This is a genomic window from Nostoc sp. (assembly GCF_036917195.1).
Lineage (GTDB): Bacteria > Cyanobacteriota > Cyanobacteriia > Cyanobacteriales > Nostocaceae > Nostoc.
In genome coordinates this window covers 115,343-173,013 of the sequence record NZ_JBALDG010000039.1, presented here as the reverse complement: position 1 = coordinate 173,013, position 57,671 = coordinate 115,343, and the positions used below count along the sequence as shown (strand labels likewise).

General features: G+C 41.8%; 47 protein-coding genes, 1 tRNA gene and 1 pseudogene (2 of these 49 running past the window's edge). 20 read left to right on the top strand and 29 right to left on the bottom strand.

Annotated elements, in window-relative coordinates; all coding sequences use genetic code 11:
• The 3 genes from V7K40_RS14205 to V7K40_RS14195 all read left to right on the top strand — a co-directional run.
• Window positions 1–235 carry the final stretch of a beta-1,6-N-acetylglucosaminyltransferase gene (locus V7K40_RS14205; RefSeq protein ID WP_334960559.1) on the top strand. 674 nt of this gene lie to the left of the window's left edge, so 235 of the gene's 909 nt are visible here — the last part of the coding sequence; its start codon lies beyond the left edge, outside the window; its stop codon occupies window positions 233–235.
• A gap of 442 nt (window positions 236–677) precedes the next feature.
• Window positions 678–1,874: a 1-deoxy-D-xylulose-5-phosphate reductoisomerase gene (gene dxr, locus V7K40_RS14200; RefSeq protein WP_334960557.1), complete on the top strand. Its 1,197-nt coding sequence runs from the start codon at window positions 678–680 to the stop codon at window positions 1,872–1,874.
• Window positions 1,875–2,318: 444 nt separating this feature from the next.
• A complete protein-coding gene (locus V7K40_RS14195; RefSeq protein ID WP_334723505.1) occupies window positions 2,319–2,516 on the top strand; it encodes a hypothetical protein in 198 nt (65 codons plus the stop codon).
• 95 nt (window positions 2,517–2,611) lie between these two features.
• Here the strand turns inward: V7K40_RS14195 and V7K40_RS14190 are convergent, their stop codons facing one another.
• Window positions 2,612–3,112, bottom strand: a complete 501-nt coding sequence (locus tag V7K40_RS14190; RefSeq protein ID WP_334960554.1) for a thioesterase family protein — start codon at window positions 3,110–3,112, stop codon at window positions 2,612–2,614.
• A gap of 116 nt (window positions 3,113–3,228) precedes the next feature.
• On the opposite strand from V7K40_RS14190, the gene V7K40_RS14185 reads away from it, so the two are divergent.
• Window positions 3,229–5,298 (top strand): CHAT domain-containing protein, encoded by a 2,070-nt coding sequence (locus tag V7K40_RS14185; RefSeq protein WP_334960552.1) that lies wholly within the window; start codon window positions 3,229–3,231, stop codon window positions 5,296–5,298.
• 444 nt (window positions 5,299–5,742) lie between these two features.
• Here the strand turns inward: V7K40_RS14185 and V7K40_RS14180 are convergent, their stop codons facing one another.
• Window positions 5,743–6,087: a DUF1815 family protein gene (locus V7K40_RS14180; protein WP_273766912.1), complete on the bottom strand. Its 345-nt coding sequence runs from the start codon at window positions 6,085–6,087 to the stop codon at window positions 5,743–5,745.
• An 857-nt stretch (window positions 6,088–6,944) separates the two neighbouring features.
• Between V7K40_RS14180 and V7K40_RS14175 the strand changes: the two genes are divergently transcribed.
• Window positions 6,945–7,169: a hypothetical protein gene (locus tag V7K40_RS14175; RefSeq protein WP_334960550.1), complete on the top strand. Its 225-nt coding sequence runs from the start codon at window positions 6,945–6,947 to the stop codon at window positions 7,167–7,169.
• Here the strand turns inward: V7K40_RS14175 and V7K40_RS14170 are convergent.
• The 5 genes from V7K40_RS14170 to V7K40_RS14150 form a co-directional block, all read right to left on the bottom strand.
• Window positions 7,150–13,065 (bottom strand): response regulator, encoded by a 5,916-nt coding sequence (locus tag V7K40_RS14170; RefSeq protein WP_334960548.1) that lies wholly within the window; start codon window positions 13,063–13,065, stop codon window positions 7,150–7,152. The two genes, V7K40_RS14175 and V7K40_RS14170, sit on opposite strands and share 20 nt — an antisense overlap.
• Before the next feature lie 182 nt (window positions 13,066–13,247).
• Window positions 13,248–16,199: a methyl-accepting chemotaxis protein gene (locus V7K40_RS14165; RefSeq protein ID WP_334960546.1), complete on the bottom strand. Its 2,952-nt coding sequence runs from the start codon at window positions 16,197–16,199 to the stop codon at window positions 13,248–13,250.
• Between the two features lie 14 nt (window positions 16,200–16,213).
• Window positions 16,214–16,744 carry a chemotaxis protein CheW gene (locus V7K40_RS14160; protein ID WP_273766906.1) on the bottom strand — a complete coding sequence of 177 codons (531 nt, stop codon included), beginning with the start codon at window positions 16,742–16,744 and terminating at the stop codon, window positions 16,214–16,216.
• Between the two features lie 13 nt (window positions 16,745–16,757).
• Window positions 16,758–17,123, bottom strand: a complete 366-nt coding sequence (locus V7K40_RS14155; RefSeq protein ID WP_334960544.1) for a response regulator — start codon at window positions 17,121–17,123, stop codon at window positions 16,758–16,760.
• Between the two features lie 412 nt (window positions 17,124–17,535).
• Window positions 17,536–18,714 (bottom strand): response regulator, encoded by a 1,179-nt coding sequence (locus V7K40_RS14150; protein ID WP_334960542.1) that lies wholly within the window; start codon window positions 18,712–18,714, stop codon window positions 17,536–17,538.
• A 389-nt stretch (window positions 18,715–19,103) separates the two neighbouring features.
• On the opposite strand from V7K40_RS14150, the gene hmpF reads away from it, so the two are divergent.
• Window positions 19,104–20,867 (top strand): pilus motility taxis protein HmpF, encoded by a 1,764-nt coding sequence (hmpF, locus tag V7K40_RS14145; protein WP_334960540.1) that lies wholly within the window; start codon window positions 19,104–19,106, stop codon window positions 20,865–20,867.
• A gap of 469 nt (window positions 20,868–21,336) precedes the next feature.
• Here the strand turns inward: hmpF and V7K40_RS14140 are convergent, their stop codons facing one another.
• From V7K40_RS14140 to V7K40_RS14130, 3 genes are all read right to left on the bottom strand, one after another.
• On the bottom strand, window positions 21,337–24,828 hold the full coding sequence (locus V7K40_RS14140) for an NACHT domain-containing protein (protein WP_334960538.1): 3,492 nt from the start codon (window positions 24,826–24,828) through the stop codon (window positions 21,337–21,339).
• An 891-nt stretch (window positions 24,829–25,719) separates the two neighbouring features.
• The gene (tilS, locus tag V7K40_RS14135) at window positions 25,720–26,721 is read right to left on the bottom strand and encodes a tRNA lysidine(34) synthetase TilS (RefSeq protein WP_334960536.1); all 1,002 of its coding nucleotides are present in this window, start codon (window positions 26,719–26,721) and stop codon (window positions 25,720–25,722) included.
• Window positions 26,722–26,733: 12 nt separating this feature from the next.
• On the bottom strand, window positions 26,734–26,997 hold the full coding sequence (locus tag V7K40_RS14130; RefSeq protein ID WP_334960534.1) for a Uma2 family endonuclease: 264 nt from the start codon (window positions 26,995–26,997) through the stop codon (window positions 26,734–26,736).
• 41 nt (window positions 26,998–27,038) lie between these two features.
• On the opposite strand from V7K40_RS14130, the gene V7K40_RS14125 reads away from it, so the two are divergent.
• The gene (locus V7K40_RS14125; protein ID WP_334960532.1) at window positions 27,039–27,389 is read left to right on the top strand and encodes a hypothetical protein; all 351 of its coding nucleotides are present in this window, start codon (window positions 27,039–27,041) and stop codon (window positions 27,387–27,389) included.
• Window positions 27,390–27,679: 290 nt separating this feature from the next.
• On the opposite strand, the gene V7K40_RS14120 is transcribed toward V7K40_RS14125, so the two are convergent.
• The 7 genes and pseudogenes from V7K40_RS14120 to V7K40_RS14090 form a co-directional block, all read right to left on the bottom strand.
• Window positions 27,680–28,018 (bottom strand): KGK domain-containing protein, encoded by a 339-nt coding sequence (locus V7K40_RS14120; protein WP_334960530.1) that lies wholly within the window; start codon window positions 28,016–28,018, stop codon window positions 27,680–27,682.
• A 211-nt stretch (window positions 28,019–28,229) separates the two neighbouring features.
• Complete coding sequence (gene ccsB / locus V7K40_RS14115) at window positions 28,230–29,300, bottom strand: c-type cytochrome biogenesis protein CcsB (RefSeq protein WP_334960528.1); 1,071 nt, start codon at window positions 29,298–29,300, stop codon at window positions 28,230–28,232.
• 311 nt (window positions 29,301–29,611) lie between these two features.
• Window positions 29,612–31,402 (bottom strand): DUF3352 domain-containing protein, encoded by a 1,791-nt coding sequence (locus V7K40_RS14110; RefSeq protein WP_334960526.1) that lies wholly within the window; start codon window positions 31,400–31,402, stop codon window positions 29,612–29,614.
• Window positions 31,403–31,864: 462 nt separating this feature from the next.
• A pseudogene (locus tag V7K40_RS14105) lies at window positions 31,865–32,429 on the bottom strand (Uma2 family endonuclease).
• Window positions 32,430–32,460: 31 nt separating this feature from the next.
• The gene (locus V7K40_RS14100) at window positions 32,461–33,036 is read right to left on the bottom strand and encodes a Uma2 family endonuclease (RefSeq protein WP_334960524.1); all 576 of its coding nucleotides are present in this window, start codon (window positions 33,034–33,036) and stop codon (window positions 32,461–32,463) included.
• 390 nt (window positions 33,037–33,426) lie between these two features.
• Window positions 33,427–34,050 carry a chorismate lyase gene (locus V7K40_RS14095; RefSeq protein WP_334960522.1) on the bottom strand — a complete coding sequence of 208 codons (624 nt, stop codon included), beginning with the start codon at window positions 34,048–34,050 and terminating at the stop codon, window positions 33,427–33,429.
• A gap of 127 nt (window positions 34,051–34,177) precedes the next feature.
• Window positions 34,178–34,260, bottom strand: a tRNA-Leu gene (locus V7K40_RS14090).
• A 374-nt stretch (window positions 34,261–34,634) separates the two neighbouring features.
• Between V7K40_RS14090 and accC the strand changes: the two genes are divergently transcribed.
• Window positions 34,635–35,978 carry an acetyl-CoA carboxylase biotin carboxylase subunit gene (accC, locus tag V7K40_RS14085; RefSeq protein ID WP_334960520.1) on the top strand — a complete coding sequence of 448 codons (1,344 nt, stop codon included), beginning with the start codon at window positions 34,635–34,637 and terminating at the stop codon, window positions 35,976–35,978.
• A gap of 82 nt (window positions 35,979–36,060) precedes the next feature.
• Here the strand turns inward: accC and V7K40_RS14080 are convergent, their stop codons facing one another.
• Window positions 36,061–36,354 (bottom strand): YggT family protein, encoded by a 294-nt coding sequence (locus tag V7K40_RS14080; protein WP_334960518.1) that lies wholly within the window; start codon window positions 36,352–36,354, stop codon window positions 36,061–36,063.
• A gap of 308 nt (window positions 36,355–36,662) precedes the next feature.
• Here V7K40_RS14080 and V7K40_RS14075 point away from each other — a divergent pair, with 308 nt between their 5' ends.
• From V7K40_RS14075 to V7K40_RS14060, 4 genes are all read left to right on the top strand, one after another.
• Window positions 36,663–36,782 carry a photosystem II reaction center X protein gene (locus V7K40_RS14075; RefSeq protein WP_334960516.1) on the top strand — a complete coding sequence of 40 codons (120 nt, stop codon included), beginning with the start codon at window positions 36,663–36,665 and terminating at the stop codon, window positions 36,780–36,782.
• 248 nt (window positions 36,783–37,030) lie between these two features.
• Window positions 37,031–37,945: a Ycf66 family protein gene (locus V7K40_RS14070; RefSeq protein WP_334960514.1), complete on the top strand. Its 915-nt coding sequence runs from the start codon at window positions 37,031–37,033 to the stop codon at window positions 37,943–37,945.
• Window positions 37,946–37,992: 47 nt separating this feature from the next.
• On the top strand, window positions 37,993–38,553 hold the full coding sequence (locus V7K40_RS14065; protein ID WP_334960512.1) for a hypothetical protein: 561 nt from the start codon (window positions 37,993–37,995) through the stop codon (window positions 38,551–38,553).
• Window positions 38,554–38,640: 87 nt separating this feature from the next.
• Window positions 38,641–39,165 (top strand): Tol biopolymer transporter periplasmic protein, encoded by a 525-nt coding sequence (locus V7K40_RS14060; RefSeq protein WP_334960510.1) that lies wholly within the window; start codon window positions 38,641–38,643, stop codon window positions 39,163–39,165.
• Window positions 39,166–39,223: 58 nt separating this feature from the next.
• Here the strand turns inward: V7K40_RS14060 and V7K40_RS14055 are convergent, their stop codons facing one another.
• On the bottom strand, window positions 39,224–40,228 hold the full coding sequence (locus V7K40_RS14055; RefSeq protein WP_334960508.1) for a succinate dehydrogenase/fumarate reductase iron-sulfur subunit: 1,005 nt from the start codon (window positions 40,226–40,228) through the stop codon (window positions 39,224–39,226).
• A gap of 1,468 nt (window positions 40,229–41,696) precedes the next feature.
• Here V7K40_RS14055 and V7K40_RS14050 point away from each other — a divergent pair.
• From V7K40_RS14050 to V7K40_RS14040, 3 genes are all read left to right on the top strand, one after another.
• Complete coding sequence (locus V7K40_RS14050) at window positions 41,697–42,134, top strand: AbrB family transcriptional regulator (RefSeq protein WP_273766880.1); 438 nt, start codon at window positions 41,697–41,699, stop codon at window positions 42,132–42,134.
• A 185-nt stretch (window positions 42,135–42,319) separates the two neighbouring features.
• Window positions 42,320–43,189 (top strand): type II CAAX endopeptidase family protein, encoded by an 870-nt coding sequence (locus tag V7K40_RS14045; protein WP_334960506.1) that lies wholly within the window; start codon window positions 42,320–42,322, stop codon window positions 43,187–43,189.
• Window positions 43,190–43,308: 119 nt separating this feature from the next.
• Window positions 43,309–43,821, top strand: coding sequence for a hypothetical protein (locus V7K40_RS14040; protein WP_334960504.1), 513 nt, complete (start codon window positions 43,309–43,311; stop codon window positions 43,819–43,821).
• A 239-nt stretch (window positions 43,822–44,060) separates the two neighbouring features.
• Here the strand turns inward: V7K40_RS14040 and V7K40_RS14035 are convergent, their stop codons facing one another.
• The 4 genes from V7K40_RS14035 to V7K40_RS14020 all read right to left on the bottom strand — a co-directional run bounded on the left by V7K40_RS14035 (window position 44,061) and on the right by V7K40_RS14020 (window position 47,208).
• Window positions 44,061–45,182 carry a geranylgeranyl reductase family protein gene (locus V7K40_RS14035; RefSeq protein WP_334960500.1) on the bottom strand — a complete coding sequence of 374 codons (1,122 nt, stop codon included), beginning with the start codon at window positions 45,180–45,182 and terminating at the stop codon, window positions 44,061–44,063.
• 136 nt (window positions 45,183–45,318) lie between these two features.
• A complete protein-coding gene (frr, locus tag V7K40_RS14030) occupies window positions 45,319–45,867 on the bottom strand; it encodes a ribosome recycling factor (protein WP_334960498.1) in 549 nt (182 codons plus the stop codon).
• Complete coding sequence (pyrH, locus tag V7K40_RS14025; RefSeq protein ID WP_334960496.1) at window positions 45,854–46,582, bottom strand: UMP kinase; 729 nt, start codon at window positions 46,580–46,582, stop codon at window positions 45,854–45,856. The genes frr and pyrH overlap by 14 nt, the downstream gene beginning before the upstream one ends.
• Before the next feature lie 71 nt (window positions 46,583–46,653).
• The gene (locus tag V7K40_RS14020; RefSeq protein ID WP_334960494.1) at window positions 46,654–47,208 is read right to left on the bottom strand and encodes a thioredoxin family protein; all 555 of its coding nucleotides are present in this window, start codon (window positions 47,206–47,208) and stop codon (window positions 46,654–46,656) included.
• 467 nt (window positions 47,209–47,675) lie between these two features.
• On the opposite strand from V7K40_RS14020, the gene V7K40_RS14015 reads away from it, so the two are divergent.
• Entirely contained in the window at window positions 47,676–48,575 is a 900-nt protein-coding gene (locus V7K40_RS14015) for an alpha/beta fold hydrolase (protein WP_334960492.1), read from the top strand.
• Between the two features lie 80 nt (window positions 48,576–48,655).
• Here V7K40_RS14015 and V7K40_RS14010 read toward each other — a convergent pair whose 3' ends face one another.
• Together V7K40_RS14010 and V7K40_RS14005 are read right to left on the bottom strand one after the other, a co-directional pair.
• Entirely contained in the window at window positions 48,656–49,180 is a 525-nt protein-coding gene (locus V7K40_RS14010) for a pentapeptide repeat-containing protein (RefSeq protein ID WP_334960490.1), read from the bottom strand.
• 11 nt (window positions 49,181–49,191) lie between these two features.
• Window positions 49,192–49,893, bottom strand: a complete 702-nt coding sequence (locus V7K40_RS14005; protein WP_334960488.1) for a diacylglycerol/polyprenol kinase family protein — start codon at window positions 49,891–49,893, stop codon at window positions 49,192–49,194.
• 61 nt (window positions 49,894–49,954) lie between these two features.
• Between V7K40_RS14005 and yidD the strand changes: the two genes are divergently transcribed.
• The 4 genes from yidD (at window position 49,955) to V7K40_RS13985 (ending at window position 52,805) form a co-directional block, all read left to right on the top strand.
• Entirely contained in the window at window positions 49,955–50,191 is a 237-nt protein-coding gene (gene yidD / locus V7K40_RS14000) for a membrane protein insertion efficiency factor YidD (protein ID WP_273766872.1), read from the top strand.
• Window positions 50,192–50,386: 195 nt separating this feature from the next.
• Window positions 50,387–50,638 carry a hypothetical protein gene (locus tag V7K40_RS13995; RefSeq protein WP_334960486.1) on the top strand — a complete coding sequence of 84 codons (252 nt, stop codon included), beginning with the start codon at window positions 50,387–50,389 and terminating at the stop codon, window positions 50,636–50,638.
• A gap of 45 nt (window positions 50,639–50,683) precedes the next feature.
• Entirely contained in the window at window positions 50,684–51,775 is a 1,092-nt protein-coding gene (ychF, locus tag V7K40_RS13990; protein ID WP_334960484.1) for a redox-regulated ATPase YchF, read from the top strand.
• Window positions 51,776–52,352: 577 nt separating this feature from the next.
• Window positions 52,353–52,805: a hypothetical protein gene (locus tag V7K40_RS13985; protein WP_334960482.1), complete on the top strand. Its 453-nt coding sequence runs from the start codon at window positions 52,353–52,355 to the stop codon at window positions 52,803–52,805.
• Window positions 52,806–52,845: 40 nt separating this feature from the next.
• Here V7K40_RS13985 and V7K40_RS13980 read toward each other — a convergent pair whose 3' ends face one another.
• The 4 genes from V7K40_RS13980 to V7K40_RS13965 form a co-directional block, all read right to left on the bottom strand.
• Complete coding sequence (locus V7K40_RS13980) at window positions 52,846–53,757, bottom strand: hypothetical protein (RefSeq protein ID WP_334960480.1); 912 nt, start codon at window positions 53,755–53,757, stop codon at window positions 52,846–52,848.
• Window positions 53,758–53,901: 144 nt separating this feature from the next.
• Window positions 53,902–56,181: a response regulator gene (locus tag V7K40_RS13975; RefSeq protein WP_334960478.1), complete on the bottom strand. Its 2,280-nt coding sequence runs from the start codon at window positions 56,179–56,181 to the stop codon at window positions 53,902–53,904.
• Window positions 56,182–56,186: 5 nt separating this feature from the next.
• Complete coding sequence (locus V7K40_RS13970; RefSeq protein ID WP_334960476.1) at window positions 56,187–56,612, bottom strand: response regulator; 426 nt, start codon at window positions 56,610–56,612, stop codon at window positions 56,187–56,189.
• A gap of 17 nt (window positions 56,613–56,629) precedes the next feature.
• Window positions 56,630–57,671, bottom strand: the final stretch of a protein-coding gene (locus tag V7K40_RS13965; RefSeq protein WP_334960474.1) for a GAF domain-containing protein. Its footprint extends 1,526 nt past the window's final position; only the last 1,042 of its 2,568 coding nucleotides appear in the window; its start codon lies off the right edge, out of view — the gene reads right to left on this strand; it ends in the stop codon at window positions 56,630–56,632.

Below are 57,671 nucleotides of genomic sequence, written 5' to 3'. Positions count from 1 at the left end.
TGAATTATTTTACCAGATTCTAATTGTAAATTCACCTTTTAAGGATAAAATTATTAACACTCGGTTGACATATCTAGAGTGGTCTAACGTTAATTCCCTTCACCCCAAAATTTTAGAAAAAAATGATTTTGATAAAATTAGAGACTCAGAAAAATTATTTGCCAGGAAATTTGATATGACTATAGACCCAGATATATTAGATATGATTGATGAAATAATATTGAGTCAATCTTAACTTGCAAATAAATTTTAAATTTTGGTCGTAGAGAAGAAATAATAAATGTTCCCGACTATTGAACTTTGGACAAAAAAGAGTGGTTTGCGTAAAATATCCGCGAACCAAACGTAATTTCAAGAACACTCAGATGATTGCTCAAGGTTGACGTTGATCCAGCCGCCATTGTTTGGCGAGCGGACAGTCCACCAGTATCCGTAAGAGATTAAGAGAAAGTGCCTTTTGTCAATCAGTTTAAATACTCAAAACATTGACAATAAAAATGATAATCGCCACTTTGGAGGAGGATAGAGGACAGGGGGATATTTTCTTTCTTTGCGTCTCCACGTCTCCCCTTCTTTGCGTCTCTTTTTTGCGTCAGTGTATCGATTATAGTGATTGCTGTTATTAAAGAGTCCCAAGCAATTTATAGTGAGAGTTGTCTGTAAATCCTTAAGCAATTGTGAAAGCGATTACTCTCGTTGGTTCCACTGGTTCTATTGGTACTCAGACTTTAGATATTGTTACTCAGTACCCAGATCAGTTTCGGATTGTGGGATTGGCAGCTGGGAACAATGTAGAGATGTTGGCTGTTCAAATTCGGCAGTTTCGACCGAAAATAGCAGCAATCTGCTCAGAAGATAAATTACCAGCACTCAAAGAAGCTCTCATTGACCTCGATCCTCAACCGATTTTACTGGCAGGTGATGCCGGAGTGATAGAAGTCGCTCGCTATGATGATGCCCAAACCATTGTCACTGGTATCGTTGGTTGTGCTGGTTTGCTACCCACGATCGCAGCCATTGAAGCTGGTAAAGATATTGCCTTAGCGAACAAAGAAACCCTGATTGCTGGGGCCCCTGTGGTTCTACCCTTAGTTGAAAAACACGGTGTAAAATTACTCCCAGCCGATTCCGAACATTCCGCAATCTTTCAATGCCTCCAAGGTGTGCCAAAGGGAGGCTTACGGAAAATTTTGCTCACTGCATCTGGTGGGGCTTTCCGGGAATGGGATGTAGAAAAGTTAGCAGAAGTGACCGTTGCTGACGCCATCAAGCATCCTAATTGGTCGATGGGGCGGAAAATCACGGTAGACTCTGCTACTTTGATGAATAAAGGACTGGAAGTAATTGAGGCTCACTTTCTGTTTGGGTTGGATTATGACAATATCCAAATTGTCATTCATCCCCAGAGCATTATTCACTCGCTGATTGAACTGCAAGATACTTCAGTTTTAGCCCAACTTGGTTGGCCAGATATGCGCTTACCCATACTGTATGCTCTATCTTGGCCCGATCGCATCTATACCAACTGGGAACCACTAGATTTAGTCAAAGCTGGAAATTTAACCTTCAGTGAACCAGATCACCAGAAGTATCCTTGTATGCAGTTGGCTTATGCTGTGGGTAAGGCTGGAGGTTCGATGCCAGCTGTGTTAAATGCCGCAAATGAGCAAGCTGTGGCTTTATTTTTATCAGAAAAAATTGGGTTTTTAGATATTCCCCGGTGTATCGAATGGGTGTGCGATCGCCATCAAAATGATAACCGTGCTAATCCCTCTTTAGATGACATTTTGGCAGCAGATAAATGGGCAAGACAAGAAGTTTTAACTGCGACTGAAAAGTTAGAAACTGACTCGCGGATAATTTCTCTGCGATAAAAACCTTTAGTTCACATTGGACTGGGGATCATAAATTGATGCCTAGTCCCCAATTTTTAATCCCTAGCCTCTAATCCAATTAATATGGAAATCATTTCACCTTATGGCAAAAACATAGTTACCAAACTACAAAAAGTTAACAAATTGAAGATAGTTGGTGACTTCCGGATCAGCCATCAGTTTTATGTATATTTATAATTTATCTCCAAACAAAAATTAAAAATCTTTACAGAAAATTTGCAAAAAAATCGGCATTTTACATCAATAATTATCTCATTTTTAGCTAAAATATTCCCAGGCTAATTATCACAAAAAACCCCATCATAGTGGATATTAAAAATTGGGTTTAGCATCTTTTATACCAATGATTGTTACCAAAACAAAAACTTACCCTTTCTGAAGAAACACACTCTTAGATAAGGGCAATTATTAAGGAATTAATATATGATTGCTACGCTGATTGTAGCTTGGATAGTCTTCATAATATTGTGGAAGCTGCTGAAAGCAACCGTGAGCAATGCATTGACTATTGCGGCAATCCTTGTTTTATTAAATATTGGTTTTGGCATTACTCCACAAGATATTTGGCATTACGTAACGCAGTTTGCTCAAAATCTGTCGCAGATCCAAAGTGGCAAGTAAAAATCAATACTTCACTTTTGCTAATGAAATGACAAAATTTTTAACTTTGATGCAACTGCTGTCAAAGTTTCTGTGGTGTTTACAACCTTTCTTGGTCAATTATTATTTAATGCTGAAATCTTAGCCAACGCATCCTTAAAACTCGGCGGCAACTGACGCATAATCTTGCCTCTTTCGCGATCTAAAGCTACTAAACTCACTTTGGCAGTGACGTACAATTCTTGTCCATCAGTTGAGACAATAGCATAATCCCAATTGATTCGGACGCCAGTCACCTCAGCCATGCGTGTTTTTACCACCACTGCCATACCCAATTGAATTGAACGATGATAGCGCACCGACAGTTCTACAACTAGTAAATCGCAGCCTATAGCGACTAAATCAACAAATTCAATCCCTATAGATCGCAAGCATTCAATCCGCGCTTCTTCCATCCAAGCTATATAGGAACCGTGCCAGACAAGACCGGCATAGTCAGTGTGATGGGGTTGCACTCTGACAGGATATTCAAACCAATTCCCAAATTCATGACTTGATGAATTGTCAAGGGCGTTGGTTGGTGGTAGTTTTGGTTGAGGGGGTTTTTCTTCTGACATCTTCAAGTTTCTAAGCATCTATAAATTGTCCATATCTGAAATAGCATAAAAATTAATTGCGTTGTAGGACTTCTTGATTTAATATTTACACTTCCGAGTATAGGGAGTGTTTTGTTATGCAGCCTAATCTCCAGTATGTTAGTGTTATTACTTTGACTTTACTTAGTTTACTAGGTTTTGGGATGGCTTACCCAGAAAATAACCATGTAAGCACAAATGCAAAGTTGAGGTATGATTTCGGAGAAAAAGCTCAAGCTTTACCCAAGGATAATCAGCTCTTAGAAATTGAAAGGCTCAACGAAGAGGCTATCAAAGAATCTCGGCAAGACCAATCGAAAGAAGCGTTGCAGAGATTACAAAAAGCATTAGCCATCAGCAGAGAACTTGGAGAACGCTCTTGGGAAGCCGTAACACTCAATAACATCGGCAGAATCTACCAAAGTCAAAGAAAGTATCCTGAAGCACTTCAATCCTATCAGCAAGCCCTATTAATTAACAAAGAACTTGGGGATCTCGTTCGACTTGGCAAAACCTACAGTAACATAGGTTACTTATTTGATATCCAAAACCAACCAGAGTTAGCAATTTTTTTCTATAAGCATTGCTTGATTAATCGTGAGAAAGCTCGCTTGAATCCATCAGCACTTAGTGCGCCACAACCAGATGCTTATAGCATAACTGTTAGCCAGACATATCGTATTTTGGGTGAACGATTACTCAAACAGGAACGTGTTGCTGAAGCACAAAGAACAATGGATTTACTCAAAGTTGAAGAACTAGAGGAATATCTCCAAAATGTGTCAGGTAATCAACGTACTGTCAAAGGTATTAATATAGCGGCAACAGAAAAACCAATTAAACAAAAGCTAGAGCAAACCCTGAATAATGCTGTTGTGCTGGGTAAAGAACTGACAACACTGCGGAAAATCTCCCCCAAAGAGCGATCGCTCGAACAGAAACAACGGATTGAGCAATTAGTCTTAAATCAACAGCAACTCCTAGATAAATTTAACGAATTTATCAATAGTCCTTCAGTGAAAGAACAGGTAGAGCAAATTAGCCGGACAGCTAGGCAGCAAAATTTGGATTTGCAGAGTCTCAACGAACTTCGGGATAATTTGGCGCGATTACCTCAAAAATCTGCACTCCTCTACCCACTGATTTTAAAAGATAGCTTGGAATTGATACTAGTAACTGCTGATTCTCCACCAATTCATCGCACTGTTGCTGTAAAACGCGAAACCCTTCATCAGACAATTGGTGCTTTCCGCCAAGCTTTAATCAATCCCAGTCGAAATATCAAAGCACCTGCACGCCAATTGTATGACTGGCTAATTAAACCGATAGAAAAAGACTTGAAGCTATCAGGTACACAAACTCTGATTTACGCTCCAGATGACCAGTTACGCTATATTCCTTTAACTGCTTTATATGATGGCAAACAATGGCTAGTGCAGCGTTTCAATGTTCATCACATTACATCTGCCAGCCTGACTAACTTAAATACCCCACAACAATCTACTTTACGGGTTTTAGTCGGTGCTTTTACTAAAGGTAATTATCAAATTAAAATTGGGAATCGACAGGTTGCTTTTGCTGGTTTGCCCTTCGCAACGCGGGAAGTGGAAAACTTAGCGGCTACAGTTCCTGAAACTACGAAGCTTTTAGACGATGCCTTTAGCCCCAAAGTTGCTGTACCCCAAATGGATGATTATACAATTGTCCATTTAGCGACTCATGCAGCCTTTGTCGTGGGTAAACCAGAAGATTCGTTTATTTTATTCGGGAATGGCGATCGCGTTAATTTTAGAAATGTCGCCACTTGGTCACTACCCCATGTAGATTTGGTAGTGTTAAGCGCCTGTGAAACCGGCTTGGGAGGCAAGTTGGGTAACGGTGAAGAAATTTTGGGCTTTGGCTATCAGATGCAACAAACCGGCGCCAGAGCCGCGATCGCCTCGCTATGGTCAGTAGATGATGGTGGTACACAAGCACTTATGAGTGCTTTTTATGGCATACTCTCTACTGAGAAATTGACTAAAACTGAAGCTTTACGACAAGCTCAAGTCTCATTAATTACTGGAGACTGGAAGGCAATGAGTCATAATGTACCCGCAGCAGCAGTTAATGACTTTAGTCATCCGTACTATTGGGCACCTTTTATTTTGATTGGTAATGGACAATAGAAATAAAAATTCATAATTAGAGGAAACACACAGTCAAGCAGATATAATGATAGTTGCTACTGCCTAGATTCACTAGCTGACCTTAGTAACGCGCAACACCTGCAATTTCAATAGCTGCGATATTCCATTACTGAATCCTTTTACATAGCCATAACGAAAACTGCGTTAGCGGAGCTTAACGAAGTTATCAAGTTTTGATGATATTTTGGGCCAAGAGGAGCGCCCAACTACCCAACCTCTGACTTTGGTGTGTTTTAACACCTTCCAGCTAAAGGCTCAGAATCCGGCTCGTGAGGTTTTGGCAAATACAAAAAAACATGCGATCGGCCAGCCACGAGGCAATCACTTAATGGTAATGGAGAATAGCTAAGAGCGATCGCCAACTAAGCCACCATTACCAATTACCGATAATCAATTTCTAATTTGCGATCAACCTTTGGAACCTTAATACTTCTTGGCAAGAGTTTTAGAGCCTGTATCAGTTTGCATAGATTGCTTGACAAGATTAGCCAGTTCGTCTAATTGGCTAATTGCCTCCGCACCTTCTAACTTCATTAATTCGCGGTCATCCCGCATTTCCGTCCAAGTAATCCCGTAATCAGACACTAAAAACCGAATTAGATGGTTATCACCCAAGCCAACCATAAACGATGCACTATTCATTTGGTCGCCACAGGTATAGCAGGACGCAAGATACCCACGCCGCTCTAGTACAGTCGCCAAAGCTTGCAGGTTCATTACCAAGTCTTGGACGAATTGTCGATGTTGATGTGCTAGTCTCAGAAACACTTTTGTCCTCCAGACACCACAGTAATTTGAGTCTCTTTTATATTTTCTTTAGATTTTCTCATCCACTGGTATTGTAGACTATTCATTACAATTACCAGACAAATGATATTGAGTCGTTAATTGACTACCTTGTTTAGGGTAGTGGATCGGGATTTTGAGCGCCGTATCAAACTATTCAGTTTGCAAATTCAAAATATCGGACAGAATTGCTAAATTTAACTATATCTTTATACATTTCTGCCAGGGTAGATTCTTACAAGAAGCGATCCGCTTTTAGAGTAACTTAAATCTCGCACTAGTCAAGTACGGAAAAGCTACATATTTCGTTTTTATAAGCGACGGACAGCCAAATTCACTGTAAGTAGAGGGTAAAACGTAGTTTTACATCGTTATAGTGTCTTTTTTAGATGTTTGATCTGTTCTTTTTCTAAGGTAGATTTTATATAGATAAATGATTAGGTATACCAAATTCGTTCCTCCCGTATATATAAAGTTGAGCAGATGACAGTGCAAATTTTAGATCCAGTACTAAAACTAGATTAAGTATAGTCCTTTATACAGAGTTTACCTCATATAATTACTAGACATGTCTAAATGTAAAATCCACAATGGATCAACTCAACACTGACAATACCTAAACTCAGCAGAGCAATGTTGCCATTTAGGCAATATTTTCAGCTATTTTGGCTCAAAAAGTTGTACCAACCAAAGCATAGAGATTTTACGTAGCAATGGCTATTCTACCCTAGTGACAGGTAAGTGGCATTTGACTCAGACTTACGATCACAGCGCCACCGCTTCATTCAATTTCTGGCCGTTACAACGGGGTTGAACATTTCTTTGGCTTCTTAGATGGATTGGAACATCCCCAAACACCCCATATTCTCTACGAAGACAATAAACCTATTTCAGTTGATCGTCATCCTGAGAATTTCCTCACTACCGATTACTGGACACAAAGAGCGATCGCATTACTCAAACAAGCAAAAACCAAGTCAACAGACAAGCTATTTTTCTTGTATTTTGCCAACAATGCTGTTCACTCAACGTTTAATATTAGTGTCAGGAAACATTACTTGTAATACTAACAAGTTTTTCCCCTTTCAACATCCGCGCCGCAGCTTCAAGGAGAGCTTCTTCGAGATAGGGCTTGGTAAAGTAGCCACTAGCACCGAGTTGAGCTGCAATTTGTCTGTGCTTGTCTGCACCCCGTGAGGTGAGCATAGCGATCGGTAGGTGGTTGAGGTTAGAGTCTTTCTGGATGCGAGAGAGTAACTCCAGACCATCACAGCGGGGCATTTCGATGTCGCAAAATACAATATCACAAGGCAGACCGGAACGGAGTTTATCCCAAGCTTCCTGGCCATCACGCGCCTGTTCTACGCGATAACCTGCTTTGTTAAATGTCAAGGATAGCAATTCTCGGACTGTAATTGAGTCATCGACTATCAGCACTGTTGGATCAATTTTCGCAGGAGAGGTGTCTGGGGGAGTAGCTTTCTGTTGCCAAGAATTGCTACCAATTTGTGTAGAAATCCGTCCTTGGAAAATGTCAATTATTTCCAGCACGTCAGCAATAGGCATAATACGGCCATCACCAAGGACTGTAGCACCAGCTACACCAATGGGTTTAGGTGCTGGCCCTTCAAATTGCTTAATTACGATTTCTTGTTCGCTCAACACCAGGTCAATCTGTAGAGCAATCAGGGTATTTGCCGATCGCACCACAACCACAGAAACCATATCATCATCTCTGGTGCCGCCATAGACATTGCCGCGACTGATTTGGCGATTGAAGGTTAAAAGTTCCTTCAGAGGTCGGAATGGCAGTACCGTATCGCGCCAGGAAATAAACGATTGCCCATTGGCATCGTGCTGGATATTTTTGACTGGTATATCCAACGTATCTTCTACACCGTCCATTGGGAAGGCAATTCTAGCTCGATCAGAGACGCAGCAGAGAGCTTTACAAATACTCAGAGTCAGTGGCAGACGAATGGTGAAGGTGGTTCCCTTACCGAGTACAGAATCGGTGTTCACTGTCCCCCGAATTTCGCTAATCTCGGAACGCACTACATCCATACCCACACCACGACCAGAAATTTCATCTGCTTGGTCTTTGATCGTAAAACCAGACTGGAACAGCAGATCGTAGACTTCTAGGCGAGACATGGCTTTTGCTTGCACTTCCGTAATCATGCCAATCTTCACTGCCTTAGCCTTAACCTTTGCTGAATCTATACCTGCGCCATCATCGCCTACAGAAATTATCGTTTGGTTACCTTGGTGAAAGCCACGGATAGTAATGATTCCCACGGGTGGTTTACCAGCAGCTTGTCGTTCTTCTGGCGTTTCAATACCGTGAGCGATCGCATTATTCAGCATATGAGTTAACGGATCGGTAAGATGATCCAAAATCATCTTGTCAATTAAGGTATCGCCACCTTCGATCACCAACTCAACTTGTTTGCCACACTTAATGGCGTTGTCGCGCACTCCTCGCCGCCAGCGATCAATAGTTTGGGCAAAATGCACCATTCGCGCTCTTGTTAGTCCCTCTTGTAGCTGGGTGGTTACTTGGCGGAACTGCCTTGCTACTCGCTCAGTTTCTTCGGTGACAAAATCAATGTCACTTGCCGACTCACGCACTCGCACAATCCGCTCAATCATCTGCTGTGAGAGTGTATGGAAAGGAGTAAAACGATCCATTTCTAACTCGCTAAAACCCCTATCGGCATTGGAATCATGCGCTTGAAAGCCGGAGTCTTTCTTTTTGCGTCCAGCTAACAGAGAAGCTTCTAGGAGCGATCGCTCGTACAACTCTTGCATCCTTGCGCCCACATCTGAGAGTTGTTGTACCTGAATCAGCAAGTTATCTAATGACTGCCGCAGCCGTTCATGATCCTGCTCTAAGGTATTACGATTTACCACCAACTCCCCAACTAAATTACTCATATCGTCCAGTTGCTTAACTGGAACCTTCATCGTTTCTTCAAATCTCGTAGCCCGACGAGTAGAGGGGCGGGGAGTTTTGCTGGTGTTAGATTTTAGTAATGGTGAATGGGATATTGTTTGATCTGCTTCTGCCAGCAACTTCTCCAAATCACCAAATTCATCTTTTATGGCTGGTGATGGAATGGGATTATTAGCCAAGACTGGCTGAATATCGAAGGGCTGGCGTTGGGGCAGCCCGTCGTAGGCATCGCTGTCGTTATCTGTACCTAGCAATTCTTCTAAGGCTGCAAAATCTACTTCTGGTATTGAGGTAGCTTTGGGATTAAGTGCTACTTCCTCTTGTAGTAATGCTTCCAAGTATGCAAATTCATCTTCTAGAGCAACTACTTCAATGGTTTCTGTCGTTACTAATTCTTTAGTTGAGGTAACAATAGCATTTTCTTCCTCTAACACTGGCGCAGCTTCAGATGTCTCTCCTTGATCCCATAAATTAGTTTCTACATCTTCCTGAATAACCGTTTGGGTGAAATCATTAACAGCTTGTGAGTCAATTTTTACCGTATTTTCTTCTAATTCTTCCTGGTTTTTGGCTTCTGATAGAGCAGTTTCAGTAAACAATAAATCATTTGCAAAACTAGGCTCAGTACCCTCAAAATCTGTATTTTCTGTGAACTCAAAGGCAGTTTCTAAATTATTGCTCGGCTCAGTACCCAAAACTTTTGGGCTTGTCTGGGCTAAATTTGAAGTTTCCCCAAAACTGATATCTAAAGAAGTTTCTGTAGGCGATAGTTCATCCACAGTATTATCTGTGGTTTCCACCTGAATATCAGTGGAGTCATCTGTAGCTACATCTTCAAACAGCAGTTGCAGATTTTCATCGAAAGAGCCGAAGAAATCACCTGGCTGTGCTTGGGCTAAATTTGAAGTTTCACCAAAATTGATATCTAAAAAAGTTTCTGTAGTCGATGGTTCATCCACAGTATTATCTGTGGTTTCTATCTGAATATAGGTGGAGTCATTTGTGGCTACATCTTCAAACAGCAGTTGCGGATTTTCATCGAAAGAGCCGAAGAAATCACCTGGCTGTGCTGGGGCTGAATCTGAAGTTTCTCCAAAATTGATATCTAGAGAAGTTTCTGTAGCCGATGGTTCATCCACAGTATTATCTGTGGTTTCTATCTGAATATAGGTGGAGTCATTTGTAGCTACATCTTCAAACAGCAGTTGCAGATTTTCATCGAAAGAGCCGAAGAAATCACCTGGCTGTGCTGGGGCTGAATCTGAAGTTTCACCAAAATTGATATCTAAAAAAGTTTCTGTAGCCGATGGTTCATCCACAGTATTATCTGTGGTTTCCATCTGAATATAGGTGGAGTCATTTGTGGCTCCATCTTCAAACAGCAATTGCGGATTTTCATCGAAAGAACTGAATGAATTAAGTTCCAGATCAACAGCAGATATCTCTGAGGGCTGATTGGTAAATTCTGGAACAAAATCTAAAGCTTCTGGTTGTTGCGATCGCCTAAGAATTTCTTCCCCTGGATGCTGCGCGAACAATGGCGTTTCTGGCGGGGATGGTTGGATGCGATCGCTGATTGTTGGGGAAATAGTTGAGTTACTCGGTGCTAACTCATCAAATAAATCATCTCCAGAATCTGATGAGAATACCAAATCTAGCTGTTGGTGCTGGAAATTAATATCAAAATCTTCTTCTATGTCAAAATTAGCTATAGGAGAAGGTATGGGCTGCTGACTGTCGGCAAAAATGTCATCAGTCTCCTCAGCAAACAAACTCTCCTCTAACCCCCTTTCCACATTCTGCTCAATTAAGGAATCGAATTCGTCCTGTTCCTCTAGGGTTTCCTGATTCCAGAAGTTGCTCAGATCATTTTCTGATTGAGAAAACTTAGGTACTATTGCTGGAGATGTATCAAATAAATCACCAATTTCTGGTTCTTTTGTAGGCAGTAGTGGATGTTCTTCCATTTCAGCAAACAGGTTGTCCGAAGACAAGCCTGTTTGCTGGGGTAATTCTACGTAGTCACTAGGGATAATTTCTTCTACCCAATTTGCCTTTTTGGTTTCTAAGAATAAGTTATCAAAACTGTTTTGTTGACTGGTAGATAGTTCCACACTGGCGAACGCCTCAGTTTCCGGTTGAGTCACTTCGCCTGTAGGCAATACTTCATTATCATCATCTAGTGCCAGTGTCAATAAATCTTCAATCACATCGTTTTTGTTGACACTATTGTGGACAATCTCTCCAGGAGGCTGCTGCGGATCACTAGTAATCTCAGTAAATTCTTGTAAATTTTCGTCAGGGTAAGAGTCTAAATTTAGATTAATTACGTTAATATCGCTCAACTCTACAGTTGTAGCGGATGTTTGTTGATTTTGCGGTTCTGAATTCTCTTTTTCTAGGAAGTTGTTACCAAATAACAAGGATAAGTCTTCTGTCGTGGCTGTGATTGCTGGGTGCTGCTCGTTGCTTGTGTCTTCATCAAAGGAGAGTAAATCGGATAAGTCGCCATCAGCAGCCTCAACGTCAGTGCTGCTGAAATCAATTCCAAAGTCATCGGTGGCGACAATATCTAAGGTTTCTTCTTGATGCCAGGTTTCATCGAGTTCGGGAGTTTCGCCTTCAAATAAATCGGCAAGAGTATTTAACTCAGCTATTCCAACCTCTGGACCATTGGGGTCAAGATTGCTACTGATTGGATGTGCTTCGTCATGTATGGTGAAAGAAAAACTATTGTGAGTTGCAGCGTCTAATGGTATCCCTTGTAACTGAAGATCAGGGCGTTCGTCGGAGACGTTGGCGTAGCCAGACGCTCGCGGACTCGCTAACGCTGCGCTATCGCTACTATCCTCGTCTAGATTAAATTCTTCAATTGGCTCAGATAGGTTAGTTATGACTAACTGCTCAGTTTTCGCAGTTTCTGAAGTGTTGACAGATAAAATTAGCTTTGGCGCAGTTGATGGTTCTGTCAAAGCCGTAAGCTGTTCGTCAAATAAATCGGGGGTAATTTCTAACAACTCAATTTCTGCAAAGCTCAAAAGTGCTTCTAGTTGCTGACTAATTGCAATTTCGGCTTCCTTACCTTGCAGGACTAATTCTAGAGCTTGCTTGATTTCAGTAATGACAATTTTAGCTAGAGTCAGATAAGTGTTTTCAGGATTGCCGATCGCACTGGCTGCTGCTTGACACAAACCACACCACTTGGACAAATTCCAAGTCTCACCAAGTCTGACTAACTGGTAACAGGATTGCTGAAGGTTTTGTCGAGTTGAGGGTGTTGTTGTTTGCTTAAACAGTTGCAACATTTCCCGCAGTGTTTGCAGTACTTGAGCTTGAAACTTGCCCCAATTATTATTTTCTTTGGCGGTGACTGGCGATAGCGCAGCTAAACCGTGTCCGTGAGGGTCTGGCATTTCCTGGGGTGCTACGGAGAAGGATATTTCTGGAGATTCCTGGTCAGTGTCTTCTGCCAAACTGGGAATATCTTGCCGCAAGAAAAGTTCAGTAAGTGTGGAGACGTTCTCTACAGAGGTTGTGTGTAGTTCTGTTGCCGAAGGACTGGTGGCTACTCCACTGTTCCCTTGTTGTATAAGTAATTCCAGATGCTGATTCAGCCATTGAAAGACTGGCTCAGTTTCTAACATCAAAGTATTAGCTGCATCTTCAGAAAGACCAAATGGCCCGCTCAAATGCTCTAACAGTGCTTTCAGGGTATCAGATACACCGAGAAATAAAGACTCTAACTTTTGGTCAACCTGAACCGGATGCTCTATGAGGAGTTTGAAACAATCTTCCAGACGATGGGAGGTATGCTGGATGCTAGTCAATCCAAGCATCGCCGCTCCTCCTTTGATGGAGTGAGCTGCCCGGAAGACTTCGCTAATTATTTCCGGGTCGTTCAGAGTCCCCTCTAAATTCAGCAACCCCTGCTCAATAGTATTCAGGTGATCCCTGGCTTCTTCGATAAAATAACCCAAAATCCGCTGTTGTTGTTCCGGCAGCATAGCAAAAGTTATGAGTTGTGAGTTATGAGTTATGAGTTATGAGTTATGAGTTATGAGTTATGAATTATGAGTTATGAGTTATGAGTTGTAATTTTTATTTCTAACTTCTCATTCTTAACTCCTAACTTTGTTGTGAGTTTTGATTTTTATTTCTAACTCCTCACTCCTAACTCCTAACTTTGTCACCTAGTTTCCATAGTTTCCACTCGGAAACGTTCAACGGAGGCGATCAAGTCACGGGATACACCTACTAAGTGTTGTAGGGCACCGGAAACTCGCTGGGCTTCCTGGGAAGTTTCTTGCGCGGTGAGTTCTACTGATTGCATTACATGAGCGACGGCGCGGGAAGTCTCAGTTTGTTCCACAGTGTCGCTAGTAATTGAGCGCACAAGAATATCGATGCGATTCGCCACTTGAATAATGTTTTCGAGTGATCGCTTGGCTTCTTCTGCCAATTTTGTCCCTTTAATTACTTGTTGTGTGCCTTCTTCCATCGCGGTCATCACCGAGCCTGTTTCGCTTTGGATTTGCATCACAATTTGTTCAATTTCCTTGAGGGATTTAGCAGATTTATCTGCTAGCTGACGCACTTCGTCTGCGACGATCGCAAACCCGCGTCCAGCTTCTCCCGCTCTTGCCGCCTCAATACTAGCATTGAGTGCTAACAAATTTGTTCTCGAAGCAATCTGGGAAATCAACGCCACAATTTTAGAAATTTCTTGGGAAGATTCCGCCAACCGCTTCACTTTGCGAGTGGTTTCGGCAACGGTTTCTCGAATTTCCAAAATCCCCGCCACAGTATTTTCTACTGCTTCCCCACCTTTGAGAGCGATCGTACTAGCATCACGGGCGACGGTTTCGGCTTCCCGCGCCGCCTCTGCTACCCGCTGAATCGAATCGGTCATTACCTGTACAGAATTCAGCGTCACTGCCAACTCTTCTGCTTGGTGCAAAGCATCACCAGATAAGGCTCTAGCAAAGGTTTCAGAGTTGGTTGCACCTTTTGTGACATCCTTCGCTGCCACTTTTACTTGTTGGACGATATCCCGCAGGTTTTGAATTGTCAGGTTAAAGGCGTCAGCTACAGCCCCCAGTACGTCGGCTGTTACTTCAGCTTGGACTGTTAAATCTCCTCTAGCAGCTCCTTCTACATCATCCAACAGGCGAATCACCTGACGTTGCAAGTTTTCTTTGGCTTCCTCTTGTTCATCGGCTTTCCGCTGGGCTTCACTTGTAGTCGTGAAAACTACCCGCGCCATTTCATTAAAGCCAGTGGCTAAGTGCCCCAATTCATCTTCAGAAAACACTGTGGCTTGAGCATTCAAATTTCCTTGGCGTACAGCCTCAAACTGAGCTTGCAGATCATTGGTTGTGCGGCGAATCTGTTTGAGTGCAAGATTTCCCATGAAGCCTGCGGTAGCAAAACCTGCAATCCCAGCGGCTAGTGACATTGCCCAACCTGTGTTTCGTACTGATTCTCTTTGTTGGGGTGGAGAAAATGTGGTAGCGACAAAGCTAACTGTGGCTACGACCAGCGCTGAGACAATGCCCACACTTCCAGCAATTAACCATTGTTTCCTTTCTATGGAGGCATTTTCTAATGGTGCTAACCAGCCTTGCTCGACGCTAACGGTGGGTTCTAGTTTCGAGACATCTGTTTGGCTAAAGACTGGAACTGCTTCATGCGAACCAGTCATCGAGAATAGTTCCTCTTCGCGATCGCTAGCTGCATCACTTAAAAAAGCCTCTGCGCTTTGAGGGCGTCCACTACCACTAGTTTCTGCTGCTGGAGCAGAATGCATTGCTGCATCACCGATGTTAGAATCTCCTTCGATCAGGTCAAACCCTGGAATGTTGCCTAAATCGTCAAATTCCTCAAAATCATCTAAAAACTCGATATTACTCCTAGAATTTTCTCCATTCTGTATATTGTTATTGTTTGAGTCTTCATAAGAGATTAAACCCTCTGAGCCAAAGGCAGACTCAAATGCTTCCATATCAAAATTTTCATCGTCATCAAAGCTATTTTTACCGTTGATTTCACCTGATTTTAACTGCTTTTCTTCGAAAGGTAGATTGCTGCTAAAAGATGAAGAATCATCAGATAAATTTGGCAGGAAATCTTCCTTGTTTCTCAAATCCTTTGACTTTAACCAATCATGTGCTTCGGTTTCAAACAAGTCATCTTTATTTTTGGATTCCAAGTTCTTTGTTGATGAACTGTTTCTAAATTCTTCTTCAACAATTAGTAAAGTTTCGTCTTCAAGATTAGATTTTTTATATTCTAAATTTCCAATCATAACCTCTGGAGACTTGGGATCACTCAAAAAAACAGGTAAATCATTCTCGCTATGACCAGTTTGTGAATTAGAAAAGGAAGAGTTATTATTGTCAATAACTGAATTTATATGAGCAGAATTTATCCCATTATCTGAAAACTGACTATTTACTAATAATGATTCTTCAGAGCTATCTTCTGACATATCTTCCTGCCAGAAAGCAGGCAACTCTAATTCTGTTTTCTCCTCCCAGTTGCTATTTGACTCTTGTTCCTCCGATTCTTCATCCAAGGCAAAAGGATCATCACCAAAAGCTGTAGATGAATCTGATATTTTTCCCTTTCCAATACTATCTTCTGTGGGGATGTCAAATGGACTATTTGAAGATAGCTCTTCAACGCCATTCATAGTTTCTTCATGCTCACCAGAAAAGTTCAAATTAAGGCTCTTGCTGTCAAACTCCTCACTAGCGCCGAAATCTTCTAATTCTTGTTCGTTATATGCCAGTGCATCAGATATCTTTGGGGAATTTATTTGTTCTTGACTTCCTGATGTATCAATCTCTCCACTGAATGACTGGAGATATTGATTTATATTCTCAATTCCATTATTGGCAAAACCAATAATTTCTTGATCATTAGTCAAGCGTAATACGTGTTGATATTCTTCTTTTGCTACATCATACTGCTGCAAAACATAGTAGATGTGACCCCTTAATAAATGAGAATTGGGGTCATTTGGTAAATTTTGCACCACTTGGTCAACTAAAGTGGCGGCAACCTCATAATTCCTTTGAACATAGGCGGTCATCGCCTGTTGATATGTTGGCTCGTAATTATCAATACTTGCTGCCATTTCCTCCTCCAATTTCATCCTGCCCACCGCGCACTTCGTAAAATTGCCATTTGATCGAGCAGTCGCAGACACTGTTTGTTTTTAGCACTTAATAACCACTCTCCACGTAAAAAGGGAGCCATAGTATCTGGAACACTGATTGATGGCATGAGATTCTGGACATCCAACCAGTCCATACCACCAATTTCCTCTACTGCTAAACCCACTATCGTGTCTTGCTCTTCAATGGCAATCACCGGAATTTCAGCTCTATCCGTGTTTAATGCACTTGCTTCCCCAAGAAATTGACCCAAATCAGCCACCCAAATAACTCGACCTCGTAAATTTAGAGTACCCAAAAGTAAAGGAGAAGCATTAGGAATCGGGGTGATTCTATCAGGACTTAGTTCAATTACCTCCCGAATACCAGTTGCTTGTAGTGCAAACTCCTGATGCGAGGGAATGTAAAACCTTAAATGTAACTCACCTTCAGGACTTTCTACTTGTAATTCAGGTCGGAAATGGTCTTGACCACTGCCACTTAAAAAGTCCGGTTTGCTGACCATATTGCTTTTATCCTTATCCTCGCAGCAGTTGTTTGACTGTTCCTACCAACTCGGTTGGTTGAAACGGTTTGGCTATGTAGGCGTCTGCACCCTGTTTCATGCCCCAGTAGCGATCAAATTCTTCGCCTTTGGAAGAACACATAACCACAGGGACATTTTGGGTTTTTGGATCGGATTTTAACCGCCGACAAACTTCGTAGCCGTTCATCCGGGGCATGACAATATCCAATACTACTAAATCGGGAGGTGCTATTTGAATTGCCTCCAATGCTTCTAATCCGTCACTGGCATGGGTCACTATTAGGCCAGTCGCTTTCAGGAGGTCTGTAATCATCTCCCTTTGCGCGATACTGTCTTCCACAATCAGAACTGTACTCATAAGTGTCTATTTACCTCCTGATGTAGACGTTCCTACTTGGAACATTCCCTGATTTCTCCGCAAGGATTAACTGTATAAATTAATTCTATTTTTCACTATTTTCCCGGATATTGACGTTTCACTGAGTTGGCTGACTCTGTGATAACATCTTTTAACTCATCTTTTAGTAGATCAACAAATCCTCGGTCTGTTCATGTGCCCATGCCCTCTCAATTTTGGATTAATGCGATTTTAGATTGTTCAATCCAAAATCCAGAATCTAAAATTCTTCTGCCCCATACAACTCTTGGAGAGGCTGCGCCCTAAGCGTAGCTATGCCATAGGCTTTACGACGCCGGCTCCATCGAGCGTTCGAGTAGCGTCTCGTAGAGAAGTCGAGATGCTCAGTACAAGTGCCGTGTTTACCCAATTTTCATTGGTTGTTGATATATTTCTGGACGAGCATAAGTAACTCAGTGTCTGTAAACGGTTTTGTTAAATAATCTGTTGCTCCGACCATACTAGCTTTGACTCGATCAATAAATCCATCTTTACCAGTAAGCATGATAATCGGTATGAGCCGAAATGCTGTTGAATGTCGCAGCATGGCGCAAACCTCGTACCCCTCCAATTCCGACATGGCAATGTCGCATAAAATTAAATCCGGCTTGAGTTGAAACACCAGACTCACTGCCTCTAAAGGATTGGTGAGAGCGATCGCTTCATAACCTTGTGGTTGTAAGATGGAATTTACAGTCTCACCGATGGCGATCGCATCGTCAATACATACTATTCGCCCCTTTTGTTTTCCCTTCAATTCCCAGCTATCCATGTGGGTATCTGGTTTAGTCGTCTCTGAATATACTAGTTGTAGCCAACTCTGTTGCACATATGGATATATTGCCTTAGCGACTGTCAAAATGTCTCGGTTGAGATAGCGAGCCAGTTGACGCAAGGATGTTTTACCATCAGCCCAGTGTTGTAGCTTATTTACGGTTGCTTCTGGTAGCGAGGATTGTAGCCGAACTTTGTCAGATAACACTGGCAATTGTTCTGGAGACTGAATGTGTGGATACAGTTGCTTCCACTCTTGCACTTGCTTCGTAATTTTTGTAACAAATGGAGCAATTTCGAAAGTGTTTAATTGCGGGGCAAGTGCCGCACCCTGATGGAAAATAAAGTTACCTTGGTGTAAACTCAGCAGGTCAAAGAGAGTATCATGCACTAAGCCGTGAATGATACTACCAGCTATCTTTGGGTTGATGATATTCCGCTCCAAGAGTGCCCAAAGATAGGCATATTCTGGCGCGTCGGTTGATGGTAGGGAGGCAATTTGTTTGTCGGTAAGTCGCATCTCTACTCGGTAATGACGTAAATAATCGCTAATTCTGGATAAATTACTCTCACCTTCTTGACAATAGATAATTTCACCATTGAGGAAAAACACGAACCAAGACTGTTGTTCGAGACGATAAATGCTTGCTCCATCTCCACCCAGTCTGTTGTTATGGTGAGAGCTATGAGCTTCCACCCATAGTTGCCCAGTTCGCTGTCCCAACTTAATCAATTGCAGGATACTGCAAATATCAATTTCATTTAAATTTCCCTGCATTTAGCTAAAAAGTGCTCCTTAAGTATTGCTGAATTTTGAATTGTAAATTGTGAATTCTGACTTCTTCAAGTATTGATTATGGAGTATTGAAAAGATTTTTACTCTGTATCTTTATTCTCATCGGAGAATACATTAAGCTATAAACCTTAATTTTTCGTAATACACTTCGACAAAGCTAGTGTTAACACGGAAGTCATCATCACTGTCATCAGTACAAAATATAAAGGCGCGACCAATTCGCTTTTATAAGTATCAAGACGTAACATCTCGCGTCTATAGTTTTGTCTGTCTTGTTCTCCTAAACTTCAGTTCAGTGAGACAAGTTAACAGAATTATTTAAGGTATATCCCAAAACATGAACTTTAAGTGCATCAATAAGGACTAACGGTGTGCTGTATTTAGCAGAAGTACAAAAACAGAAAGGTGGTTTACTTAGTGGCGGTGCCAAAACCGAACTGAAACTGCTAGCTTGTCAGCGAACTGACCAGAATTGGAGTACTGTGTCGGAAGAAGTGATTGCTGCTGAGGACGCAAGCAAATTAAATGATGGTGCTTTGGTACTAGTTGAACTAAATCCGAATCGTCAAGTGCAGCGGATTCAAGAAGCAGGGCGTCCACTAGTCAACATTTTGCAGAATTTTTCTCGGCAATTGGAGAAATTTAAGCTTAAGGAAGATGAGATTGATCAGTGGAAGCAGTCACTGACGTTTCAGGCGCAAGAGTTGAATCGCCGTGAAATGGACATGGAAGTACGCTCAGAACAGTTGCAACAATTGGAGGATGAGTTGCAACAACTTGAGGAGCAAAAACAGAAAGTTGATACATCCCGCCAAGAAATTGAACGGTTACAAACACAAGTTGAGCGCAACCGCCAGGAATTGGAAGGCGCTTGGGAGCATTTGCATGGTGAGCAGCGTCGCCTGGAGGAGCGTCAAGCAGATTTTCAACAGGGGACGGTTTTAGATGAGGAGCAAAGTCGAGTAATGAGTGAGTTACTCGATCACTTATCTAGTCGTGTTGCTCCCACGGAAACAGTCAGAGAACACCTGCATCTGGCCTTTGAATTGGTTCAAAAGCAGCAAGCTACTCTTACCCCCCACTGGCAAAAACTGGAGGAGCAAAAAACTGCGATCGCTCAACAGCAAGAAGAAGTTGAGCGTTTGTCACAAACCTTTAGCGATCGCCAAAATGCATGTCTTGAAGCACAAAATTCTCTAGTTCAGCAAACAGCCCAATTGCAGATAAATACAGTAGACCTTACTAGCAAGCAAGAGTATGCTCGGATAATCAAAGAGCAGTTACGAAACGCCGAAGAGTTATATCAACAGATTCACTCTTTAGCAGCAACATCTGGTGATGTAGTTCTCGGTCAACAAGCTGATGTGGAAGCTTTGGAAAAAATGCCTTTAGAAGAACTACAAAAAATAGTGCAAGACTTGCAATATAAGGTGCAAATAGACGCTAGCTTTGTTCATGATCAAGAACAAGAACTGACATATAAACAAGAAGCTATAGAAGAACTTCAAACTAAAATAAATCACGCATCTGACCATGACCACATCAACTTGGAACTGGAACTAACAGATGAAAAAGACCTTTACCAGATGCTAAACTCCAGTTTGGTGGGACAACGCCGCAATATGCTACAGCATCAGAAGTTTCTCAAGCAACACCAAGCTGTACTGCTGCGGCGGCAAGGACATACTCTTACTGATGCAGAAGAAAGTAACAACAAAATTAATTTAGAACCGATTCTGTTACAAATTGAAACCCAACGGCAACAATATTTACAGGAAATCCCAAAACTGGAACGGGAAATTGAGCAGATTCGTTCTGGTATTGAGCTAAATCAAGGAATGATTGACAATCAAACTCACGATCTGGATGAAAAGCGCCAAGAACTCAAAGCGATCGAGGAAAACTTGCTGTCCCTGCAAAGAACAACTGCTGAGTACTGGGGTCGGGTGAATCTGTATCAAGAAGCACTACAACCAATTCAGGATTCACTTGATGGCTTACGGCAAAAGCTGCAAGAAATTGGAGAATCTTTAGAGCAATTTCAGGAAACTGGTGATTATCAACTCCAAGCGATCGCCCAGTTGCGTCATACTCTCCAAAGTTTAATATCTCAGCCAGAATTGTTAGCCTCATAAAAAGTGCCCAGTGCTGAAGGTAGTGGCTGATACCATTTTGGATTTTGGATTGAGAATTACCTTCTGCATCTGGGTTGTATGAATCCATCTGTCGCAATCATTTTTCAAATTGGGATGAAACCTGTAGATAAGCTGGTAAACAGCGATCTCACGTGCGCTTACTCCTCAGTGTTCTCCTGTGCAGCAAGCCGGAGAGTTTCTACATCAACATTAGACCTCTTGCAAAAGTCCCAAACACCCTAGCCTTAATCCCTCCTCGCTTGCGGTGAGGGGGGACAAAGCTACGCTTTGGCGGGGTTGGGTTCTTATTTTTGATTTATGCAAGAAGTTTTATGAGTTCAAAGAGTAACCCAGGAAAGCGCTTAAAAAATTTGGTAATAAATGCAGTCCCGTTTCACTAAAATATCGAAACAAGTTTATTGATTAGTATTAATCTTATCGTTAAGATTTACAAATTTTGTCTCAGCTTTTATCCAATCTCATTAATCCAGGCTTGAATAGCATTGAGTAAATTTGCCTGGTTAGCTGGAAAACCTCTCAATGGTGCGTCTAATGGTTGGTCAGTGATAAAGGCAATATGCAAAACATCTGTTAATTTACGGCAGAAGGTGATAATTGCCTGATTGGTTTCGCAGTTACTGATAATTAACGCTATGTTTTCTTTTTGCAGATGCTTTTTAATTGGCAGAATAATACGCTCTAGTTGGAATGCGTTGTTAACTTCTGGTATGATTTGTGAATGTGAAAATATTTTTTGATAGATACGGTTGCAAATACCTTGAGCAATAGCACTAATATCTGTTTCGTCTTGAAGTGTTTTTAGATTGAGGGTAAGCGGATGTGTTTTATCTGTGCTTTGGAGCTGATTAAGGATTGAATAAATATCTATAAGGTTAGTTTCTAAATTTTGAATTAAAGATGATTGACTATGCCAAACGCGAGAGAATTCAGAATAACTCATATTTTGGGCATAGTACCAGATATATTCTCTAGATTCTATCATATATTTGGATTCTGAGTTCAAATTTTTATTGAAAATTTTTGTGGGTAGTTTATCAAAGTGTAAACTTTTACACAAGTCCTTAGCAAAGCCTGACTGCATATTAGGTGGAAACCATTGACTGAGAACTTCCGTAGCTCTGGAATTTCCTGGATCAATTAATAATAGAATATCGGCTACTGTATATAAAATATCTTCATGCTGACTATCATCTAACAACATAGTCAACACATTAATTGCGTTCACGTTGCGAGTATTAATAGCGATTTTCTCTAAAGTCTTTAACGCCTGTTGCCAAGTTTTAGAATCCTCAAATTTTTGTAGTAAGTTAGCTACAGCTGCTATAGCTTTATCATTCCCTACACTAATTTTTTTTAAACTCCACATTATATTTCTGCAAGTGGATTCATCTTCACTATTAATAAGTAAGTGAATCAATGCGTCAGTAGCTTCTGTATTTCCAGGGTCAGCTATACCCAATTTTTCTGCCACTTGTTGGTGAATTCGTTTATCATAGTTATTTTTTAGCAGTTCGCTAAGAGCAGAAATAACCTTTAAATTTCCAGTACCTATTTTCGCTAAAATATTAGAAATTCTGAGACGAGTTTCGTTTTCTTGATTAGAGTATAGTAAATTAACTAATTTGTTAATAATTATTAAATTATTAACCCCAACTGCTATCAAAGCTTGCTCTGCATGATTACGATAATCTTGTCCGATTTCAGTAGTTTTATCACCAGTAAAGAAATCTTCGCTTTCGCACATTATTTGACTACCTTTGCAAAGTAGTTCAATTAAAATGTCAATTACTTCTTGATTATTAGGCTCTACTTTAGCAAAAATTTCAGCGGCTGCTCCCCGAACTAATTCATTATCAGATTGTAGTTCTTTCCTCAATTCTGAAATCGCCTCTGATTCATGGAGGCCAATCTGTTGGAGTAATGAAATAGCGTTGTCGTAAGTACACCATGCGCTGATATGCCAACAGGATAGATTTATGAGAGCTTTTATAGCTTCAGGGTTACCTGGGTCAATTTTATATAGACTCTCTGATGCTCTGAAATTGAGTTCAGGCTTATTATTCAGTATTTTTGAACGAGTTGATAGTTGATCCAATTTAGAAATAGAATTTGACTCCGACTCAGCTTTTAAATCTGGTGAAGCTGCAAGTTCATCATGAACAGTAGTACGAAGTACTTGAAGTAAAGCATTGATGACTTCCGAATTACTAAAAGCAATTTCTCCTAAAATCCTTGCTGCTTCTTGACGACCTGACCAATCTTGACTTCTTTGTAATAGATGAATCAGGATAGTAATAGCATAATTATTTACAGGGTCAATTAAGCCTAAACACTCAATATCTAGTAAATTTATCTTTCCATCTTGTTGCCGTTTATCTTCGATTAAAGATTCTAAACATTCAGCGGCTAAGATACTGTTAGTTCTTCGTAGAGCTTTCCTAGCAAAATTTTGAATATACAGTGGGAAATCCTGCCATTTTTGTTTTTGCTCATCGAAATAACCAACTGCCCACAAGGAAATTAGCCCTACAATGTCTTCTGCAATACTACAGTCTTTGTACTCTATAATTAGGGTCGCTGCAAGTGCAATTGCTTGATCCCGATAAAAACCATTACAGCCATCTTTAAACTCAAATAAAGCTTTGATAAACTCTTCTTTATGGTCTTTATCTGCCTGACATACAATTTTTTTACCAAACCATAACAAAATCACTTCTTGCCATTGAGGTTCAAAAATGTGATAAATACCATTTTCTGGATTTTGGGGAACATGATTAAGAAAATAATGCCAGTTATCAATCACCAACGCAGCAAAATATTCTTGAAAGTTGGGATGAAAGAAAGCATATACAGGTTCATCATTGCTTGCATCTCTATCTACCAAATTCAACCAACCTACGTCACAAGCTAATTTGAATAACTTTTCCCCTATTTCCTGAACAGCTAAACTTGCTTTCAAACGAAACCTAGAATTGCTGTTAATTCCTGCTAAAGCTAATTTGCCTAATGCTTGATGTAATTGTTGTTGTAGTTCATAAGAGTCACTCACCTCTTGAGCTACCACATCAGATTTCCACTCATAAAAATACCGAGTGAATATTTCGTAAAGTTGAGCTTTAGTTTCTGGTAACTCTCCTTGCCCATTTTTATAAAAAATCTGACACAACAGGGCTAATCTAAGAGGATTTTTCACCAATTCACGAATACGCTCTTGTCTTAGTTCCTTTAATTTCGCCTGTAGTTCTTGACCACGCTGTATGTTTTCAGCACAGGTAAACCATTTTTCAATAAATTCTTCAACTTCTTGTGACTGAAATTCGTGAGTTTTATACGTCTGAAAATCTATCAATATATTATTGTTGGCATTTGCGTCCCAAACATTTAAGCGACAAGTCAGCACTACCCGCGCCTGTCCTGGCCAGTCCGTTAATTCTCTAGAAATTTTGGCTAATGCTTGTACTGGCGAAGATGCACCCATCTCATCTACACCATCTAAAAGTAACCAAACACCACCTTTGCGAAAACGTGTAATTAGCTGATTCTCTATTTGTGGAGTGGGAACAAATTCAGCATTAATTAATCCTATTGCTTCTGGAAGCCATTTTTTAAGTAGATAATCTTCTAAAGTCATCCCTTGCAAGCTGGCGAGAGATATGCAGATAATTAAGTCTTGATTTTCTTTTTTGATGTATGAAGCGATCGCACTTAGTAAAGTAGTCTTCCCTGCTCCCGGTTCCCCAACTATAGCAATATGCTTATTTTTACCTGCGTTCCGTTGAGTAATTACCTGTTCTAGAAATTCCTTATGGGCGTAAATTTTAGTAATAGCTTCTTTCTGTAGCTGATAAACTTGCTCTCGTTCAAGATTTTCATTTCGACGTTGTTGCTGTTTGCGTTCTACCAATCCTAGTGGAACATGAATATTTACTTCAAATCCCATTGCTGTTGCTTTGCGCCTGATTCGCTGAGATTCTTGCTGCTTTTCTAATATGGTGTGGCAAGCTTGCTTCCAATCAATATCATCTGTATTAACTAACGAGTCATTTAAATTTAGATCAGGCGCAGGCTGAGAACTAATAACTACTTCAGGTGTTTTTTTAATCTGTCCTGCTGATGCTAGTGAACCCAACTCTTGCTTTAACTCCTTCACTTCTTGGGCTGCTTTTTTGGCATCAGTAGCAGTGAGAAGACGCTCCATGCTGTCTAATGCACGAAAAGTATAGTCATAATCAAACTGATTGAGATTATTATGCTTTACATTATTGCGTACATCTCGCAATTCACTCACTAGGGAGCGCTGAAGATGATCAAATTTTTGTGGCTTATAAAAAACATCGTTCCAATTGTCCGAAATTAGTTTGAGTAACACTTGAGGGTCGTTCCAGTTGAGATCATTTCCTTCAATGTGGTATTCCTGTAAACGCAACCTTGCATTGTGCAACCAATTGTTGCCGTATTTCTCCTTCATTTTGCGCTTAATAAAAGGTTCAAGCGCTGGTGTTAAAATTTCTCCTAGGGCTTTATCGACTATATCTTTATAAATCTTGTTTTGGCTGGGCATACTTTAAAAGTAGACTTTGTAGTTAATTGTGTTATGTAAAGCGAAATTTCTTGGCATACCACGGGTACTTACCCTTATGTACTTAATAAGCCCAAAACCCAAGGAGAAATATCAAAAATTTTCAAGAAAATGATTACTTTTTATTCAATTGCGCTCCCAAGCACTAAATGGGAGTGAGATGCACTGCCATTCAAAACGCTTGTAGTAAAGCACTTTGAACTTTGATACAACCTATCTTTCTTATTTTTTATATAAAAGCTATGCTCAAAACTATTTCAAACAAATCCAGTCGCCTTCTACTTGAGCGATCGCACCACCAGGAAATGGATCAGTTTGCGATCGGTTTGGTGCTGTAATCAAAGCCGTTAATTTTTCGATGTGTTCAAAACTGGGGGCATCAGTCAGTATTTGCTGCAACACCTGACGCATCATGCGACGTTGCAGTGCCAATGGTGCTTTTTGCAATACCCGACGATTTAACCGTAAGGGAAGAAGAGAAGTAAGGGAATCTTCTTCATGCCCAATGCCCCATGACATCGCCTTTTCTCGCAACTCCTGGGCAGCTTTTTCTAAATATTCCACTTCTGCTTGGAGAAGTTCTGCTGTTTGAGCTAAGGCTGATTCTACTTGGGGGTTGAAATTATCCCGCAAATATGGTATTAACTCTTGGCGAATGCGGTTGCGGGCGTATTGCAAATCTTGATTGGTGGAATCTTCCCAAATTGGTAATTTAAACTCTTGACAAAATTGCTCTGTTTGTCTTCGAGTGATTTCTAAAAGTGGACGCACAAGCATAATGCTCGTAGTTAGGGAGCGTTGCCAAGTCAAGGCTTGTAAGCCATCAGCACCAGTACCGCGAATTAAGTTGTAGAGGAGAGTTTCGGCGCGATCGCTGGCGGTGTGTCCTGTAAGTATATATTGATAATTATTTGCTTGGGCGATCGCACTTAAAGTTTGATAGCGCCAATCGCGTGCAGTAGCTTCACTATTTATAGGTTGGTTAGCTGTTTCTAAATAAAAGGATATACCCCAAGTTTTAGCTAAGTTTTCGACGTGATGAGCATTAGCTTGGGAGTCAGAACGCCAGCGATGATCACAGTGAGCAATACCTAAATGCCATCCCCATTTGGATTGTAAATCTAAAAGTAATTTTATTAAACACAGAGAATCTTGTCCGCCGGAGACAGCGATTAATAGACGTTGGTTGCGCTCAAATAAGTGGCGCGATCGGATTGTGCGATGTATTTTTGCGTGTAGAGGAGTCCATACCATTTTTAGAACTTCTCATAGTTTTTGGATTTGACTTGCAGCTATAAGTTCTTTAACAGTTAACGCTAGTTCGGGGAAAGTAGTAGAGATAATACGGTCATTGCTCGTAAACTTTTGAACTTGGTACTCTCCGTCAACTAACTGGTAAACAAAAATCGTGGGGAATTTGGGATTACCGAGATAAGCACGAGAAGCGATCGCCAGATAATCTACAATCCAATATTCAGGGATACCAAGTCGCTGATACTCATCTAGGTTGTCAAGGATACAAGAATGCAATTTAAGTAGATGAAAACTGCTGTAATGAGTCTTTAATACTCGTGGACGAGTCTTTGATACTCGCAAACGAGTCTTTTATACTCATGGATGAGTCTTTGATACTCGCGGACGAGTCTTTGATACTCGCGCAAGAGTCTTTGATACTCGCGCAAGAGTCTTTGATACTCGTGGACGAGTCTTTGATACTCGTGGAAGAGTCTTTGATACTCGCGCAAGAGTCTTTTATACTCGTGGACGAGTCTTTGAACTCGATTAATGAACTTCAGAGCTTCATTTGTGAACCTTGGAGCTTTGCTGATGAACTTTTGAGCTTCATTCGTGAACCTCAGAGCTTCGTTAATGAATCTCGGAGCTTCGTTAATGAGTCTTTATACTTAGAACTTACGCAGTGAAAACCTGAAACCTCGATCCCCCCTAACCCCCTACCGTGTATACACAAGTCGTATTACCCCCCTTAATCCCCGCTTTCTAAGGGAGGAACTCGGAAATCTGGTTCCCTCTCCAATCTTCGGGGAGGGTTAGGGTGGGGTAATACGAGAGTCTAAACCCAGGTTCGTAAGATATTTGCGACTTGTGTGTACACCGTAACTTTTTAAGGGGGGTTGGGGGGATCAAAAACTTATGGGGCAACTCTAGAAGACTTGTGTTTACACCGTAGACTAGCAGAAAGTGACTAAGGTTCTTAGACTTTAGTGTGATCACTCATGGGGTATTCGTTTTCCACTTGTTTGAGTTTTTGAAAAATTTCATCAAGTGGTGACTCAGATTCATCAGGACAAAATTCTAAAGCAAGTCTAACTTTTCCTTTTTTCCATCCCAAAGTACTAAATTGCAAAACTTCACAATTTAATCCTTGGGTATATAAATTTACTTCATCTGTCTCTTCTGCTCCAATAAATTCTTTAATTGCTGTAATCAAATCACGGACTTTAAAGGTTTTAGCAATATTTAACTTATTAAAAGTGTCCGGTTCTATAGACACAACTTCATCATGGTTTAGTCTCTCGAATCCATCTTCCATAAAAATCTCCTGTCAATAAATCTATATTTTCCAGAGATATAACAGTTCATCCGAAACAAAATGATGATTTTATAAATTTAGTACTGCTCAAATAACAATTCAGTAATAATTTAATGTCCAGTAAATTAGCCTATAATTCTCGCGTTACCCTCCCCTTACCAAAGGGAGGGTGCGCGGTAGCGTGGATGAGGTAGTTTTATTTAAACGGTTACTAAAAGAACCAACCGTAAGAATGTAAACCTTTACCTAACAGATTTACACCGAGATAGCAAACCCAAACAACAACAAAGCCCGTCGAGGCTAAAATTGCGGGACGACGCCCTTGCCAACCGCGAGTAATTCGGGCGTGGAGGTAGGCGGCGAAAACTAACCAGGTGATTAATGCCCAAGTTTCTTTGGGATCCCAACTCCAGTAGGAACCCCAAGCTTCGTTAGCCCAAACGCCACCGGCAATGATCCCAATTGTCAGCAGGGGAAATCCTAGTCCAATGATGCGATAGCTGATGTTGTCGAGGGTTTCGGCAAGGCTAAGGCGCTGGGGTGAAAGGAGTTCAGCAGATGCTGCTACAGTTTGAGGCTCAGAGGTAGTTACTAAATTCAAAACAGCGGTGTTAGCATTACCGTTGCCGTTGCCGTTGCTACTAGTTTCAAAACGAGCAAAGCCGTTATTTTCGGCAGAAGGGGCTGGTGGTTGAGAAATTAGTTCAGATGCTTTGTGTAAGCGGTAGCCGTTGCTGCGATAGCCACCAGTACCTACAGAACTACCTTGTAGTTGGATGTTTTGACCGCGAGTGACCACTAAAAAAGCGATCGCTAATAACGCGCCCACCATCAAAGCAGAATAACTCAACATCATGACGCTGACATGCATCATCAACCAATTTGATTTCAAGGCAGGTACTAGGGGTTCTGACGCTTGCATCTGGGATGGTAATGTCATAGTAGCAAAAGCAGCGATCGCCATTGCCACAGGAGCTGTAACAACTCCTACTAAGCGGCTACGGCTACTACTTTCAGCAATTAGATGGACTGTGGTAATTCCCCAAGTTAAGAAAAACAGAGATTCATACAAATTACTTAAGGGAAAGTAACCAGCTTCTATCCATCGTGCCCCTAGTAGAGTAGCCATGCACAAATTAGCGATCGCCATCCCAGCTGTGCCCAAAGCGGCTAGATAAGGCAGATTCGGAAAAGCCGCTCCTCCCCAATACACCAGCATTGTCAGGAATAATATGGCAAAGGAGGCATTGTCCAGCCAGTTCTGGAGTACAACTAGATTCATAAAGTGTTCTCTCCGTGGATAATTTTAAATATGGATTCTGACTGTTCTGATCCTATATGCTTACAGGGTCATGAAACAGGGGAAAGTTATGAGTTAGGAGACGCGATTAATCGCGTCTGTTATAAATTAATTATTTTTAATACCATTTCATTTTAAGGTTACTACAGATGATATCGCTCTGAGGTAAAGACACACCAGACGCGAAGATTGATGTATAGCAAGATTTTTGAGAATTGGTACAACTCCTAACTCCTGTATAGACGCGATTAATCGCGTCTCCACTACTTAACTCCTAACTTTTGCAATTGCTGTTATGGAGAAATTGTAGATGGTGTAGCAGAACTGCTCTTACTCCTTTCTGGACTAGGCAATGTAGTCATGTTGGTAACTTTTTTGAGTGCGATAAAAATGTCATAACGGTTACTGCGACTATCGCTGACAGCAGATGTCATCCCAATTGAACGCGTTGCATCTAGCAAAGTTTCTTGATTGGGAATTAGAGTTGGTAAAGGGAAATTTTTCACAGTTCGTTCCACATCTAAGAAAAATTGACCATTTGTCGGATTTGGTTCTGTAGGAACTGTCTGTTGGAAGGGAAGAGTGCTAGCTAGTGTGTTGTTGGGTTGGGGAATAATTTTATCAGTGATCGGAGCGCCCACTACTAAAAAGGCGACATCTCCATCTAACCAGCCGTGGGTGGCAGTTAACGTACCATAAGGTGAAACCCAGTTAACAACGGGTTGACCTGCGACTTTTGCCGATTGGACTTGGAACTGGTATTGATTTCTCATCACTTCATCAAGCTGTTTTATCGATGCTTCAGCTGATTGGCGTAGGCTTTGCCCGCCTTCTGAATCGCTTGCCTGTACCATGAACACTAAACCTGCACGAAAATCATCTGGTGAACCTTGTTTTGGAGTAGTAGGAATCACTGATAAGGAAAATTCGCCTTTCATCCAATCGAGCAAATCTTTATCTAAATCGAGATTGGTAAGAGATTTTATCCCACCTCTGATCTGTTCTGGTGCGATCGGCGAAAGGGGATTTCCCTGAGATGTTAAAACGTAATCTCCCCACAACCGCTGCAAGTTACCGCCAGACAGCATCATTAAGGTTTCCGCTGGGACACGGCTTTGCATTTTCCCAGCTTTGTTTTCCACCGCCAGCACCCGTTGACTATTAGGGTTTAGCCAAGAAACGCCCTTTAAGCGAATTCCTTCTGGCTCTAACGTCATTGTCCCCGCTAAACCTTGGTTATTTTGCAATTGAGCCAAAACTTGAGCAGGTAAAGGGCGGTTTGGAGAAGCTGCGGCTATTTTAGCTGCTGTTGGCACATTTACGTAAAACTGGGCAAAGGGTTGGTAATTGGCAATTTTCGGAAAATTCTCAGCAAAACCCCCTGTTGTGGCTAGGGATGTTTTATTTTTGTAAGCGTCAATTGCTCGTTCTGTGGCTTTGGGACTATCAGTTATGATTAAAAAACGCCCATCTAGTAATGCCGCTGAGAAGTTCTCACCTGCTTGTCCCTCACTTTGTTTAATGGCGATTCCTTGATAAGTACGGTCAATCCATTTGCCTTGTTTAAGGGTTTTCGGTCGTGCCAAAATGTTTTTGGCGATTTCTGGGTCTTTCACTGGCAATACCATTACCATCGACTGCTGATCGTTAGCAGTATCTTCATCGGTGGTAGCAACTGGTTTGGGTGCAGGTTTATTCGCTGTGTCTGGGGCAAGAAATGCGATTGTGACGTCATCGCCTACCCAAGGAGCGACATCTTTCTGGAAGTCGTAACCATTATTAGTCAGAAAGCGATCGCGCAATTGTACTAAATTTTTATCCAGTTCTGCTTGGGTTTCTTTTGTCCCAAACTGCCGCAATTTCTGCCACTGCTGGGGATCTGTTGTCAGAGAAACCGCAAACAGGGCATCACCAGGAATAATATTTGCACCTACTAGCAAATCGTTGGAAGATAGTTGTCTCTGGCTTAACAACCAGTATGCCGCGCTCCCTGCACCAATCAATAACCCAGCAGCCGAGAGCGTCAGCACCAAAGACGGTTTCTTATTTTTCTTCATCGGAACAGACACAAGAGGCGGTGCCATTGAAACCTATACCTTATACTTGCAAACTCATCACTTGTTTGATTGGTTAAGTTAACCAAAAACTTTCTGGTTATCTAGGGCAGTTAACTGCATAAATTTCTCCATCCTAGACACAGATGATATTTCCGTAATAAACCTTCCCGAGTCTTTAAAAAGCTGTGTTTTTGGCTCAGTTACCATTTTTAACACGCTTTGTTGAATTTCGTCGGACGTTTCCCTAAGATTAATTCCTCGGTCGGAAAGTTTCCGCAAGTAAATCCGTTAGTCCAAGCAATTTGAGAATATAACTAACTGGACAAAGCTGCAAGTCATAATTAGCTGACATTACTCTGGGTTGGCAAAGCTTCCGTTCGTTCCAGGAAAGGAATATGAAGTACTTTGGCTACAATTTTTAATCAGCGATCGCATCTTTTGGATGGACAATGTGGTAAGCAAAGCTATGCCCTTAGGCTTATCGCCTACCTATACTTGCAACTCAAATTCAGGTAATATATCTTCTCCAGAAAGAATCGCTGGCATTTGCACAACTTCTACAGCCTTCAAAAGTCGGTAAATTTCCACTCTTGCATCTTGAGGATTAATCAGCCAACCCAAACGCAGACCATTTTTGATGTGTTCCTGCATTTTCTCTTGAATTGATGCCAGCCGATCTGCCTCCGAACGCAGTTCAATCACAAAGTCGGGTACAAGTGGCGGAAATTTTTTTCGTTCTTCTGGTGTTAAAGCTTCCCACCGCTCCAAGTTCTACCCAAGCAGCATTAGGAGAACGTTTTGCACCGTTGGGAAGTATAAAGATAGTTGAAGAACTAAAAACTTTCCCTAATTTAGCTTGACGATTCCAAATTTCTAAATCAGCGATCAGTCCAGCTTCTTGATTTCCGCTTTCTCCTCCTACTGGTGGCATAATGATTAATTCTCCGGCTGCATTCATTTCCAGGCTTAAATCACGATTGGCAATACACAATTGATAAAATTGCTCATCGGTTAAATGAGCAATCGGTCGTAGATTTAGCACAACAGTATTCATTAAACCTATCCTCGTGCCTTTGTTGCTAACATCAGTAGGAAATTTTTGCTTGTAGGAAAATTTGTTGAGGTGTAATTTGTAGCCCTTCAAATAAGGAATCTTCTAACCTATCAGTACCGCGTTTAGTTTGAAGGAGAATATGATGATAAAAAATAGTAATAGTTTTTGCTCTAGTATCAATAATCCAAACTCGTTGAACTTTAGCTTTTAGATAATCAGTTGCTTTTTCTATCATTTCTGGGAAAGTTTGACCAGGGGAGATAATTTCAATGACTAATTCGGGTGCAACAGGACAAGCCTCATCTTGCAACCAATCAGCAGAAAGACGGTTATAAGAAATATATGTCAAATCTGGTACAGGAAGCCAGTCTTGTTGATTTCGTGTTAGCTTAATTGCCCATTCAATTACAACTCGTCCCTTTCCTTGCGCCCATGCAGACAATAGTATAGATAACGCATTTGTTATAGAACGATGAAAAAATTTTGGTGATATTACATCGTTTTTGAATTCGGGAACAGCTTCTCCATCAATGAGTTCGGAGATGATGTCTCCTTGGGGAAGTGCGAGAAATTCTTCGAGGGTGAGTTGGGTTTTGAGTTGAATCATGGTTGGTTTTGGGGATGACTCTATTTTAGATTTTTACCGATCTCAAATGCTTCATCTGGGATTTCCTGTTTCTACTTTTAGGCATTCCCGCTTCTCCTGTCAAAGACGCTATGCGTAGCTTGCTTCCACGTTCGCGGTAGCGTCTTTGTTGGCGCAGCCTCTCCGTCAGGAGAAGGAGAAGTGGTACGGGTTGCCGTAGGTATCGCTTGTGTGGGTAAATTACTTATAGGTCTTTTATGATACCGCTGGCAGTTACTTCTCATCTTGGCGGTAGCCTGCGGCAAGCCACTACGTATCTACGAGAAATTAAGCTTTTCGGCGATTTTTGCGTAAGTCCTGAGTTATCTAAATAGCAATCAAAACTCAAAAGCAGTATTCTCTTCAGGCTTTTTACTGATTTTTTGAATTTAATTGCATAGCTCCCAAATATTTGGTTAAATAAGGTGAAAAAACTTCATAAATTAAAGTCAGTGGCTGTCCATGATGCCAAAACAAGTAATGGCGACCCCAAAAAGGCCCAGTTACATCAAAACTAGACTCTAGCGCCGATGAGTCACCGTAGTAAATTCCTCGAACATCCCGATACAACTCTGTGCGAAGACGAGCCAAACTAGCCCAAATTGGTAATGAACGGTTTTGCAAATATTCATCTACATGACTGGCTTCCCACCACGAAGTGGCGTAGGCTAATCGTTGACCAGAAGCAGTACGCAGCCACACTTGTCGCCGTAGTCGTGGTCCTGGGACACTTTGGATTAATTCAGGCGCACCATCCAAGTCCATGCCAATCAATGACATATCAATCACATCTACTTCTACAGGCTCACCTGTGAGCAATTCTAGGTGACGTGTTGGAGAGCCGTCACCCAAAAGCATTAGTTGCCAAGGAGGTGCTAGCTGAGTATGAGGTAAACTTTGTTGAATTATTTCCTCCCCTCCTTGCCAAATCGGAGTGAGGCGATGCCAAGCTGCTGGCAGTGTTAAGTTGTTTGTGGGCGTAAAAGTAATACTCAATGCTTTTTACAAAACTTCACCTATCTCTATAAAAGCATAAAAAACCAGAGCTATACCCAGATTTAAGGGTCAACAATCTAAGGTGTTTTGAGCCTTGACTATTGACCCTTGACTAATAAACAAAATATGCGGATGGCGAGACTCGAACTCGCAAGGGCATTGCCCACACGCACCTCAAGCGTGCGCGTATACCAATTCCGCCACATCCGCACGCCTTGTCTAAACATAGACTATAGCATAAGAAAATAATTATAGTAAGGTGATATCTAAAGTTATATTTCTCAAAAATATAAATTTCCTCAAGGCGGTATCAGACTGACAGAAATCTAGCATCTGCACAAGTGATATTAAAAAGGGTAGAGCTACTGTAGGAGGTGCGGTGCGATCGCAAAAGCCCATTTTGCCAAGCTAGCCAAGACTTACAGTAATTAAGACCTATAGAGGTAGCAAGCCTGCAATATGAAAGTTTGCTTAGAATCAGGGTGGCGAATCTCCTGTGATAATTTGAAATAATGCGAAAGCGTCGTTTCAAGTTGGATTCAGAGAAAATGTCAATCTACTGGTAATGATATCGAAACTAAAAAATGAAGTTTGACAAAATATTAATTGCCAATCGGGGAGAAATCGCCCTTCGCATTCTCCGCGCCTGTGAAGAAATGGGGATTGCGACAGTTGCGGTTCACTCCACCGTTGACCGTAATGCTCTTCACGTCCAACTTGCTGATGAAGCGGTTTGCATTGGCGAACCTGCTAGCAGTAAAAGTTATTTGAATATTCCCAATATTATTGCTGCCGCATTGACGCGCAATGCGACTGCCATTCATCCAGGCTATGGCTTTTTGGCAGAAAATGCCCGGTTTGCGGAAATCTGTGCTGACCATCATATTGCTTTTATCGGCCCAACTCCAGAAGCTATCAAGCTGATGGGGGATAAATCGACTGCCAAAGAAACCATGCAAAAAGCTGGAGTCCCGACAGTACCTGGTACTGAGGGGTTAGTAGAATCTGAGGAACAAGGATTAAAATTCGCCAAGGATATCGGCTATCCAGTGATGATCAAAGCCACAGCGGGTGGCGGCGGACGGGGTATGCGCCTAGTTCGTTCTGAAGATGAATTTGTCAAACTTTTCCTGGCGGCCCAAGGGGAAGCAGGAGCAGCTTTTGGGAATTCTGGCGTTTACATAGAAAAATTTATTGAACGTCCCCGCCACATCGAATTTCAAGTTTTGGCGGATAATTATGGTAATGTTATCCACTTGGGCGAACGGGATTGCTCTATTCAGCGCCGGAATCAAAAGCTACTAGAAGAAGCACCAAGTCCGGCTCTCGACCAAGACCTGCGCGAGAAAATGGGACAAGCTGCTGTCAAAGCTGCCCAATTCATTAACTACAGTGGGGCGGGTACTATCGAGTTTCTCTTAGATAGATTCGGTAAATTCTACTTTATGGAAATGAACACCCGGATTCAAGTAGAACATCCTGTAACAGAGATGATTACTGGAATAGACTTGGTTGCCGAACAAATTCGGATTGCCCAAGGGGAAAGACTCAAACTTACCCAAGAGCAAGTAGTTTTGCGGGGTCATGCGATCGAATGCCGGATCAACGCTGAAGACCCCGATCACGACTTTCGCCCTTCTCCTGGACGGATTAGTGGCTATCTTCCCCCTGGAGGGCCTGGTGTTCGGATTGATTCGCACGTTTATACAGATTACCAAATCCCACCTTACTACGATTCCTTGATCGGCAAGTTAATTGTTTGGGCCCCAGATCGACCCACTGCTATTAACCGCATGAAACGCGCACTCCGGGAATGTGCCATCACTGGACTACCTACCACCATCGGGTTTCATCAAAAAATTATGGAAACTCCACAGTTTTTGCAGGGTAATGTCTATACAAATTTTGTGCAAGAAATGAACGGTTAAGAGGCTGGGGACTAGGGAGCAAAGGGAGCAGAACTATTGATTATTAACCAATGCCCAATGCCCAATTCCCCATGCCCCATCCCTAATTAACACGAGATAGCATAGTCAGCAATCCTTGCTGACCTAGCAAGATTTCTCGCAACAGGCTGAAGATACCAACCCAAATAATAGGTGTAATGTCCACCCCGCCTATAGGTTGGACTAGCTTTCGCAAGGGCACTAAAAATGGTTCAGTAGGCCAAGCTATTAAATTAAAGGGCAAACGATTCAGATCCACTTGCGGATACCAAGTGAGAATGATCCGAAATATAAATAAAAATGTCATCAGCCCTAACACAGGGCCAAGAATCCAAGCAGTCAGGTCAACACCAATCATCGGTTTAAGCTACTATCTATCTGTAAAGAAAGAAAAAACTTAGGCAAGGGCAAGCCCTTCAGGTTCGCGTAGGCGTAGCCCGTTGTAGACATCGCCACAAAATTTTAAGGTTTGTAAAGCACTCTCATGATCATTTTAACCAAATGCTGTCACTTCCTTCGGAAATAGAAAAGCGAACTTGCTCACGTGGTTAACTCAACAACTGGTGAAAGCAGTTACCAAGTTTAGTAGTTCCGAGTTAGAGGCTTCTCAAGAAAGTAATACACTATTAAAATTAGGATGAAGTGTGTAAAAAAAGGTTGAGAAGTATGACGCCTTCTTTAGCAAATTTTCTTTGGAGTCTGCTATGGGGTACTGCAATTGTTGTGATACCCGTTGTAGTTGGTCTAGTTTTCATTAGCCAAAAAGATAAAATTCAGCGTTCATAATGCTTATGAGAGTTGAATTGACTCTCATAATCGATTGTCTGTCAGCTATCTAGATTAATTGCACCAAAAATAGCAGTGTTTACCGCTAGGAGCAGTTGTAGCTGATAAAAGTAGGTGTTTTTATTTTTCGGTGAACGGCTTCAGAGCTTCTTTGCCAGAGGCTTTGAAGCTTCAATATATCGTGACTAATTAGAGTAGTGATTTTAATTGTGACTCGCTAACATAGATTTGATATTGGGAAAACAGCAATGATAAATTTTGGGCTGAACTCAGCCAGTTTTCTGGCTCAGGTAAATTTTGGGGCAAACTCAGCCAGTATTCTAGGAATTTTCCTGGCTGTGGCTGGGGCAGCACTGTATTTTCTCCGCACTGTGCGTCCAGAATTGTCACGAGATCAAGATATCTTTTTTGCAGCAGTCGGCTTGCTCTGCGGCTTCATTCTCGTGTTTCAAGGATGGCGGCTAGACCCGATTCTACAATTTGGTCAATTGCTTTTAGTTGGCACAACTGTATTTTTTGCAGTTGAAAGTATCCGCCTGCGGAGTATAGCTACCCAGCAAGCAAAGCGCAACACTCCGATTGTGGATGAAGACCGACCGGTTAGCGATCGCTATTCGTACAATGATCGCAGAAAGTATCAAGCTGAGATGGATGCAGACTTAGATCCATTACCTTATGAAGAAGAGGAGCGCCCTGTGCGTCCCCGGATTCGGGGTAGCAGGGATGAGATTTCAACTCGTGATGACTACTACCAGGAGCAACCCCCCCGTCGTTCAGAACGCCGTAACAGTAGCAGTAGTGAAAGACAGGCTCCAGCTGATAAAACGCGGCGGCGGACTTCTGGGCGGACTGTGAATCGCCCTTCTGAAAGCTCTGAAGAAGAGAATTGGGGTTCTTCATCTAGGCAAGTTGATGATTGGGAAAGTTCAGGAGGGGAAGTCAGAAAACCTTCTCGGCGTAGTAATAACGGGTCTGGGCGTCCAGAAAGTCGTGAAGATGATGTCACTCCCAGACCAAGAAGGCGTCGTCCACCCACTGACTCAACTCCTCGAAGAGGGCGCGAAGATGATGAGGCGATCCCAACTGATTATGTACCATACAACCCGGTTGAAAAGCCAAATGAGGGGCTAAATAATTCGACCGATTTTGATGACGATGTTTAAAACAGTTGGTGTGGAGGTAATTTTAGAGGCAACGGAAAACAGTTGAGGTGAAAAAATTTACGCCTATATTTTGGCTCCAAAGACCTATTCATTGGAGCCTGGTTTTTAGTTTAACAAGTTTGCTTGTATCTTGTGGTTCTAATGATATTCCCATAGGGCCTACTTCCCTCAATAGTCGCTACACCGAGGAGCAGCCTGCTTTGAGTGGAAATGGGCGCTTTTTAGCGTTCGTATCTAATCGAAATGGTAATCAGCAGCTACTAGTCTATGATTTGGAGAGGCAACTGTTTATTGGCACACCGGGCATAAACCGACAGGAAACAATTGCTGAAAGTCCTAGTTTGAGCTACACCGCGCGTTACATTGCTTATCTTACTAGTGACCAAGGTAGACCAGTGGTGGCGCTTTACGATCGCGCTACGCAACAGTCACAAATCATCACGCCAATCTATCGCGGCTGGGTGAGAAAACCAAATATCAGCCCAGATGGACGTTATGTTGTTTTTGAAACCGCCAGCCGTGGTCAGTGGGATATTGAAGTCCTAGACCGGGGGCCAAATATTGAGTTAGATATTCCTAATGGTGCAACTGTAGGTTCACCTCCCTAAGAGTTAGGAGCAAAGCCGGAGAGGCTCCGCCACCGGTTATGAGTTAGGAGTTGTGAGACTATTGACTAATGACTAATGCCTAATTATATGAAACGTGTTTTTTTTATACCTGTATTTATATGTTTAAGTTTATTGACTGGGTGTTTTGGCTACCCTCGCATTTTGAGTTATCCCTTTGATCCGGGGGGTCGAAGTCTCAATAGTTTAGCATCAGAATTAAATCCCCAAATCTCTGGGAGATACATTGTTTTTATTACTGACCGACGCGGTAGCCAAGATGTTTATATGTTTGATACGGTGACTCGTGATTTGGTTGATTTGCCAGGTTTAAACTCCTTTGATGCGATCGCAACTCATCCTAGCGTTTCACAAGATGGTCGTTATATTGTGTTTAGTGCTAGTCGTCAGGGGCGATCAGCTATTTTTCTCTACAACCGGGAAACACGCCAATCACGGAATTTGACTAATAATCTGCAAGCGGAAGTCCGCAACCCTACAATTAGCGCTGATGGTAGTAGGATTGCTTTTGAATCTAGTAACAACGGGCAGTGGGATGTTTTAGTATATGACCGTTATGGACAACCGTTGAATATCCCTCAAGAACCACGTTGAACTAGAATTATGAGTTATGAGTTATGAGTTATGAGTTAAAATTCCTAGCTCCTGATTCCTAACTTTTGTTTTCTACTTGTTGCACAGATTCAATGAGCGATCGTACTTGTTGCGTCCCTTCTGAAGGTTCAAATGATAGGGGGAATTTACCCCGGATGATCATCCGCAAACCGAGGGGTGCAAGACTGAGTAATCCTTTTAAATCCCGAAAATAGTTACCGACAACTTGTAAACCAAATTGACGTTCATCAATCCAACCACCTTCTTTAACTAAATCTACCAATACTTGTCGGTGGCGAATTGAACGACTGTCGCTGACTTGTTTCTGGGTGAGAATTTCTTGTTTAATTTTGGTGATTTGTTCTAATGGTGCAACTTCCATTGGACAAACTGAATCGCAGTACAAACAACGGGTGCAACCCCATACGCCTTTAGTACCTTCGTTGTAGCTTGTTAAACGATTTTGGGTGTCACTATCGCGGGAGTCTGCTACCATCCGGTAAGCTTTGGCAAGGGCATGGGGACCAACAAAGTTTGGATCAACTTCACGGGCGTTGCATTCCGAGTAACAAGCACCACACATAATACAGTTGCCAGTTTGATCGAGGCGCGATCGCTCTTGGGGTGTTTGCAAAAACTCTCTTTCTGGAACTTGTCGTGCTGCTGTACTCACATAAGGAGCAACTGCCTCTAAATTATTCCAGAAACTGCTCATATCTACAACTAAATCTTTAATCACAGGCATATTGCCGAGAGGGGCGATGGTGATTTCGCCAATGGCATTTACTTTACTTTGGGATGATGGTATTTGTTGTAATCTAGCAAGTTCACTGCCAACATTTTCCTTACAAGCTAAAGCCGAACGCCCATTAATTCGCATAGCACAGCTACCACAAATGGTATTGCGACAATTTTTGCGAAACGCCAACGTTCCATCTTGCTCCCACTTAATATGATTCAGGCAATCTAGGATTGTATTACCTGGTTCTGCCTCTACAAGGTAGGTTTGCACAACAGGGGAGGAATTTTGTTGCTGTCGAATGACCTTAAAAATAACTTCCATAATCACTAACCAAAATTTTAAAATTGCTTTCCCAGCCTCAACAATCATCAGTCAACGCAGGTAGTTGCAAAAAGTGAGCTATCCTCTTTTTGCCCTTAATTAAAACCCTGGTGTTAATTGGCTGACGACAAAAAAGCGAGTGATTCTAGTTTAAGGATAACCATTAAAATTTAACTTGTAGCACCAATGTAAGCAATATTTGTGTCAAATTCTGAGATAAAACGCCAAAAATGTAATTGTAGCTTTGCATTGAATTTACCTGTTTAGGAATGTAAAGGAAAGAGTGTTTGCTGAGAGAGGGAGTTACGTTCATCTCTGACCTGGTGATAATATGCAGATTAAATGCATGTTAGGTTAGCAACACGTCTTGATATCAACTTGAGTCAAGCAGTCCTAGCTGGAAAATTCGATCAAGGGGTAACGAAGGCGGAACTTTTTGATTATATAGAAGTGTGAAACCACATGTTCAATATATAGTAGTGGCAATCAAGCGCTAGGCAGATGTTAAGAAATTTATTCTTCCCATAGACAGACGTACAAAATCCTCTAACTACTTTTGACCTTAGGATAATAAACCGAGGAAAAATCCTCACCACTTTAAAGAAAAATTTTTGCATCGAGAAACCCGGACATGCGAGACTTTTCGCTTTTTGGCTTCCTCTCAATCAAGAAAATCTTAGATTGAACTCATTGGTCAAAACTGCTCGTCTCAATTATATAAATTTTTATAAAAGCCATAGGCCAATACTTACGCTTGCAATAAAGGGTTAGGAAAATCGTCACTGCTTTTTTCTTCTTTAAGTCCAGAAATTTAAATAAAAATTTACTAGCAACTTTAATTCAAAATTAAACAACTATTTTGCTATTATTAGTCCATGCTAGTATTTGATATAAAATTACGAAGTGACCAAACCAGAATCAAGAGCCGTATCAGCGCGGCTACTACTGCTTTGTTTATTCGTAATGTAGAGACAAGAGAATTCGCGTCTCTACTGGCAGGACAAAAGGGTATAAGCCCATAGGACTCTATTGAAATACTATGCTGTCCAAAGCTTGAGGGACCAGTAGAGAAAACTCTACTTGCTCATAGGCAAGAAAGGCAAGCACTGAAAGTGAAAAACCTACAATTTATTGGGTCTACGACTTATTTGCAGTAGAACCAACACAATTTGTAAAGGTGGCTGAAAGTTACACCACTACAGTAGCGCCAAAGGAAAAAATAGTTTTCTTTCTGATGGCGAATAATGGTTAAAAGTGCCGTAATATCACCAAAATTAATGTCTGTGGCAACTATGGCCTCTAGTTGGTTGTAGACAACCATAATAGAAGTGCTTTTGGCTCCTATCGGCAGGAATTCACCCGTTACACTAGGGTCTTCAGTAGCTCTATGCAAATGCTAAAAAGCTAAATGCTGGCATAAGACTACATCGTTTATCAGTTTGGAGAGAGTAAGGAAAATTTGAGCATAATGACTGAAACTGCAACCGCACCATTAACTGGAAAAGCACTACTTGCTAAAGTAAAAGAACTTTCCACTTTACCACGCCGAGAAAGAGCTAAACAGTGCGGCTATTACACTGTTACTAAGAATAACCAGGTTCGTGTCAATCTCACCGATTTTTATGACGCTTTGCTATCAGCTAGAGGAATTCCTCTAAGTCCAGAAGCACCTAAAGATGGTCGTGGTCGTGAACCGACCTATCGGGTTAGCGTCCATCAAAATGGTCAGATTGTGATTGGTGCTACATATACCAAAGCAATGGGCTTAAAGCCTGGAGATGAGTTTGAAATTAGGCTGGGATACAAGCATATTCACTTGATTCAACTCGGTGAAACTGATAAAAAACTAACCTCACAAGATGTAGATTCTGACGAATCAGACGAAGATTTGGAAGACGAAGAGTAAATTTGCTGATGGTAGGGATAAGTTTCAGGTGATGATAACTTGTCCTTACCCCAACAGCACACTAGTAGCTCTATTTAAAAAATTTTGCCCCAGGTAAAAAATACGATTAGACCCCTTGCAGAAGTCACCAAATTTAGTAGAGTCTTGATTAATCAGCAAGAAATCTATAGTGCAAGAAGTCTATCGTGTTTTTTTTGTTTATTTTGATAACTTTCTTTGAGTCTTCGGTCAACGCCTTACAGACGTTTATGGAAAATGCACCAGCACTAGTTGTCGTGATGGCATTTTTTATGATCTGGATAGTTTGCTGGTTGCCAGTCGCAACAGTATCAGCAATATTGCTCAATTGGCAACCTCCCAAACCTTTGCAGCCAGAGCAAAAGATGCCATTATTGGCGTCACTCTACCTATTAGCTCCCCTGATTCTATGGGGAGTTAGTTGGCTGACCAATAAATCTTTTTCGGATTATGGCTTTATTGGAAATCTTTCAACTCTTGGTTCTTTAGCACTAGGTTTCGGTTTGGGAGTGATGAGCCTAGCTATTGTATTTAGTGGGCAATTCGGGTTAGGTTGGTGTTCTTTTGAAAAGACGGATTTCAAGTTATTACTACCCATCTTGCTACCGATTTTCTTGATAGCGTTATTAGTCGGTGGGATAGAACAGTTAGTTTTTCGCGGTTTCCTGTTCACTGAATTAGCGCAGGATTATCCAGTTTGGGTAGCAGCAGCAATTTCTAGCTTGATTTTTGCCTTGCTACACCTGGTTTGGGAGCAACGCGAAACCGTACCCCAACTCCCTGGATTGTGGCTGATGGGAATGGTGCTGGTGTTAGCACGTTTTGCTGCGAACGGCAATTTGGGTTTAGCTTGGGGACTGCACGCTGGATGGGTATGGGCGATCGCTACCCTAGACACAGCAGAACTAATTACTTACACAGCTAAAGTCTCTGACTGGTTTACAGGTAAGAATAAAAAACCCCTAGCTGGCTTGGCGGGAATTATTTGTGTATTGGGAACTGGAGTGATTATCTGGTTTTTCTCTAAGTATTTTTAATTTCGCGTTAAGGTGCAATATTTGAGAAGTGAGCCTGCTAACCAAGTTTGGCTTTCAAATAATATCTTGCAAAGACGGGCAAGCCATGCACAATTAAGATAGAACTGGAACAGAAGTTTATGGCATACTGTGATTTTAGTCTCGTTAAAGTCAGAGATGCATTTAGCTTAATTTTGGAAGAGACACGTAATCTGTTTCTGACTGTAGGCGGGGTGCAGCCCTCTGACTTGCTAAAGCGGTTGCTGGATGAGAACCTAACTTTAGCGACTGCCATTAACAGCGAAAAAGCTCGTTCTGAGTTTTTAATCGCTCCTATTCTGTCTGAGGTAAGGCGACAGTTAAATTATCAAATCAGCTTATTTTCAGGTACAGAGTTCAATATTGATCCTGCTAAAGGACTCTCACGTTTTTGTGACTTTATCCTTAGTGCATCTCGTGAACAGTATTTTATCAGTGCTCCAGTAGTCACTCTTATAGAGGCCAAAAATGAGAATATCATCGCCGGATTGGGGCAATGTGTAGCCACAATGATTGCTGCTCAGATATTCAATCAAAGAGCAGGAAATGATATTAAAGTCATATATGGAGTTGTGACAAGTGGTACCGCTTGGAAATTCTTAACTTTAGAATAGAATACTGTTTGCATTGACTCAATAGAATATCATGTTAATACAGTCGATAAGATTCTGGGAATTATATTGCAGACCTTTGAGAGTTCCTTGTCTAAAACCTTAGTTTAAAGAAATGGTAAGTAGATAGGCATAAATAAAGTGAAAATAGGGCGGGTGAGACGCCCACCCCACAAAAGATGATTGATTTTTGTAAAGTGGGTGTCTTGTACCTTAGAGATTCGTTGCTTAATCCCTAATACTTAACCCCCAAAACCAGGAATTAAACGCTTGAGTGCACGATTGGCAACGTCGCCATAGCGCAGTTCTCCACATAGAATCTTACCCATGATTTGGGCACCAGAGGGGCGCTTAACACCAACTTTGTAGCCAATGCCAGGAAAGCGATAGAATGCTCCAGCTAATTTTTGCGCCCAAGCCATCTCAGTACCCCATTCTTCATTAATGGTTTCACTATATTTTTCTAAAGCATTGGTATCACCAGAAAGAGCCTCATTAATGGCTCCTGCTGCAATCAAACCGCTAAAAATTGAAGGGCGAATGCCTTCTGCTGTCATTGGATCAACTACACAAGCAGCTTCCCCAGCCAAAACTGCATTTTGAGTATGCAACTTTTGGTTGCCATCCCACAAGCAAAGGGGATAACCATACTGCTTGCTAATTTTGATATCTAGATTAAATGATCGCGCGTACTCATCTAAAATCTTCTTAAAGTCTTGAGGTTCGCCACCGATAAATGTACCGACACCAATGGAATAACCATCAGCTTTTGGGAAGTTCCAAATGTAGCCGTTTTTTACCAAGCCAAACTCGAAGTGAATTGTGGATTTGTCCTTCACAGTTGCGGCAACTTCTGCTTCCAAAGCTCCTGCTAAACGACGTTTACGTTCTTTGAAGCCTAGCCATTTTGCCATTGGCCCCTTGACACCATCAGCCGCGATTAAGTAGCGACCTATAACTGGCCCATTGGCTGTGTTAACTTGCCAATGGTCACTTTTAAACTCAATACCCATTACTTCAGTATTATCTCGTAGTTCAGCCCCATGCTTCTGTCCTTGCTGCACTAGGAAATGGTCAAAAATATCTCGTCGCACCATCCAGACTGGTTCTTTTGTGGCGATTTTTGCTTCCACGGGGTCGCCCAATTTCCAAGTAAAGCGAAGGGAGTCGGCTTTCACAGAAATCGCCGGGCTAAAATCAAAGTCAAACCATTGAGCGATCGCTGGAGATACACCACCACCACAAGGTTTATATCTTGGCAGGGATTCTTTTTCTAAGACTAATACTGAGCGACCTTGCTTGGCTAAATGATATGCAGCTGTTCCACCAGCTGGCCCAGCGCCGACGATGATGCAGTCGTACATATGGCTGAATTTTTGCTCCGGAATTAGTGATTTTCTATTGAGATACTTGATTAATTTTTCTTAGATACCTAAGAAATAATAAAGGCTGAAGAATTTATCCATCATCCTTCAGCCTTTATGCTTCAGACTTTAGACTTTAAACAGTCGTAATGTCTTTTTCTTTTTCTGCCAATAGTGCGTCTATTTTGGCAGTGTACTCGTTTGTTAGTTTTTGCAAGCTGTCTTGTTGGTCTTTTGATTGATCTTTGGAGATTTCAGAGGCTTTCTCCTGTTTGCGAATAGCGTCTACGGCATCGCGGCGGATGTTACGAATAGCAACACGACCCTCTTCAGCATATTTGGATGCCATTTTGACGAATTCTTTACGGCGATCGCTCGTCAAAGGTGGAATATTCAGCCGAATTACAGAACCATCGTTGCTGGGGGTTAAACCCACATCTGAGAGGGAAATCGCCTTCTCAACGATGTTTAGGGTGTTGCGCTCATAGGGCTGAATCAGAATCGTCGAGGCATCTGGCGTGCTAATATTTGCCAGTGATTTTAAGGGCGTAGGTGAACCGTAGTAGTCCACCAATACCTTATCTAATAAACTCGCATTGGCGCGACCAGTGCGAATCGTGTTAAAAGATCGTTGAGTTGACTCAACAGAACTGTGCATTTTACTTTCAGCTTCAGCTAATATCACAAGAACCTCCCACAAGGGTGCCGATGGATTCTCCCAAGACTGCTCGGTGGATGTTTCCTCGCACCGTTAGGTCAAATACCAGAATTGGAATATTATTTTCTTTACACAAGGCGATCGCAGTACTATCCATCACCCGCAAATCTTTGGCTAAAACGTGCGCGTAGGTGAGGCTATTGTAACGCTTCGCCTCATGATAAATATGAGGATCAGCGTCATACACTCCGTCTACTTTGGTGGCTTTAAAAATCACTTCGGCATCAATTTCTGCGGCTCTTAACGCCGCAGTGGTGTCTGTAGTAAAGAAGGGGTTTCCAGAACCAGCACCAAAAATTACCACCCGTCCTTTTTCAAGATGGCGGATGGCACGACGACGAATATATGGTTCCGCTAATTCTTGCATAGCGATCGCAGTTTGCACCCGCGTCTGTACCCCTATACGTTCCAGCGAATCTTGCAGCGTCATGGCGTTCATTACCGTGGCAATCATCCCTATGTAGTCAGCAGTTGCCCTGTCCATCCCCGCCGACGCCGCTTTGACGCCACGAAAAATATTGCCGCCGCCAACAACGATGGCCATTTGAGTGCCAGTGGCTATCACCTCTGCTACCTCTTGTGCTATTCCTTTGACCACTTCTGGATCAATGCCATAGCCCATGTTGCCCATTAAGGCTTCACCGCTCAGTTTGAGTAAAACCCGTCGGTAATTCGTTCCCATGAAGTTACGCTTTATCAAAAAAGTTGCAATTGCCTCCAATTTAAGATAGCAGTTACAGGGACTATCTATGTCTAGTTACGCCAAATTAATGTAGTACCTATTGCTTCTGTTTGTGGTATGTCTATTTCTTCAGCAAGAAACAGAGAAGCGATCGCAGTTTTTAAATAATCTTCTCCCACTGCTGATGCATCTTGAGGATGATCGTCAATTTGTCCTTTGTAGCGTACTATACCATTAGTATCTATTAAAAAGGCCATTGGTGTTTTTGTAGCACCAAAACTGCGGGTCACATCTTGCGTCGAGTCCCAGAGATACGGAAAGTTCAAGTGGTGATGCTGGGCAAAAGCTTTCATATTTTCAAAGCTTGACCTAGTATGGTGATTACCATCACTACCATTCATGCCAATTAGTGTGAAGCCTTCTGGGGCAAATTCAGCTTGAATGTTTTTCAACCTGTCTAGATACCACTCTACATAAGGACAGTGGTTACACATGGAAATGACGCCCACTGCTCGGAACTTCTCAAGATAACGCCTGAGATGGTGTACTTGACCATCAATACCTGGCAGTTCAAAATCTGGTGCGTAGCTCCCAACAGGAGTATCAATTGTTTCTAATATATTCATGTTTTCTGGATCGCAGAACTAGGAACAAGAAAAATATTGTTAAATTCAGCGTCAGTTTCCAGTTGCAAACCACCCTTTAGCCGATGCCTCATATTCGACAATCTTATAGACTCGCATTGGCTGTCGTAAATTGTGAAACTACTGAATCTAGCACTAATGCTAATTCGCTCACATCTAAAAATAGCGAAAATAGTACTCACATCATCAAGTTATAATTCCTAATCCTGACATAATCTAAGTTGTGAGTAAATTACCTCTCTCAATAAGATGAAAACTCTCTACGCTGGATAAAACTATCAGCTTGATACCAATGTTATCAGCCTAGAAGCTTTCGTGGTATACGTCTAAGCTATCATCAGAGCAAAAGATTTATTTTTAAAATCTGATAAATTTTATTCAAATTCCAAACAATTTTACTTACAGCCTGCTGCTGAAAGGCTTTTACCCTTGTATTCATCAAATTTCCCATGACAATCTCAAGTTCAAAAACAGCACTTACCTCTACAAAAACCTGGATTTGGCAAGATTTCCCTATCTGCTATCAAACCCAAGGAACCACTGGGCCAGCTGTTGTCCTCGTGCATGGATTTGGTGCTTCTTGGTGGCACTGGCGAAAAAATATTCCCGTATTAGCACAAAATTGCCGTGTTTATGCTATTGATTTGATTGGTTTTGGCGGTTCCGCAAAACCTCAACCTGGTGAAAAAATTGCCTACACATTAGAAACCTGGGGACAACAAGTGGCAGATTTTTGCCGCGAAGTTGTGGGTGAGCCAGCTTTTTTAGTCGGAAATTCTATTGGCTGTATTGTAGCCATGCAAGCAGCAGTAAGCAACCCAGATATTGCCTTAGGAGTTGCTTTGCTTAACTGTTCTTTGCGACTGTTGCACGATCGCAAACGGGTAAGTTTACCTTGGTCTCGTCGTTTCGGAGCGCCTTTGCTGCAACGCTTACTATCTATTAAACCAGTTGGCGATTTCTTTTTCAATCAACTTGCCAAACCGAAAACAGTGCGAAAAATTCTGCTGCAAGCTTATGCCAATGCTGAGATGGTGACAGATGAATTGGTAGATATTCTCACTTCACCAGCAAGTGATTCGGGGGCTGGTGCTGTGTTCCTGGCTTTTACTTCTTATTCCACAGGGCCTCTACCTGAAGAACTTTTACCACTGTTATCCTGTCCGGCAATTATCTTGTGGGGAACGGCTGATCCGTGGGAACCAATAAACTTAGGTAGAGAATTAGCTAACTTTCCGCAAGTAGAAAAGTTTATTCCTTTAAAGGGAGTGGGGCATTGTCCCCAAGATGAAGCACCGGAGTTAGTCAATCCGATTTTACTCGATTGGATTTTAGAGCGATCGCGGTAATAGACTCGGTTCAATTTTCAGCCTAATAGCTATTTATTGTAACTTCACCTGCTGCTCTCATAACTGCAAGTGACAATGAACTATCTACCTTCCCCATCTCCGTACTGGGGGCCAAGTTTGATAGTGCCATCGGGCATAATAGTTCTCCAAATCAAATTTCCGCCACGACAGATAAGTTGGTCGGGGATATGAGCATCTCGGAAGCTAGCATCAGCCAAAATAGCATATTCCAGCGCTCCAATGTTAATAGCTCTATCGAAGTAAGCGCAAGTAGCATTTATATGATCGAGGACACTTCCCCTCAAATCGGCTTCGGTCAAATTACACCAACGCAAATTAGCGGAATACAAATTGGCATCCCTAACAATAGCGCGTTTCAAGCAAGCTTGTTCCAAAACAGATCCGAACAAATTGGCTCCGGTCAGATCAGCTTCAGTAAAATCAGCCTTCTTCAAACAAGCTCCACTCAAATTAATTTCCTGCAAATACAGCCCCCGAAGGTCGATTTCGTTTCCTTCGATATCTAAAGGGGATTGGGTCAACTTGATTCCTCTGAAGTCACGCTCGCCTTGGAGATAGCGACCAACCAATTCTTCTGGAGTCATTACCAAAATCATCAACTCAAAACTAACTGACTTAAAAAGAAGGCAAGGGCTGCACTGCCCAAGGGAACTGTCAAATTGTCAATGCCCAAAAATGAAAAAGCTTCTAAAGCCGTAGCTATAACTGCTACTAACAGTGATACTACCCAAGTTTGCCAACTGTTTCCTTGAGTTCCAACTAAAATCAAACTACTGACGACATAGCTAACCAGCATCATAGTTAGGGAGCCTTCCCAACTTTTTTCTGTCCCAAAAACTTTATACTTGTGTGTCCCAAAACGTTGCCCAATTAAGGCTGCGAATCCATCTCCCCAAGTCATTACCAAAATTCCTAGTGCTGCGTACTGGGGTTGTTGTAAGTACCAGAACCAAGCAACTAAAATACCGAAACTGACAGAGTAAAAAAACGTCCCTAAACTTTGGCGTCCGACGCTATTAATACCAGGAAGAATAGGAAATCGATAGGATAATAAGGTGATTGCACTCGCTAAAATGGAAGCTGTAATCCCCACACTGGCGGGAATATCTAGCCACCAAGCCAGTAAAATCACATTACCAGTGCCAATATGAACTATCTTCCGCACGATTTCTGGCTCGTGGGCGAAGCGGTTTACCACCCATGCAATCAGGAGGATGAGTAGCACCCAAATTGCAGCGCTCGCAGTTTGCAGCCATAAAACCGGAATTGAGGTGAAGTCAGAAAATGTAATCAACAAAGATGCAACAAAATGAAAATTTTTACCTTTGTTACTAATTTATAAGATTTAGGTAACTGCAATGAAACTATTATTGATTTGGCTGATTCGGGGCTACCGAATGTTTATCTCGCCGTTGTTTCTCCCAACTTGTCGCTTTCAACCAACTTGTTCGATGTATGCTATTCAAGCCATTGAACGATTTGGAGTGTTGCGTGGTGGGTGGATGGCAACTCGGCGGATTTTACGCTGTCATCCGTTTCATCCAGGTGGTTACGATCCAGTGCCAGAAATGGTAGAAAAGGTAAAAGAGCAGTAGTTTAGTACAGCTTTGCGTAAAATCGTAGTAAATTGAGGGTTGAAATTTAAACGCAGAGGGACACAGAGAACTAGTAATGACAAGAGCGGTAAATTATTAAAGGAAGTGTTCATGAGTATAGCCATTTGGGGAGATGTCAACAGATGAGGTTGTCATCTACTTTAAAAAGGTTAAATAATTTAATTTAGACTTACCATGATTAATCCTACTGCGATTTCTATACCCGAACCACAAATTCCTAATCCTAGCCCAAACCCGCTACCGAGTCCCAATCCTGAACCGAATCCGCTACCTAGTCCCGAACCTGTACCGGGGCCAGCGATACCCCAACCTTTACCGGGACCTGTACCAGAACCAGTGCCTGCTCCCATTCCTCAGCCGATTCCAGAGCCGATTCCTCAAACAGTTCCAGCACCAATTCCCCAAACCATACCGGAACCCGTTTGAATTACCTTGGTAATGTAATCCAAAATTCAAAATCTAAAATCCAAAATGCTAAGAGCCGGAATTGTCGGACTTCCCAACGTCGGAAAATCTACTTTATTTAATGCTGTAGTTGCTAATGCCAAGGCAGAAGCAGCTAACTTCCCTTTTTGCACGATTGAACCGAATGTCGGCGTTGTCGCAGTCCCGGATGAACGGTTAAATGTTCTTGCTAAGATTGCCAGTTCAGCACAAATTATCCCGGCGCGGGTGGAATTTGTAGATATCGCCGGTTTAGTTAAAGGTGCAAGTCAGGGTGAGGGACTAGGGAATCAATTCCTGTCCCACATCCGGGAAGTTGATGCGATCGTCCATGTGGTACGTTGTTTTGAGAATGATGATATTATCCACGTTGCTGGTTCTGTTGACCCAGCGCGAGATATTGAAATCATTAATATAGAATTGGGTTTATCAGATTTAGCACAAATTGAGCGGCGAATTGACCGCACTCGCAAACAAGCTCGTACCAGCAAAGATGCACAATTTGAAATCACAGTTTTAGAAAAATTAGCTGCGGCTTTAAATGAAGGTAAATCGGTGCGTCAGGTGAGCTTGAATGAAGAAGAAGCAGTAATTATTAAAGGACTGGATCTGCTTACTTATAAGCCGATTATCTACGCCGCGAATGTATCTGAAGATGAGTTAGCAACTGGTAATCATTTTGTGGAAACAGTACGGCAAATTGCAACAACTGAAAATGCCCAAGTTGTGATAGTTTCGGCTCAAGTTGAAGCCGAATTAGTGGAATTACCAGATGAAGATAAAGCTGATTTTCTTGCGTCTTTAGGTGTGGAAGAAGGCGGTTTGAAATCATTGATTCGTGCAACCTACACCCTTTTAGGCTTGCGAACATATTTTACCTCGGGCCCCAAAGAAACCCGCGCTTGGACAATTAATACGGGAATGTCTGCACCTCAAGCTGCTGGTGTAATTCACAGTGATTTTGAACGGGGATTTATTCGCGCCGAAACTGTTGCTTATAAAGACTTGGTAACAACTGGTTCGATGAATGCTGCAAAGGAAAAAGGGTTGGTTCGCAGTGAAGGGAAAGAGTATGTTGTGCAAGAAGGGGATGTAATGTTGTTCCGATTTAATGTGTAGGGGTAATTAATGAGTGGCCGTTATCGATAAGATAGTGGTCAAGCTACACTAAGTTGCGATCGCCCTCAACAAATTGACAAAATCTTTGATATATGCATAATCCTACTTAAGGAAGTTGCTAGGTGATCGCAAATAAACCAGTAATACTCAAAATATTGATGTAATGTTGGGTTAAATTGAGGCTCACATAATACATAGATTTAAATCAATGCACATCAACTAATAATGAATGATGAAATTAATTATAGAATTGGGCGCTTTTAAGAAAATTGAGTAAGAAATGGAATTGATTGACTTGCCCAAAAGCGCTGTTGATAAGGGTGAAGGCGAGGAGCGACCGCGTAACTTCCTTGCGAGGTCAGGGTTATCTCATTAGACTGTAAAGCTATTAGTGGGCAAGCTTAAGCTGATGGTACATAAGAGTGTAAAGTGCATGAATTTAGAGGTCCGAAAGTCTGTAGTTAGACAATTTTACTCAACATAACTTAATAAACTTTACGATTTATCAGACTCGTTCTGTAATTTTTTTCCTGAGTGTCAAATTGCTAGTGTTCAACTATTAACGCTATCTACTGATATGATTTTCAATTGTGTAGAGATTGAAAGAATTGAGCAAGATATTCCTCCGTCTGTAGCTAAAACTTATAATCGCCACCTTTGGTACTCTCAATACAGCCTCAGTAATCTGTACTTGCTAAAAATTCCTGTTGAATCATCTGATTCATTTGCTCTTTTGATACAGGGATATGTTGATGATGGATGGGACAATAACGGTCGGTTTATAGAAATTTTCGATAGGCAAGGTGATTTTCTGGGAGCGGGTCGTTGTCACTATGAAGGTGTAGAGTGGCTTTCTCGACAACTTAACGGCAAGGACTTCTATACTCCGGCTCCTCCTTGGGTTGGTGATGAGCCTGGAATTCAGCCTGCGTCTGAGCCGATGTGGTCAGAGGAATTTCTCTCACAGTACGCTGTGAATATTGAGCATAAAGGTTCAGTTACCCGCTATATGCTTCTTGGCGAAGATTAGCAAATCTTTAAACTGTACCTCAGATCAAAGGACATACTGTTCAGCTAGTTCCACCCACAATGTATACATAGGAACCCAAATTCTCATCATCTGTACCAACCACTACACCGCCTTCTGCACCAGGAACAAGTTCTATACCTTCAATTTTGTGGTAATAAGAGCGGTAGAAGGGAACAAGTTGAGGATTTTGCCGCCATGTAATTTTTTGATCACGCAATCCCAGGTAACCAGCGATATACACGGCTGACTGAAATGGGCCATCATCTCCAGCATCACTTGCTGAGGTGATGTACACAATTCCTACGGGGTCTACCTTTATATCTGAAATATGGCGAACATTTCCAGATGGAAAGGGTACTTTCAGATTGGCAGAACCTGTGAGAGTAATTTGATATTTAGCTAAGTCAAAAACTCCCCAAAAAATAGTTGCTGGTTGTTCTCCTTCACCGCGATGTCCCCAAATAGCAACTAATTTACCGTCTAGATTTTGTAATCCAAATGCTTCAAAATTATTTCCTTGAATAATTCCTGGTAAATTGAATTCCTTAAGAACCAAGATGGTTTTCTTGGCAGGCTCTAACCTGATGTAATAAGCTTTTCCAGAACTGCTTATAGCGATAAAAGAAGATTTTGTTTTCTCTGGAACAGATGTTAAAGCTTCTAAGTCGATGGGCAATTCTATGTTACTTGGCCAGTTCAATGGGAAATATTCCGGTTGGTTCTTACCCTTAATGCTGATGATTGCTAAACGACCTTGGTTTTTTTGTTTGTTGTCATGGACAATCAGAAAATCGAGAGTATTGCTTTGCTGCTGTATCAAAGCTATACCACCAATACCAAAAGGGATACCACCGCGAACCGGACGCCAATCTTGCGCCCAAACTTGCACAGAGATGAGTAACAATGTACCCAAGATTACTATATTGATGATTAACTTAAGAAACCGAGGCATATTGATTTAGCCAAGCTGTGAGTATCGGTTAGAGAAGTGTGTTAGCCAATGCTCAATCATATCAAATTCAGGTAATTCGTACTCACATCAATAAAGCAGCCTTTTGTACTCCGAGCTATCAGCTTACTTACGTAATTACTTGACTCACGATAGTACTTTCTGTAAAGAAAACAATAATTCATTGACAGTATAGGGCTTCGACAAAAATGTATTGACACCAATAGCAGCTACTGCACTGAGCTTATTGTCAGACGTAAGTCCACTGCTGGCAATAATTCTGACTTGGGGGTTGATTTTTAGCAGGGTACGGATGGCAGTTAAACCATCCAGCGAGGGTAGCATAATATCCATCAGTACGGCACTAATTTTGTCCCTATTTTGAGCGTATAGCGCGATCGCCTCCATGCCATCACTGGCAATTAGGGTTTTGTAGTTGTGAGCTTCCAGTGATGTTCTGGTAATCTCTTGAATGGCAACTTCATCATCCACAACCAAAATCAATTCTCCATGTCCTGTCTGTGGTGGCAATTCTTCAAGGCTGAGTGTTTCCATTCCCTCCACTGCTGGCAAGTAAACCTTAAAGCTAGTGCCATTTCCCGGTTCGCTATACACGTTCACAAAACCTCCGTGACTTTTAATGATTCCAAGTACGGTGGAAAGTCCTAACCCTGTGCCTTGTCCGACATCTTTTGTAGTAAAGAATGGCTCGAAAATTCTATCTAAGATTTCTCTAGAAATCCCAACTCCAGTATCAAAGACAGTAATCACTGTGTATGGGCCCTCTTTGGCTTCCAGGTTCATGCGGGCATAATTTTCGTCAATCAACAGATTCTCGGCAGAGATACTCAAAATACCGCTATTAGGCATAGCATCGCGGGCGTTAACGCAGAGGTTCATCAGCACTTGATGCAGTTGAGTGCTATCTCCAGAAACCATCCACAAATCTTGCGGTACATCAGTGCTGACTTCTATGGATTTGGGAAATGTCTCTTTGAGAATTTTGGCAACTTCCACTATCAAATGCCTGAGTTGCAAAGTGATATGCTTCCCTTCTACACCCCGCGCAAAGGACAGCACTTGCTTGACTAAATCAGCGCCGCGTTTAGCGTTGATTTCCAAAATCTCCAGTAGATGGCGGGTGCGTTCATCTATATTGGGAAATTTGAGTGGTAACAGTTGCGCTCCTGCCAGAATCGGTGTCAGGATATTGTTGAGGTCGTGAGCAATGCCACTAGCTAGAGTGCCAATACTTTCCAGGCGTTGAGCGCGAAACAATTGGGCTTCTAGGAGTTTTTTCTCGGTAATATCTGTGTCAACGGTGAGAATTGATTTAGGTTTCCCTTGTTCATCACACACCAGACTCCAGCGACTAGCAACAAGGATTTCTTTGCCCATTTTAGTAAGTTTAGTTAACTCGCCCTGCCACTTACCTTTACTAATAACTTGCAACACAGCTGCTTCGATTTCTGGTGAAGGTTCGTCAAACAAAAGCTCACTAGCATTTTTGCCCCGAGCCTCTGTAGCTTGCCAGCCGAAAAGTGTTTCTGCACCTTTGTTCCAGAAGATAATTTGATTGTTTAAATCTCGCACGCAAATGGCATCTGTGGTGACATCTAGTAATGCTGCTTGTTCGCGGATTTTTTCTTCTGCCAATTTGCGATCGCGCAATGCAGCTTGTCGTTCGCTAATATCGATACTGGCGCAAGTCACCCCGACAACTTCTTGCGACTCATTTCGCAATGGCTCGACAGTTAAGTCGTAATATCGAGTTGTATTTTTAATTGTAATTGATACTTCCTCTCGCGTTCCTATGCCAGTGGTTAACACTTCACGTTTAATTGTGATCAGACGTTGAGCATCTTCGGCTGGGATGATATCCAAGTCTTGTTTGCCCAACATTTCCTCAACCGTCAATCCATCGGAGGGATTGTAAACCCAGGTGTACCGTAACTCCATATCTTGGTTGTAGACAAAGATTGGAGAGTTTTTCAGGGCAACCCGAAATCGTTCCTCACTCTGTCGCAGTGCGTTGTCTGCCCGTTGACGTTCGATCGCATAACGCATTGAGCGCACTAGCAAGTCGCCAGTTACTTGCCCTTTCACCAAATAATCCTGCGCTCCTTGCTGCATTGCCCTAATTGCCAGGGTTTCATCGTCTATACCCGTGAGGACAATTATCGGAGTTGCTTTTGCGTGATTGTGAGTGATCACAAAGGTTTCCAATCCCTGGCCATCTGGCAGCGATAGGTCTAACAGAATTACATCAAAAATTTCCTTTGCTAGGTAGTTGAGTGCTTCCGAAAGCCGCACAACAGGCATCAAATCAACTACAACTGTGGTAACTTCCTTTAAAAACTCCTGTAATAAAAAGATATCGCCAGGGTTATCTTCTACTAATAAAACTTTAATATTTGTACCTGCCATTTTCATTACTCCGGTGGCAGTTTTACAATCGCAAACCAAAAATTTTCTATTGATTGCACAATTTTAACGAATTGATCGAAATCTACTGGTTTAGTTATGTAACAGTTTGCAGATAAATTATAAGCTTTGAGGATGTCTTCTTGAGATTGGGAAGTCGTCAAAACTACTACAGGAATTCGTTTGAGGTTTTCATCTGCTTTAATTTCTGCTAATACCTCCCGCCCATCTTTTCTAGGGAGGTTGAAATCGAGCAACACAATATCTGGATGAGCTGCTTTAACATATTTTTCTTGTTTTCGCAAAAATGCCATTGCCTCGACACCATCTTCTACCACATTCAAGTGGATCGGGATTTTGCTATCTTCCAGGGCGATGCGTGTGAGTTGGACATCGCCAGGATTGTCCTCTACTAACAAAACCTGAATAGGCATAATCCCTCTTATGGTGCTTATGATTGCTTAATATCTCTATCTGGAATTGTGAAGTAGAAAGTTGAGCCCTGACCCGGTTTCGACTCAACCCAAATACGACCGCTGTGGCGTTCTATAATTTTTTTACAAATCGCCAGGCCAATTCCAGTACCGGGATACTTGTCTCTAGCCTGCAAGCGCTGAAAAATTATAAATATACGTTCAGCATATTGGGATTCAAAACCAATTGCATTATCACGCACCCAGAACAGCCATTCATCTGCCGACGGGATAGAATTCAAATCTTCCCCATCTGGATTTGCATCTCTTTTCTCTACTCCGATGTGAATTTGTGGCTGCTGATTCTGGCAAAATTTGATCGCGTTGGCGATCAAGTTTTGAAATACTTGTGTCAGTTGGGTAGCATCAGCCATCACTTTAGGTAGAGGATCATGAGTGACAACTGCTTTAGTATCTGTGATCGCCAGTTGAAGATTAGCGATCGCCCTCTCTAAGACAACATTACAATCAACTGGTATAAAAGGCTGTCCTCGCCTGCTGACGCGAGAATAGTTCAACAAATCGTTGATTAGCGTCTGCATCCGGCGCGCCCCATCTACTGCGTAGGTGATAAACTGATCAGCATTCGCATCCAGTTTATTTTTGTATCTTTGCTCCAGTAGTTGTAAATAACTCGTTACCATCCGCAACGGCTCTTGCAAGTCATGGGAAGCCACATAGGCAAACTGTTCTAAATCCGCATTGGAACGTGTCAGTTCTTGACTTTGGTGGGTTTCTTGTTGTAATAGTTGCGCTTGAGATAAAGCAATTCCAATTTGGTTAGCCAGTTGCTGTAACAACTCCGTCTCAAAGTTATTCCACTGTCGAGGTGCGGCACACTGATGAGCTACTAACAAGCCCCAAATATCTTGTCTCACGAGAATCGGTACTACGAGGTTAGCTTTGACGGCAAACTGCTGAAGAAATTCTCGATGGCAGGGTTGGATATGAGCAGCTTCAATGTCTTCAATGGCACTGATTCTTCCCTGGCGATATTTTTCTTGGTATTCTTCTTTAAAG

Excerpts from the sequence above, each read along its gene's own strand:
- V7K40_RS14195 (WP_334723505.1), top strand. The coding sequence starts at position 2,319 with ATGATTGCTACGCTGATTGTAGCTTGGATAGTCTTCATAATATTGTGG.
- V7K40_RS14190 (WP_334960554.1), bottom strand. The coding sequence starts at position 3,112 with ATGTCAGAAGAAAAACCCCCTCAACCAAAACTACCACCAACCAACGCC.
- V7K40_RS14185 (WP_334960552.1), top strand. The coding sequence starts at position 3,229 with ATGCAGCCTAATCTCCAGTATGTTAGTGTTATTACTTTGACTTTACTT.
- V7K40_RS14170 (WP_334960548.1), bottom strand. The coding sequence starts at position 13,065 with ATGCTGCCGGAACAACAACAGCGGATTTTGGGTTATTTTATCGAAGAA.
- V7K40_RS14165 (WP_334960546.1), bottom strand. The coding sequence starts at position 16,199 with ATGGCAGCAAGTATTGATAATTACGAGCCAACATATCAACAGGCGATG.
- V7K40_RS14160 (WP_273766906.1), bottom strand. The coding sequence starts at position 16,744 with ATGGTCAGCAAACCGGACTTTTTAAGTGGCAGTGGTCAAGACCATTTC.
- V7K40_RS14155 (WP_334960544.1), bottom strand. The coding sequence starts at position 17,123 with ATGAGTACAGTTCTGATTGTGGAAGACAGTATCGCGCAAAGGGAGATG.
- V7K40_RS14150 (WP_334960542.1), bottom strand. The coding sequence starts at position 18,714 with ATGCAGGGAAATTTAAATGAAATTGATATTTGCAGTATCCTGCAATTG.
- V7K40_RS14140 (WP_334960538.1), bottom strand. The coding sequence starts at position 24,828 with ATGGGATTTGAAGTAAATATTCATGTTCCACTAGGATTGGTAGAACGC.
- tilS (WP_334960536.1), bottom strand. The coding sequence starts at position 26,721 with ATGGTATGGACTCCTCTACACGCAAAAATACATCGCACAATCCGATCG.
- V7K40_RS14120 (WP_334960530.1), bottom strand. The coding sequence starts at position 28,018 with ATGGAAGATGGATTCGAGAGACTAAACCATGATGAAGTTGTGTCTATA.
- ccsB (WP_334960528.1), bottom strand. The coding sequence starts at position 29,300 with ATGAATCTAGTTGTACTCCAGAACTGGCTGGACAATGCCTCCTTTGCC.
- V7K40_RS14110 (WP_334960526.1), bottom strand. The coding sequence starts at position 31,402 with ATGGCACCGCCTCTTGTGTCTGTTCCGATGAAGAAAAATAAGAAACCG.
- V7K40_RS14100 (WP_334960524.1), bottom strand. The coding sequence starts at position 33,036 with ATGATTCAACTCAAAACCCAACTCACCCTCGAAGAATTTCTCGCACTT.
- accC (WP_334960520.1), top strand. The coding sequence starts at position 34,635 with ATGAAGTTTGACAAAATATTAATTGCCAATCGGGGAGAAATCGCCCTT.
- V7K40_RS14080 (WP_334960518.1), bottom strand. The coding sequence starts at position 36,354 with ATGATTGGTGTTGACCTGACTGCTTGGATTCTTGGCCCTGTGTTAGGG.
- V7K40_RS14075 (WP_334960516.1), top strand. The coding sequence starts at position 36,663 with ATGACGCCTTCTTTAGCAAATTTTCTTTGGAGTCTGCTATGGGGTACT.
- V7K40_RS14070 (WP_334960514.1), top strand. The coding sequence starts at position 37,031 with ATGATAAATTTTGGGCTGAACTCAGCCAGTTTTCTGGCTCAGGTAAAT.
- V7K40_RS14060 (WP_334960510.1), top strand. The coding sequence starts at position 38,641 with ATGAAACGTGTTTTTTTTATACCTGTATTTATATGTTTAAGTTTATTG.
- V7K40_RS14055 (WP_334960508.1), bottom strand. The coding sequence starts at position 40,228 with ATGGAAGTTATTTTTAAGGTCATTCGACAGCAACAAAATTCCTCCCCT.
- V7K40_RS14050 (WP_273766880.1), top strand. The coding sequence starts at position 41,697 with ATGACTGAAACTGCAACCGCACCATTAACTGGAAAAGCACTACTTGCT.
- V7K40_RS14040 (WP_334960504.1), top strand. The coding sequence starts at position 43,309 with ATGGCATACTGTGATTTTAGTCTCGTTAAAGTCAGAGATGCATTTAGC.
- V7K40_RS14035 (WP_334960500.1), bottom strand. The coding sequence starts at position 45,182 with ATGTACGACTGCATCATCGTCGGCGCTGGGCCAGCTGGTGGAACAGCT.
- pyrH (WP_334960496.1), bottom strand. The coding sequence starts at position 46,582 with ATGGGAACGAATTACCGACGGGTTTTACTCAAACTGAGCGGTGAAGCC.
- V7K40_RS14020 (WP_334960494.1), bottom strand. The coding sequence starts at position 47,208 with ATGAATATATTAGAAACAATTGATACTCCTGTTGGGAGCTACGCACCA.
- V7K40_RS14015 (WP_334960492.1), top strand. The coding sequence starts at position 47,676 with ATGACAATCTCAAGTTCAAAAACAGCACTTACCTCTACAAAAACCTGG.
- V7K40_RS14010 (WP_334960490.1), bottom strand. The coding sequence starts at position 49,180 with ATGACTCCAGAAGAATTGGTTGGTCGCTATCTCCAAGGCGAGCGTGAC.
- yidD (WP_273766872.1), top strand. The coding sequence starts at position 49,955 with ATGAAACTATTATTGATTTGGCTGATTCGGGGCTACCGAATGTTTATC.
- V7K40_RS13995 (WP_334960486.1), top strand. The coding sequence starts at position 50,387 with ATGATTAATCCTACTGCGATTTCTATACCCGAACCACAAATTCCTAAT.
- ychF (WP_334960484.1), top strand. The coding sequence starts at position 50,684 with ATGCTAAGAGCCGGAATTGTCGGACTTCCCAACGTCGGAAAATCTACT.
- V7K40_RS13985 (WP_334960482.1), top strand. The coding sequence starts at position 52,353 with ATGATTTTCAATTGTGTAGAGATTGAAAGAATTGAGCAAGATATTCCT.
- V7K40_RS13980 (WP_334960480.1), bottom strand. The coding sequence starts at position 53,757 with ATGCCTCGGTTTCTTAAGTTAATCATCAATATAGTAATCTTGGGTACA.
- V7K40_RS13975 (WP_334960478.1), bottom strand. The coding sequence starts at position 56,181 with ATGGCAGGTACAAATATTAAAGTTTTATTAGTAGAAGATAACCCTGGC.
- V7K40_RS13970 (WP_334960476.1), bottom strand. The coding sequence starts at position 56,612 with ATGCCTATTCAGGTTTTGTTAGTAGAGGACAATCCTGGCGATGTCCAA.